The sequence below is a fragment of the Campylobacter lari genome (genome assembly GCF_004357905.1).
GTDB lineage: Bacteria > Campylobacterota > Campylobacteria > Campylobacterales > Campylobacteraceae > Campylobacter_D > Campylobacter_D lari_D.
In genome coordinates this window covers 115,343-173,013 of the sequence record NZ_SMTT01000002.1, presented here as the reverse complement: position 1 = coordinate 173,013, position 57,671 = coordinate 115,343, and the positions used below count along the sequence as shown (strand labels likewise).

Below are 57,671 nucleotides of genomic sequence, written 5' to 3'. Positions count from 1 at the left end.
GATTGTTTAGGTTATTTACATAAGTTTGATGGTGTTTGCCATGATGAAATGCAAAAGTTTCTGCACTCAAAAAGTCTCCAAAAGCGTCTGCTTCATAAGGTAGTTTTCTTAATTCAAACATATTGTTCTCCTTTTTTAAATTTTATAGCATTCTAACATAGTTAAGTTAAAAAAGACTAAATGAGTCTTTATTTTTCAAAAAGTATTACTTTGCCTTGCTCTAAGCTTTTTGCTACATCAATAATGCGTTGGTTTTTACTACCTTTAAATTTTAAAGATAAGTCTTTTTGCTCTAAAATAAACTTCCCATCTATCAAAACATCAGCTAAGATAAGCAATTCTTTCATAGCTTGTTCTTGCAATAGCTCTTCATAAGTAAAACCTGTATATATAGTAAGATCAAGTCCTAAAGCCTTAATGTGTTTTGCTAGAATACTTAAATTTTTTGCTTGCATAAAAGGCTCCCCGCCACTAAAAGTAACACCTTGGAGTAAAGGATTTTTACAAATATCATCATACAAACTTGCTAAATCTTGCAAATATCCTTTGTTAAAATCATGTGTTTGTGGATTATGACAACCTTTGCAATGATGAGGGCAGCCTTGAGTAAAAATCACATAACGCAAACCATAGCCATCGACTATGGATTCTTTTATGACACCGGCTAATCTAAGAAAAATCGTGTTTAATTCTTGCATGAACTTCAGCTTTTTTAGCGTCATTAAAACGATCAAGCGTTCCTACTAAATAACCTGTGATTCTTCTTATGCGTTCAAATTTAATATCATCTTCTTTTCTATGGCACTTTGGACAAAACTCATTTATCACACCACTATAACCACATACCGGATCTCTATCTAGTGGGAAATTAATCGAGCCATAGCCTATATTGCTTTCTTTCATACATTTTATAATGCGTTCAAAACTTTCTAAATTCTTACTCACATCGCCGTTTAATTCTACATAAGTAATATGCCCACCATTATTTAGTTCATGATATGGGGCTTCGATTTGAATTTTTTCATATATACTAATAGGAAAATCCACAGGAATATGAAAAGAATTAGTATAAAAATCTTTATCGGTTATGCCTTTTAAAATGCCGTATTTTTTTTGATCTAGCTTTAAAAACCTTCCACTTAAGCCTTCAGCCGGGGTAGCTATGAGTGAAAAATTAAGCTTATCTTTGAGTGCTTTTTCATCGACAAATTCACGCATAAAACGCACGATTTGCAAACCTAAATCCCTTGCTTCTTGACTTTGTCCATGATGAGAACCTACTAAAGCTATTAAACTCTCACAAAGTCCTATATAACCTATAGCTAAAGTCCCGTGTGCTATGATTTTTTCTACGCTATCATTTTCTTTTAAAGAATCTGAATCTATCCAAATTCCCTCGCCCATTAAAAATGGGAAATTTTTAACCTTTTTTAGACTTTGAATTTTATATCTATGAAGTAATTGCTCATACACAAGCTCTAATTTTTCTTTTAAAAGTGAGTAAAAAAGCTCTAAATTTCCTTTGGCTTCTATGGCTAAACGCACAAGGTTTATACTTGTAAAGCTTAAATTTCCCCTGCCACTTGTGATTTCTTTGCTCTCATCATAAACATTTGCCATAACCCTAGTTCTACAACCCATATAAGCTACTTCACTATTATAATCATTTTTTTTATAGTATTTTGCATTAAAGCTTGCATCTAAAAAGCTAAAATTTGGAAAAAGTCTTTTAGAAGCACATTCTATAGCGAGTTTAAAAAGCTTGTAGTTTGGATCTTTTTCATTATAATTAATACCTTCTTTTACTTTAAAAATTTGCACAGGAAAAATTGGTGTTTCACCATTTCCTAAGCCTTTCATCGTGGCTTTGAGTAAATTTTCTATTACCATTTGCCCTTCAAAAGAAGTATCGGTGCCATAATTTAGCGTGCTAAAAGGCACTTGAGCTCCTGCTCTTGAGTTCATAGTATTAAGATTATGCACCAAAGCTTCCATAGCTTGAAAAGTCGCATCTTGGGTTTGCTTTAATGCTCTTTTGTAAGCATAAGCATTTGCTTGTTTTAAAAAATTCTCATCACTATTTAAATCAAGCTTTAAAAGCTCTTTAAAGCATTCTTTTTCGCTTGAAACTTGAAAATTAGCATTTTTAAAGCATTGCTCATCTAAGTTTTGCTCTAATTTTATTTCAAAAAAAGCATTTATAGCCTTTTTATACTCTTTTTGAAAAGTCTTTGCCACACCCTTTGCCATAGCAAAATCAAAATTTGGTATAGATTGACCTCCATGCATTTCATTTTGATTAGCCTGTAAAGCAATGCAAGCTAAAGAAGCATAAGATCTGATATCATTTGGCTCACGCAAACTTCCATGTCCAGTGCTAAAACCATTTTCAAAAAGCTTTAACAAGTCTATTTGACAACAAGTTTGTGTTAGCATATAAAAGTCTTTATCGTGTATATGTATATCGCCATTTTTATGTGCATTTGCGATATGTTTTGGTAAAATACACTCATCTACATAGTATTTTGCTCCTTCTGAACCATATTTTAACATCATACCCATAGCACTATCTGAGTTGATATTGGCATTTTCTCTTTTTAAATCAGCTTCTTTGGAATCTTTGAAGGTTAAATCATCATACAAATTTAGCAAATCATAGCTACCATTGCGGATTTGTGTTCTTTTTTGGCGGTATAATATATAAGATTTTGCAGTATTGATTAAAGCATTTTTTATTAAAACCTCTTCAACTTTATCTTGAATTTGTTCTACCTGTGCATGATTTTCATCAAGCAAAGCTACAACCTCATCACAAAGCCTACCTAATTCATCATTTTCTAATTTTTTATCAGTAGAGTTTATATTGGCTCTAAAAATAGCATTTTTAATTTTAAAAATATCAAATGCAACTTGACTTTTATCTCTTTTTGTAATAAATTTTATTTTCATGTAAATTTTCCTAAAAAATAATCTCTAGAAGCTAAAAAATAACGCTTTATGAAGATAAGTTTAGTACAAAAACTTGATGAAAAACTTAAAAAGACAAAAGAAAAATTCACACAAAAATTGTGTGAATTTTGTTTATTCTAACTCTATACCTTTTACTGCATAAAGTTTATCAATACCACGATTTCCAAACATTTTTTCAGTATTACAATCCTTTTGGATATTCCACTCATCTAGCTCATGATGGAAATTTTTGCAATTGTGAAAAAGATATGCCATAGTAATTACATTTTGCACATCCCAATTCACAACACTATGCTCATACGCATGACAGTTTTCAAAACAATGTGCCATTCTGGTAGTATTTGAAGTTTTCCAATGCAATAAAGAATGATTGAAATTAACACAATTAAAAAACATATAAGACATATCTTTTAAATTTTGAGTATCCCATTTTGATAAATCTTGATTAAAATTTTTGCAGTTAAAAAACATACTTGCCATATTTTCAACTTTAGAAACATTCCAGCGTGACAAATTTGCATTAAAACTTTCGCAACAATAAAACATATAAGACATATCTTTAGCATTTGATACATCCCAATGTTCAATACCTAAAAAATCCAATCTTTTAGAATAATAAAATACATAAGAAAAATCATCAATCAAAGATACTTCAATATCCCTTAGAGAAATTCTTTCATTATGCACCAAATTCATTAACTCATTTTTGCTTTTAGGTCTATACATTTTGTCCTCCTTTTTGTATATTTTAAAAAACAAGTGTGAAGTCAATGTAAAAAATTTACAAATTATTAACAATAACTTTCAATATATTAATAATAAGTATTTTAAAATAAACTTAATTTAAATAAGATAAAACAAATAAAAAATATTTAAATCGAACAATGTAACTTTTTGTAAAATATGACAATGATTATCAAAAAAAGCGGATATAAAATAGTAAGTGGTGACCCATACGAGACTCGAACTCGTGTTACCGCCGTGAAAGGGCGATGTCCTAACCGCTAGACGAATGGGCCATTTTGCAGTTTTAAGATGAAATTATAACAATTTTTACTTAATAATTATTTAAGGCATTAAAAAATACCTTAAATATCGATTTCTATCCCTACAGGAGCATGATCTGAGCCAAAAATATCATCTCTTATAAAAGCATTTTTAAGTTTATCTTTTAAGCCATTAGAAATGAAAAAATAATCAATCCTCCAGCCTACATTTCTTTCTCTTGCTTTCATTCTATAACTCCACCACGAATACTTTTCTTTAACATCGCCATTTATATGTCTAAAAGTATCTATAAAACCTAATTTTAATAAATCATCTATCCAAGCACGCTCAATCGGTAGAAAACCTGAAGTTTTTTCATTAGCTTTTGGGTGGGTTAAGTCTATCTCACGATGTGCGGTATTAACATCTCCACAGATGATAATTTCTTTACCTTCTTTTAAAAGTTTATCTAAATACATTAAAAAGTCATTATAAAATTTCATTTTAAAATTCAAACGCTCTTCATCTTTTTGACCATTTGGAAAGTAAATATTAAACAAAACTACATTTTTAAAGCTATGCTCTAAAACTCTACCCTCATCATCATCAAAAAACTCACATTTTTTTACCTCACAATCAAAATTACACAAGCTCATTACACCTGAATACCCTGCTCTTTTGGCACTATTTGAATACATATGTTTAAAAGGATACTCATAAATTCTTTTTGGAAATTTATCCTCGTGTGCTTTGATTTCTTGAAAACCTATAAAATCAATTTCTTCTTTTTCAATCCAATCAAGTGCATTTTTATCACAAATTGCCCTTAGGCCATTTACATTCCATGATAATAATTTCATAATTTAATCCTTAAACTTACAAAAAGCAAAATCATACCATAAAGATATTAAGTTAACCATTTTTATTTATAATTAAATCTTTAATTTTGAAAGGATTTCATGAAATTTTTTAATATATCGTGGCTTAAATTTATTATTTTGAGTGCTTTTTATATAACTAGTATCAATCTGAAATTGTTTTCTTATATTCACGAAAATTTACATCCTCATAATAATGATATTTCCATTATTTTATATATAATTATATATTTTGCACTATTAGTTGGAATTTTCGCTTTATTATTTTTGCCTTATCTTAGCAAGATTTTAATGATTTTTTTAATAGGTGTGAGTTCAATTAGTAGTTATTTTATGATCAATTATGGTGTTATTATAGATCATGATATGATTAGAAATGCTATGCAAACTGATCAAAAAGAAGTACGCGATCTGATTAATTTTAATATTTTTGTTTATATATTTTTTACTTTTGTGATTCCAGCATTTTTAGTTATAAAAATTAAAATAGAATATCACAATATCAAAAAACATTTAATCATCAAATTTGGCACTTTATTTGTTGCTTTATTTGTTGCTTTTGGATTGCTTGGAATTTTTTCAAAAAGTATTGTACCATTTTTAAGAACTTATAATGAAGTAAGAGTTTATAACACTCCTTTTTATCAAATTTATTCAGCAATTAAATATATAAAATTAGAAGTTATTCTAGAAAAAGAACTTCAAAAGATAGCTTTAGATGCGAAAATGGAAAAAGACTTAAACAAAACTATGATTTTAGTCATAGGGGAAACCGCTAGAGCAAATAACTATTCTTTGGGTGGTTATACCAAAAATGATACTAATTTTTATACCAAAAACGAACCTAATTTAATATATTTTGACAATGTAAGCTCTTGTGGGACAGCAACTGCTAGAAGTTTACCTTGTATATTTTCAAGACACAAAAGAGCTACTTTTGACAATAGTCTTTATGAAGAAAATGCTTTAGATATTTTACAAAGAGTTGGAGTTCAAAGTGTTTGGCTTGGAAATAATTCTGGAGGTTGCAAAGGAAACTGCGATCGTATAGCACATAAATTGATTTCAAAAGATTATGATGAGAGCTTACTTGAGCTTGTAAAAGAACAATTACAAAATCCATCTTCAAGTAAAATCATAGTCGTTCATTTGCAAGGTTCTCATGGACCAGCTTATTTTAAGCGCTATCCAAATGAGTTTAAAAAATTTACGCCAACTTGCGATACAAATGAATTACAACAATGCTCGCAAGAAGAATTAACTAATACCTATGACAATACTTTACTTTATACAGATTTTATCATCAAAAGTCTTATTGACTTACTAAAGCAAAGTCCTTCACAAAATACTTCATTGTTATATGTATCAGACCATGGAGAAAGTTTGGGAGAAAATGGAATTTACCTTCATGGAATGCCCTATTTTATAGCACCAAAAGAACAAACTCATGTTCCTATGATTCTTTGGAGCAAAGATAATAATTTAATCCAAGAATTACAAAAAAAGAAAGATTATAAATTATCTCAAGATAATATTTTTTCAAGTTTATTAGGATATTTTAATGTCCAAACTAAAGAATATGAAGAAAACTATGACTTATATAGTAAAAATTTAAAGGAAAATCCTTAATGAAGCCAAAGTATTCTTTATTTAAAAATGCAAGTTATGCCTTTAGTGGCATTAAATTCTTGCTTAAAGATGAAATGGCTTTTAGAATAGAATTTGCCATTATCTTACCTTTGATTTTTGTAAGCTTATTTTTACCTGTGAGTTTTTTAGAACATTTTGTGCTTATTTTAGTATTAGTTTTGATTTTAATTATAGAGGCATTAAATTCTGCCATAGAAGCTTGCGTGGATCTTTGTACGAGCGAATTTCACATCTTAGCTAAAAAAGCAAAAGATTGTGCGAGCGCTGGGGTGTTTTTTAGCGTTGTTTTGGCTATAATTACTTGGAGTTTTATTCTTTTTAATATGGCTAGAGAATGGATGATAAAGTAAAAACACTATGCATAAAAATCTTTGGTAAAAAACGCTTTGAAATTTTAGAATTTTTAGCCCTTCATGCTAATGAAGATGGCTTTGTCTTTGCAAATATCGAAGAACTTTCTAAAAAGTTAAACATCAGCAAACCAACCATCATTTCTACTTTTAAATTTTTAGAAGAAAAAGCTTTGCTTGAAAAGCTCAAAAACGGCTTATATAAACTCAAATAGGAGATAAAATGACGCTTAAAAACCCTTTGGATATGCATTTACATTTACGCGATGAAAGCATGCTTGAACTTGTAGCTCCATTTAGCGCAAAAGACTTTAAAGCGGGAGTTATCATGCCAAATTTAATCACTCCGCTTACTGAAATAAACGCATTAAAAGCTTATAAAGAACGCATTTTAAAAGCATGTAAAAATGAAGATTTTACGCCTTTGATGACTTTATTTTTTAAAGACTATGATGAGCAATTTTTAGAAAAAGCCAAAGATGAGCTTTTTGCTATCAAGCTTTATCCTGCAGGTATCACTACCAACTCAGATAATGGAATTTCAAGCTTTGATATAGAAAAGTTAAAACCTACACTAAATGCTATGAGTGAGCTTGGACTGCCTTTACTTGTACATGGAGAAACAAATGATTTTGTAATGGATAGAGAAGCAAATTTTGCTAAAATTTATGAAAAATTAGCTAAAAACTTTCCAAAATTAAAAATCGTAATGGAGCATATCACCACTAAAGTTTTGTGTGATTTATTAAAAGATTATGAAAATTTATACGCAACTATCACTTTACATCATTTAATGATAACGCTTGATGATGTAGTGGGTGGTAAGATGGATCCACATTTATTTTGCAAACCTATTGCAAAACGCTATGAAGACAAAGACGCTTTATGTGAGCTTGCTTTTAGCGGCTATGAAAAGGCTATGTTGGGAAGTGATAGCGCACCTCATCCATTACACACTAAAGAATGTTGTGGGTGTGCAGCTGGCGTATTTAGTGCGCCTGTGATTTTACCTGTGTTGGCTGAACTTTTTGAAAAATACTCAAATGAAACAAATTTACAAAAATTTATTTCAGATAATGCTTGTAAAATCCATAATCTTAAATTTGAAAAAGATAAAATCATCACTTTAGAAAAACAAGAATGGCAAGTAGCGCAAAAATACGGCGATGTAGTGCCATTTATGGTGGGAAAAACTTTAAATTTCAAGGTTATTTAGCCTTGAAATTTAATCAATAATCAAAAGTTTTATCTTAGCTTCTATAATCTCTTCTACCTCATCTTTTACAAAGCTTTCTAACTCTTGTTTGTTTGCATTAATGCCATTCATACTCAAATGCCATAAGGCATTTTCTATCGCACTATCCTTATCTCTTTTTACTACTCTAGTTTCATTAAAAATTTCATACTCATAAGGGATACTTTGTACATTTAAAAAACTTTGCAAATCCTCTTCATAAAAACCTTTAAAATGCGTGCTAAAATGCTCAAATATAGGATCTAAAAAGCTACTTTTGCGCCTACTCGCCCAGCCTAAATACACTTTTTTAGAAGCTAAGTTTAAAAAAGCTTTATAGTCTTTTTCATTTTGCAAAGCAGGAGACATACTCAAAAAGGCTAAACCAAAATTTGTGTTATTGTTTTTATAAAAATTTTCAAAGTCTAAATTTAAAGTTTTTATATTTGATATAGCATGAGTTTTTGCATCTTCTTGTAAAATTTCAAGCATAGCACTAGAGCTGTCTATACCTAAAACACTTTTTGCTTTTTGTGCTAAATGCAAAGTCCAAACACCGCTCCCACAGCCTATATCCACCACTATTTTGCCTTGTAAAGATCCAAGTTTTGCAAAAGTGGCTTTTTGAATTTCGTTTAAGTTAGAACTATATCTTGCATAGCTTTTTGCTTTTTTATTCCATAAATTCATCTTCACTCCTTATTTTTTCTAATATAGTATAATATTTTTTTGTTTTTAGAAAGGAAAATTATGCGAGTATTGTTTTTGTGTTTGATTTCATTTTTAAGTATATATGCCAAAGATTTGGTAAGTGTTAGTATAGCCCCACAAGCTTATTTTGTAAAGCAAATTGCTAAAGACACTTTGGACATCAATATAGTCATACCGCCTAATGCAAATGAGCATACTTTCGAATTTAAGCCAAGTGGTATTTTAAAGCTTGAAAAAAGTGATATTTACTTTACTGCAAATTTAGAATTTGAAAAAATTTGGATTTTAAAACTTAAAGATAATCTCAAAAATACCAAAATCATCTCTACTCAAAATAGCATTGATTTTATACCTTTGCAAGAGCATGCACACGAAGGACATCATCATCATGGAGATGACCCTCACACATGGCTTGACCCACTTTTAGCAAAAACCCATGCTAAAAATATCACCTTAGCACTTATAGAACAATACCCACAAAATAAAGCATTTTATGAACAAAATTTAGAAAATTTCTTAAAAGAAATGGATACATTAAATTTACAAATACAAGCTTTATTTAAAAACACAAACAATAAGCATTTTTTAGTTTATCATCCATCTTGGGGGTATTTTGCAAAAAGATATCATCTAAGCCAAATTCCTGTAGAAATAGAAGGGAAAGAACCTAAGCCAAAAGACTTAGCCAAACTTGCAAAACTCATACAAAAAGAGCAAATCAAAGCTATTTTCGTGCCAAAAGGAGCTGATAACAACACCATTAAAGCTATAGCGAGTAATTATAATCTTAAAATCATAGAACTTGATCATTTGCCAAATGATTATAAAAATGAGCTTTTAAAAGATGCAAAAAATATAGCAAGTGTTTTACAATGATAAAAATCAATATTAAAAATTTAAACTTTTCATATAACCAAGATGAGGTTTTAAAAAATATTAACCTAAACTATGAAAGTAAAGACTTTTTAGCCATAGTAGGACCAAATGGTGGAGGCAAATCTACACTTTTAAAACTCATACTAGGCTTGATAAATAGTCATAAAAATATAAACTTTGAAAACTTAAGTTTAAAGGATATAGGTTATGTCCCACAAAATACTTTAGCTAATCCAAACTTTCCAGTACGCGTGCTAGAAGTGGTGATGATGGGAAGGGTGGATAAAAAATTCTTTGGTTTTTATACCAAAAAAGATCAAGAACAAGCCTTACTAGCCTTAGAAAAAGTAGGTATGAGAAATTTTTGGGATAAAAAAATCAACGAATTAAGCGGAGGCCAAAGACAAAGAGTTTATATAGCAAGAGCCCTAGCAAGTGAATGCAAGCTTTTAATCCTTGATGAGCCTACTGCAAGCATAGATACTAAAGGCTCGGTACAGATTTTTGAGCTTTTGAAAAAATTACACGAAAGTGGGGTTGGTGTGATAGTAATATGCCATGATTTAAATGTAAGCTTAGCTTATGCAAATAAAATCGCGTATTTAAACAAAGAGTTATTCTTGCATGAAAATACGCCTGAAAAAAAGGCACATTTACTAGCACATTTAAGCCAAAATCACACGCATTTTTGTGATGTGGAGCTTAGCTTGGAGCGGTGTTGTTGCAAAGGAGAAAATCATGCTTGAGCTTTTATCTAGCTCTTTTATACAAAATGCTTTTTTAGCTGCATTTTTAACTAGCATTGCTTGTGGAATTATGGGGACTTTGATCATGATCAACCGCTTAAGCTCTATGGCAGGAGGCATTACGCATGGGGCTTTTGGGGGTATAGGCATAGCATTTTATTTTGGCTTGCCGGTATTAGTTAGTACGAGTTTATTTACTCTTTTTTTGGCTTTACTTGTAGCATTTTTAGTACAAAAATATCCTTTTAGAAGTGACAATATAGTCGGGGTTATATGGGCTTTTGGAATGGCTGTTGGTATCATACTCATAGACTTAACTCCTGGTTATAATAGTGATTTAATGGGGTATTTATTTGGTAGTATTTTGTCTGTACCTACACAAGATATAGTTTTATTTGCAGTGATTGATGTGATTTTTATCATTTTAGTGTTGCTTTTTTATCGTCAATTTGAAATTCTAAGCTTTGATAAAGAATTTGCAAGCTTAAGAGGGGTTAAAACTAATCTTTTTCACTATCTTTTAATCGCGATGATGGCTTTTTGTATTGTTATAAGTATCAAAGTAGTAGGACTTATACTTGTGATAGCTTTACTTAGCATACCTGCATTTATCGCTGAGAGCTTTTCTAAAAAGCTTGGTCAAATGATGATCATCTCTACGCTTTTGAGCATAAGTTTTTGCGTAATAGGGCTTTTTGTGAGTTTTTATTATAACCTTGCAAGTGGAGCTTGTATCATAGCTAGCGCTTGTATAGCTTTTGTGCTTTATCTTTGTTTTAGTGCTTTTTTAAAGAAAAGTTGAAATTTACTTTTACTTTAAAACACTATTTTCATGCACTCTTAAAAAACTAGCAAATTTTGGTTTGCCATTTTTGGTTAAACCATTGTATTTAAAAGTAATTATAGCACCAATTGGCGGAGGATTTAAGCGATCGCTTTCTTTAAAACCTGAACCTATTTTAAAACTCACTTTTTTACCCTCAATCACTGCTTCACAAAGTAAAGATCCCATTTTACCTTCAAATTTTCCCTTACCTTCAAAATGCTTTTTTACAACACATTCTGTATCATCAAAAGGTTTTAGTTTAAAAGCATTATTTGATCTTTTCTTTTCATAAGGTGCATTGTTTAATCTTATGATTATACCCTCGCCCTTATGCAAAATGATATCTTGATAAAATTGTTCTAAATGATTTTTATCTTTAATGGAAACTTGTGGAATAATTTTTATAAAATCATTTGGATTTTTAGCCAAACACTTTTTCAAAACTTCTAATCTTGCTTCTAAGGTACAAGGATCAAGCTTAAATTCCTCACAAGCATTTGGCACATCAAAGACATTATAACTTACTTTTTGCCAAAGTTTTTCATCAGGATTTTCTTGGCGTATTAAAGATGAAATTTCTTCAAAAGAAGCTCTTTTTATCCAAAGTTCTCCATCTAATTCAAATTTAGGAAAATTTTTTGTGAAAAATGAAGGAAGTTTTATAGTATTTCCTGCTCTTGTTTGCATAGACTTACCATTCCAAAGACCTCTTACGCCATCGAGTTTTTCGCTCATGAGATAATGACTTAAATCTACATCTTTAAATGCTTTTTCATCATAAACTTTAAAAAGCAAAATATCTTTAGCAAAAAGAGAATTTAAGAAGAAAGCAAAGAGAAAAACAAGGCTTATAAATAGCCTTGCAATAAGATTAAAGTGCTTTTTTAGCAGCATCTGCAATTTTTGCAAAAGCAGCTGCATCATTCATTGCTAAATCAGCTAAGATTTTTCTATCAAGCTCAATGCCTGCTTTTTTAAGACCATTTATAAATCTTGAATAACTAATATCATTTAGTCTGCAAGCTGCATTGATACGCACTATCCAAAGACGACGAAAATCGCGTTTTTTGCGGCGTCTATCACGATACGCATAAACCAAACTTCTTTCTAATTGTTCTTTAGCTTTTCTAAAGTGTTTGCGGCGACCACTATAAAAACCACGCGCAAGTTTTAAAACTTTTTTATGTCTGCGGCGTCTTACAACACCTGTTTTTACTCTTGCCATATTTATCCTTTCACAAATTGGCGTTCGTTAAACGAATCTTGCCCTTTAAAACAAGGGGAGTTTGAATGACTTTCGTCAAAAACTAAATTTAAGCGGGCTTAAATTCCTAACATTTTTTCAACCGCTTTAACATTGGTTGAGTGAACATACTTAGAAGTGCGGAGATCACGCATTCTTTTAGCAGGTTTTTTAGTCAAAATGTGGCTTCTATAAGCAGCACCTCTTTTGATTTTATTTTTACCTACTTTGAAGCGTTTAACAGCGCTTTTAACGCTTTTCATTTTTGGCATGTGTATCCTTTGGATAAATTTTTTCATAAAAGAAAGCTATCATTTTACTATAACTATGCTTTAGAAAAATTAAATTCATTTCTTAAGAAATTTTTTTAAAAATTAAGTAAAATATCAAAATCAAACATTTTCAAGGAAAACTATGAACAATCTTTTAATCCTTTATAATCCTTACTATCAAGATAATGTCATCAAAGAGCATTTACAAATTCTGCTTGATAAAGGTCAAGTTGCTTTTGCCAAAGTAAAATCAAAAATCAACGATCAAAACAATTCTTTTGAAAAAGACTTAGATGAAATTTATATTAGCACTAGTAAAGATAGTCCTTTGCAACTTTTTTTAAGTGATTATGCGAATTTATTTGTAGCAAAGGTCACAAAGGTAAGTAAAAGTTTAGATGATGAGAGTTTATTGCCAAGTTATTATAAAGAAAAGAATTTTAACATCGAGCAATATTTCATCATAGAAGATTTAAGAGAATTAGTTCGTGAAGATTTTACAACCGTTAAAAATCACTATCTATCAAATTTTACCACGCCAAATTATAAAAACAACTCTTATGCTATTTATGGAAATTCTTATGTATATCCTTTAATCATCAAGCAAAAAAACGAGATTGATTATTTTTTAGATGAAACCAAATATTATTTAAATGTTTATAAAAGTCAAGAGTATTTACAAATTCAAGATATTTATAAAAAATACATCTTTGGAAATAAACTTTTTCACCTTTTACACCCTGATAGCATTAGCAATATAATATGTGCTGAAATGGAATTTGATAAAAACAAGCAAGATCCTTTGTATGATTTTACCTCTATCATCGTTAAATACTCTAAAACCTTAGAATATGAAATTTATGATTTTTGTAAAAAAGTATTTTTGCAACTTTGCCAAAAAGATGAAAGCATAAAAAACATAAGCTATAGCGTACAACAAAATGCTTATACATTAAATGATTTTTTTAAACATAAACCAAATATAGGCACAATGAAGTTTTACTTATCAATAAACAAATTCAAGACTTACTTGAAATAAAATGTAAAAATTTTATCATTTATGAGCTTTGCAAACACATGAATACCTTGCAAGACATAAGAAATACAGCCGTACATGAAAAAACCTCCTCACTAGAGCAAACTAAAAAGTTAAGAAATCTCATCTTAGGCATGGATACTTTTAGCATTTTAAAAGGAATTTTAATACAAAAGCAAAGACTAGATGATAAGCAAGTATTGTAACATCACAATACTTGTTTGCTACACCAATAAACTAATAAAATATTATCAACATATCTTTTATATTTTGAAATTTAACTCTTATGTGACACAACCTGTCGTAAAGCTAAAATATAATTTTGTTAACAAAGTTAAATATCTTGACAATGGGGGGGGGGAATGTATAATTTTAATTTTATAAAAGGAGAAAAATGTCAAGTGATGACATATTAAATAAATTTGATATAAGAAATGAATATGAAAGTTTCTTAACCATATTAGAAACTATTAGTAAAAAACCAACTATTTGCGTCATAGGTTTATATAATAGCGGAAAAAGTTCATTGCTTAATGCTTTAACAAATTCTTTTGATAAAAATAATTTTTCAGTGGCTGATATAGTTAAAACAAAAGAAATTAAATCTTTAGAATATGAAGATGTAATTTTTATCGATACACCTGGATTAAATATTGATGAAAACGATGATGCGAATGCTTCTAAAGGATTTTTGCAATCTGACATATATCTTTTTGTACATAGTGTTTTAACGGGGGAATTACACAAACAAGAATTTGAGTATTTGAAAAAATTAGTTGAAAATAATGATGATAATTTTGTTAAAAATTTAATCATTATTTTGTCAAAATCTGATGGAGTAGATAGAGATAAGATTAAACAAGTCAAAGAAAGCATGGAAAATCAATTATTAAATTTTATCGACCAAAAAACCATTGATAAAATAAAAATAATTCCTATTTCATCTGAAAGCTATATTAAAGGTTATAATGAAAACAAAAAACTTCTTATAGAAAATAGCAATATAGAATTATTAAATCAAACGCTTAATGATTTAAAATCTAATTTAAAAGCAGATGAAAATAGAAAAAATAAACTACTAAATCATGAAATTTTTTCAAAAATAAATGAATTAATTTCTCAAAAAAATAAAGAGCTAAAAGAAAAAACTACAAAAAGAAAACAACTTAAAACAAAGATTGACAATGAAATCAAAAAAGCTAATAAAAACTTAGCAAAAATTTTAAATTAAGGAAATATCATGTTGCCATTATTTTGGATAGGAGCCGCAGTAGCATCTGCTTTTGTTGGTAAAAAAATATATGATAGTGTTACAGAAAAAGATAATGATGATTATAATTTTGAAGAAAAAGAACAATCTTATTCTGAAATACAATATAACGATCTGCTTAATGCATACAAAGAAGATTTTAAATCTAAAAAAATAGAGCTAGTAACCTCTAGTTATACAGACGCTTGTAAAAATTCCACAAAACCCTTTATTGTATTTGCAAAAAGTCAAGAGCTTGATGATATTGATGAGCAAATATACTCGCTCGAAAACGACATTGAGAAATTAAAAGAAATTCAAAATCAGCTAAAAACAAAAATAGAGGAAATTTCATGAAAGAACAACTAAATCAATTCTATCATGACTTAGAAAAATTAAGCATAATAGGAACTAATTTACTTAAAAAAAGAGAGCAAGTAGAAAATTATGTAAAAGAATTTAAAGAAAATTGTGTAAAAATCAATATAGCTCAACTTGAAACTAAAAATCAAGAAATTGGTGAATTTTTAAAGCAAAAGTTAGATTCAATACACCTAGCTATATCCAACTGGGAAAATGAAATTTTAAAACTTTCTAATGAAGACAAATTTAGAGATGAATTAGAAAATAATTTCATTGTTATTATTTATGGAAAAGTAAAGGCCGGTAAAAGTACTTTAGGAAATTTTGTAGCTAGCAATTGCTTAGAAAGTCAAAAACCTTATTTTAAAGTCTACGATAAAACCGGAAAAGAAAGAGAAAGTGAAAAACTAGAAGAAATTCAAGAATTTAAAACAGATATTACAGAATGCACTAGTTCTATACAATTATTCAAACTAGGCGGAAAAGATGAAAATGGTGGTATAGCATGGGTAGACACTCCAGGATTATTATCTACAACGGAAGAAAATGGAAATTTAGCTAAACAATATATCGAAGCTGCTGATTATATCATCTTTCCAACTAGCTCTGATGCACCTTTACAAAATGATGAAATAGAACAAATCAATGAATTAGTAAATTCTGGTAAAGGCTCTGCTTTAAGATTAATCATCACAAAATCAGACAAAACAATACAAGATGAAGTAGATGGAAAAATAGTTGCTATATTAGAAAATAAAAAAGAAGAAGATAGAAAAAAACAAGAAGAATATGTTTTAAATACAACCAAAGAAAAAATCCCAAATTTAGAACACAATGAAAAAATTATGTCAATTTCAGTTTTTACAGCACAAGAAGGGATTAAAACAAACAATATAGAATTATTTAAAAACAGTAATATAGAAGAATTTTACAATTCTATGTCTTTAGTGCTAACAAAAAAAGCTCAAAAGCTCAAAGAAGAAGTGCCACAAAAAAGATTAAATTCTTTAATTAATTCTATTTTAGAAAAATCAAACGCCAAAGATGACTATCAAGCTTTAAAGAATCTAATCGAAGAAAAAAAGAGAGAAGGACAAGCTATACAATCTAACTTGAATAATGAAATTTCTTTATTATTGCACGAAGAATTAAACATTATAGTAAATGAAATTAATGAATTTAATGCAGAGGAAAAATTTAAAAACACAGCAAAAACTATAGCAGAAAAAGTAAATAACCAAATATGCTCTGAAGTTAATAAACTAGTAAATGATTTTGTTATGCGATTTAACATCATAGCTCCTGCTTTAGATTCAAAAATAGAAACAAAATATAAAACATACAAATATACCATACCGAGAGGCTTTTTTGAAAAATTTATAAATACCATCAGTTTTGACTATTTCTACAAAGAAGAAATAACAAATAAAAAAATCAAAGCAGGTGACAATAGGTCTGAACTGATAGAAAAAAATATCCAATTGCTAAAAAAACACTATGAGGAGGTAGCAAATGAGAGTATTAAAACATTTTATAATGATGTTTTAGTTCCTTGTGAAAAAATAGCAGAAGGATTAAAAATAAACATTATAAGCCTAGAAAACAAATTATTAAAACTAAAGGAAAATAAATGAAAAATATAATTGAACAATACAAAAACAAAATTGCCATTTTGCAAAATGTAGAATCAGAGCTGGTTGATCATCAAATTTGCGATCAAGAAAAAATAACTCATCTTAAAAATACTTTGCAAGATAAAATAGAAAATTTTAAACCAAAAATGATGGTTTATGGGGTATATAATTCTGGAAAAAGCACCTTGATAAATGCCTTAGTAGGTAAAGAAGTAGCAAAAACAGGTGATGCTCCTGAAACAAAACAAGTACAATCTTACAAATATAATGATTTTGAAATTTTTGATACTCCAGGAGTAAATGCACCCGAAGAAGATCAAAAAATAGCAGATGATTATTATAAGCAGTGTGAATTGATTTTGTTCGTAATGAGCAATGAAAATGTTGAGCAAACCTTTTTATATGAAAAAATAAAAAAAATTATAGATGATAATAAATCAGCCATTATTATCTTAAATAAAAAACAAAATGTAAGCGATGAAGATGATATTAAGCAACGCGAAGTAATTTACTTAAATCTTGAAAAATCTGGTTTTGATAAAGAAGATGCTAAAGAAAAAATATCCGTTTATTCGGTTAATGCATTAAGTGCTTATAAAGGTAAATCTGAAAATAAAAATCTTTTATATGAAAATAGTGGATTTTATGAACTTGAAAACAAAATCAAAGATTTATTCTATAGCAGTGGCGAAAAAGAAATAATACAATTATGTAATAAAAATATTAATGATTTTATAGATAATGTTAATATATCTATAGATAAAAAGTTAGATGATAAATCTATAGAAATTATAGAAAATTTCATCAGCAACACTCAACGCGAAAAAGAAGTAGTAAAACATGAATTACTAGGCATTGTCAATGAAAAATGCTCTAAATTAGAAAATGAGTTATATGATAAAAGCGAAGGCAATATATCTTTGCTTGAAGATGTGATAAAACAAAGCGTAGATGAAATAAAACAAAAATTAGAAAATACCATGAAAGAAAAAGTTGAAAATCTCAAAAAAAATATTGAAAATATCAACTATACTTTTGATAAATTAAGTAAATGCGGTGAAATTAAATTTAATACCTCTAACTCTAATGAAGATGCTAGTATAACAGATTTCTTAAAAAATGATGCAAAAAAATGGTTAAGTGGATTGGAGCTTGCACTTATAGCGATTCCACATCCTTATGCAAAATTAGCTCTAAAATGTGTTGCAGTTTTAAATACTATACTATCAACTGTTTTTTCAGACAATGAAACAGAATCTCAAAATGAAAAAAATAAAGCAAAACAAATGCATATTATCAATGAAATAAAAAATATAATTCTTCATATTAAAGATAATTTTACAAAAGCAATAACTGAACAAGTTAATGATATTTATAATCCGATTATCAATAGTAAATTATCTGAAAAATTAAACGCAGAGGAGCTTAACGCTAAGTTGCTAGATATGAAAAATCGCATTGGGGAATTAAATCAAGAGTTACCCAACTGCTTAATTTTAAAAAACGACACAACCTGTCATAAAGCTAAAATATAATTCCTTTTGTAAATCAAAACAAAAGGAATTATTTATGGGAAAATTAGGTTTTATTTTAGGTGGAGTTGCTTTAGCTGCAACTGGATATGGATTAAAAAAATGGTATGACAAAACCAAAGAAGAAAATGCATACTGGACTGATGATCCAAAAGACATAGCATGTGAAATTCTTGGGCAAGCTGCTGAAAAAGTTTATAATGTAGTTGATGCGGTGGATGATAAATTTTTCAACGAGCCTTTGGTTGTTTCAGATTTATTTGGCGGAAAAGAAGCCATAGAAAACAACCCTGAACTCAAAGAAAAATACGAGCAAACATGTGCTAGTATAAAAGAGATTTTTGAAAACGCAAATCCGAGTGAAACAAAAGAGCAAAAAATGGATAATTTTTAACAGCTCACAAAACAAAAAAAGGAAATTAATGATATATCCTATGCCATTTAAAAAAGTATGTAAAAAATGCGGGTATTCTAAAGTAATAGTTCCAAAATCTGATGTTATGTCTTTTAGTGGTGAAATTTTTTCTTGTCCAAAGTGTAAAGAACCTCTCCAAAGAAAAAACGCAAACGCCTTAGAAATGGCATTTGGCACCATACTAAGTGTTTTTAAAAAATAATAATTTATAATATAATCTGACAAAAATACTAGATATAATTACGGAGGTATAATGGATTACGAACTTTTTAAACATGTTAGCACATTACATGAAGGAAATACAATCTACTTTTACAATTGGATGAATAATATAGGTTTATCAATAGAAAAAGAAAATATTCTTAAAATTGATTCAAACATAGTAAATTTCTCAAAACACTTCGAGCAAACAAATATTGATTATTTAATAAAAAACATGTTTATTAGCAAAAATATCATTTTAGATGGATTGGAACTACAAAAAGAAGAATTCAAGAAACAACTTCAAAGAGAAAATGATAGCTTACATCTTATCTTACTACCAGCTGGTTATGCTTGTAATTTTAGATGTGTATATTGTTACGAAAACCATCAAAATACTTCAAAATTTTCCACATTTCATAATGATAAAATTTTACAATTAATCAATAAACATCTTGATAAAAACATTCACATAGAATATTTTGGTGGAGAACCTTTGCTAAACTACAAATGGATTAAAATATTTCAAGAAAAAATTAAAAATATTCAACATAATGCTTCTATGACAACAAATGGATATTTACTATCAAGTAATAAATTTCAAGATTTACTACAAAGAAACATAACAAATTATCAAATTACAATAGACGGAATTCAAGAAACACATGATAAACTTCGAATCAAATGTAATGGAAGCGGAAGCTATAAAACTATAATGAAAAATTTACAAGATATTAGTAAACTTAATAGCAACTATAGTATTATATTAAGATGTAATTTTAATCAAGAAAGTTCAAAAAAATTGAACAGGAAATTATTTTTTGAAAATTTGAATTTCTTAAAACATGACTATAGGTTTAGATTGATATTTCGCCCTATTGGTCTATATTCAGATGCCAACGGAACAACCACAAATAAAACTTTTAATGCATATTACAAAGATAAGTATAATGTGCAAAATTTATGGGAGCAAGAAGCTCTCGAAAGAGGTTTTTTACTTGGTGATATATCTCTTTATAGTCAAATTGGTGGTTCCATTTGTTACGCCTCTAAAAAAAACACAATGACAATAACACCTGATATGAATATTCTAAAATGTACAATTGCTGTAGATCAAACATATAATAATTTTGGAAAAATAAAAGATAATATAGTTTTGAATGCGAATAAAATACAACAATGGGAAAAATATATAAACTTTGATTCCAACTGTGGCGAATGTTTTTTCTTTTTTCAATGCATGGGAAGATCTTGCGCATTAAAAAACTTTATAAAAAAAGATAAAGCATGTCCTATTCAACCAACAGATCGAGACCAAATCATCGACAAAATTCGAAAACAAAAACTAATTTTAAAAGAAAGGTTAATAGATAATGAGAAAAAAAATTATTTTAAACAAGACAACATTAAATATTAATTTTAAACTAAATATGAATATAGAAATACTAAGTTCAAACTGTCAAGAAAATTATGTAGAATTTGACTCCATACAAGAGGATGTAATAATAGAAAATGGCGATGATTTTTTAAATATTACAACACCAAGAAATCATAAAAAATTTAAAAATATACATGATATTTTTTGCTTTTTTTCAAAAGAACTTATAAAAAACACATCTTACGAGGGTTCTGCAAAAATCTACCTTACAAACCAATGCACCTTAGAACTCCAATCAAATAAAGCAGAATGTTTCATATACACCCCTATAAAACAACTAAACATAAAACTGAACGATGGTGTGATATTTATATATGATATAGTAGATACTTTAGGGATTAAAATAAATACCGGAAACATTACGCTATCTAACGCTATTAACAATTGCAAAATTAAAGGCAATACGCTAATTTTTCAAAATACATCCGATATACAAAATCTTGATCTAAAAGCTAATAATGGTACTCTAAAGTTATTTTCAAGCAATAAAGTAAAAAAATGGGATATAAAAAGCCACAAGGCATCTATAGTTATAGATAAAAATGACTTTATTGGCTCTATTAATGGTAAGAAATCAAGTGGAAACGATTCTGATAATGGTCAAATTTCAATAAAATCTAATAGTGGACATGTTACAATATTATGATGTCTTAAGGAGAAAAAATGCAGGTAGATGAAAGTATTGCTCAGTTAGAGTCACAAATAAAAATTCAAGGCGATACCATTTGCACAGGCGATATTGCATGCGGATCGAATTGGACATACTGTGGATAGGAGAAAAAATGCAGGTAGATGAAAGTATTGCTCAGTTAGAGTCACAAATAAAAATTCAAGGCGATACCATTTGCACAGGCGATATTGCATGCGGATCGAATATAAGAAAATGCTAATATATAATGATACAATTGTATCATTATATTTACTGACCATAAATTTGTTTTTATTCTTTGATACTTATATCTATTGGAATTTAATAAAATAAAAAATAAATTTTTATTAATTAATTTTTATATTCTCAAATAAAACTATTTTATGTTTAATAAATTATATCAAAAGATTTTATTGTATTTTAACTACCTACGAAAATGATCCAAAAACAATCAAACAAAACATCAAAGATTTGCTAAAATAAACAAAAAAAGGTTGTATATGGAAAAAGACAAGCTTTCTACGCGTTTAGTTTCTATACTGCAGTGTTTAAACAATGGAGAGCGTTTTAGCTTAAAAGAGCTTGCGCAAGAATTTAATGTCAGCATTCGCACCATACAAAGAGACTTGCATGAACGCCTTGCTTTTATCCCTATAAAAAAAGAAAATGGAAAGTATTTTTTAGAAGGCTATGTTTTAGGAAAATTAAGCTTTAAAGATATACAAAATTTTGCTATTTTAAGCGGTATAGGTAGGCTTTATCCTAGTTTAGATAAAGAGTTTTTAAACGACTTGCTTAATGAAAAAATCAATAAAGCCTTTTTAGTCAAAACCAAAAGCTATGAAACACTTGATAGAGAAGTTTTTGAGGAACTAAGTGCAGCTATCATAGCAAAATACCCCATTAGTTTTCACTACAAAGAAAAATGCAGAAAAGCCAATCCATACAAACTCATCAATATTGATCACATATGGTATCTTTTAGCGGATGAAAACGATACTTTAAAAACCTTTACTTTTTCTAAAATCACACAACTAAAAGTAGAAAAAAAAGAAATTTTTACCCCAAAAGAAGAGTTTTTAAAACAAATTCAAAAAGATCAAAGCAACTGGATTAGTAAAGAAAACAAAGAAGCTATTTTAAAGCTTGATAAAAAAGCCAAAGAATATTTCTTAAGAAAAAATGCCCTTACTAAATACGAATTTATAGATGAGGATGAGAATTTTATTTACATCAAGGCATTTTATACCTATGATGATGAGCTTTTAAATTTAATAAGATATTGGATACCATATATTAAAATAAACAAGCCTATTGCTTTAAAAGAAAAGCTTTTTGAGCAGTTAAATACATACATGCAAGATTAGCGTTTTTTTAATACATAGAGTTGTTCTTGTATATGCATAGAGCGTTTAGAAAGGTTTCTACTAGCTCTAAAGGCATTATACTTTTGCTCAAGCACAAAACATTCTCCAAGACTTTGAAGTCTTTTTGTGAAATTTTCTTTTTTTACAAAACCCTCACAATTATAAGAAAGTAATACAATCTTAGCTTTTAAATCATTTATCAAATCAAACAAAGCATCTTCGGCTTTTTTTTCTTTGTTAAAAGCACTGCGGTTCCAGTCTTTTGGTATGCCAGAAACCTTTGAAATTTCATTTGGCTTTTTATAATTAGCGATTAAATTTAACATAAAATAATTTGATCCATAAGGGTGTTGATTATAAGGTGGGTCTAAATACGCCACATCAAAGCTATCAAGCTCCTTAGCTAAAATATTTGCGTCTTTTTGAAAAACCTCATACTCACAAGTAAAATTTGAAAAAATAGGCATTTTTAAAGCTATATCACCCTTTATACGACTAAGCGCATTTGCTCCATTTCCTCCAAATTTTCCCACTCCATTTTTATCTTTATAAAAGCCTTTAAAAACCCCGCTTGTATTTGCATGTACACTTGCTTCATAGATAAGCGGTGCGATGAAGTATTTTTGAATTTCTTTTGGCAGGCTTGAAATTTTTTCTCGCATAGAGTCTAAATACATAGCGTTTTTAAGTGTGTAGAAAACTCTTTCATTCTTTTGGATATACTCATCATCATTTGGCGCATAAAGCTTGCTTATAAAGCCTTTTTTGAGTTTTAAATCAGAAGTTAAAAAAGCATAATGTTTTTGTAATTCTTGTAAAAATTTCGCGTTTTGATTGCTTAAATAACACTCATTGATGATTTTAGAATAATCTTCCAAATCATTTGCCATGATAAAACTCGCATAAGGCTTCACAAAACGCGAAACTACCCCAGAGCCACTAAATACATCACAAAAACTAAATTTGTCTTTTTTAAGCTCATTTTGTGCGAATTTAAAGCCTTGATTTAAAAACTCGAGCAAAGATCTTTTATTACCAAGATAAGTTATGATTTGTTCTTTTAAAAATTGCGGATTTTCTTCTAGCATAAGTTTAAAATACAAGCCTTAAAAAGGCTTGTGATTATTTTTTCTTTTTAGGAGTTACTAGCATATTTACATAGCGTCCTTCGAGTAAAGGCTCTTTGTCTCTATCTGCTATATCTTCAACCATTTGCCAAATTTTTTCAAGCAAAGCTACCCCTGCTTCAGGAGAGCCCATCTCACGACCTTTTAAAAACACTCTAAATTTCACATGCTTGCCTTGCTCTAAAAACTCGCTTGCATGTTTGACTTTATAATTAATGTCATTTTGAGCGATTTTCACAGAAAGTTTGATTTCTTTTATATCAATAACTTTTTGTTTTTTCTTTGCTTCTTTTTGTTTATTTTCTTGTTGATAACGGAATTTTCCATAATCCATTATCTTACATACAGGTGGTTTGGCTTCAGGGGCTATCATCACCAAATCAAGCCCTAGTCTATTTGCTATATCTAGTGCTTCATCACTACTAATAATGCCATAAACCTTGCCATCATCACCTATACATCTGATCTCATCTGCTTGAATTTCTTCATTTAGCAATACTTCTTTTTCTTTACTCAAAAGCGTACCTCACTTAATTTCTCCTTTGTTAGGGTTATAAATTCATCTAAAGTCATTGTTTTTTGTTCTTTTGCTCTTCTATCTCTTAAAGCCACACTTTTGTTTGCTACTTCTTCATCGCCTAAAACAAGTATCATAGGCACATGTGCTTTTTCGGCTGTGCGGATTTTTTTATTTAAGCTTTCATTTTTATTATACACTTCACTATCAATGCCAAGTTCTAAAAGTTTTCTTGCTATTTCTTTTGCATAATCATGATGATTTTGCGAAATAGGTACTATAGCTACTTGAGTTGGCGCTATGAAAAATGGCAACTCACCCGCACAATGCTCTACTAAAATTCCTATAAATCTTTCAAAAGAACCCAAAATAGCACGGTGAAGCATTACAGGTTGTTTTTTCTCATTATCTGCGTCTGTGTATTCGAGTTTAAAACGGCTTGGTAAGTTAAAATCTACTTGTATAGTTCCACACTGCCATTTTCTTTTTAGCGCATCAGTGATTTTAATATCGATTTTTGGACCATAGAAAGCTCCACCACCCTCATCAATGCCATATTTTAAACCTTGCTCATCTAAAGCTTCTTTTAAAGCCTTTGTAGCTATATCCCAAATTTCATCATCGCCTATTGCTTTTGCTGGGCGCGTTGAAATTTCCATTTCATAATCAAACTCAAAAGCCTTCATCAAAGTATCAACAAAACTTAAAATTTCTAAAACTTGTTCTTTTATCTGACTTGGCATACAAAAAATATGCGCATCATCTTGAGTGAATTCTCTTACCCTAAAAAGCCCGTGCAAAACTCCACTTTTTTCATGGCGGTGTACCACGCCATATTCAAAAAATTTCAAAGGTAAATCACGATAGCTTCTAACATCACTTTGATAAATTTTAATATGTCCTACACAATTCATCGGCTTAATGCCATATTCTTGCTCATCAATTTGCGTAAAATACATATTTTCTTTATAGTTTGCATAATGCCCACTAATTTTCCATGCATCAGCTTTTAAAAGCTCAGGCCCACGCACAGGCTCATAGCCTCTTAATCTATGTGCTTTATATAGCAAATGCTCTAATTTACTTCTTAATTTTGCACCATTGCTAAGCCATATAGGAAGCCCACCGCCTATTTCATCATCAAAGGCAAAAAGCTTCATTTCATTACCAAGTTTTCTATGATCTCTTTTTTTAGCTTCTTCAATGATTTTTAAGTATTCATTTAAACTTTCTTTATCTGCAAAAGCAGTACCATAAATTCTTGTGAGCATTTCTCTTTTTTCATCACCACCCAAATACGCTCCCGCTACACGAGTAAGCTTGAAAAATCTTAAATATCTAGTGTTTGGTACATGAGGTCCACGGCATAAATCTTCAAATTCGCCTTGCTTATAAATACTTATTTTTCCGTCAGGAATTCTTAGTAAAACTTCTTGTTTTAAATCATCATTAGCAAATTTTTCTTTAACCTCAATCTTTGAGAGTTCGTATTTTGTGATGTCTAGCTTTGCTTCAGCTAGTTCTTTCATTTTCTTTTCGATTTTGCTTAAGTCTTCTTCTGAAATCTTACTATCAACTCTAAAATCATAATAAAACCCATCTTCTATCACAGGCCCTACGAAAAATTTAGCCTCTGGATATAAACTTTTAATCGCTTGAGCCATTAAATGCGCACAAGAGTGGCGGATAACTTCTAAACTTTCTTTAGAGTTATCAAAATAAATCGGAGTTAAATTTGTGTCATTGTTAAAACTTTGAGTATCTACCAAAGTTTCATTATTTGCATATGCAATTATATCTTTTGTCATTTCTACCCTTAACACTCACTAACCTTGTGAGCTTAAATTAAAATATAAGACTAATTTTAGCTATGAAAAACTTAAACTTTTTTTAAATAAAGGATATTTTTATATTTCAAACACCCGTTCTTGATATATCTAAAGCACCACTCATAAAAAGGTATAAAAATACAAAACCTAAAATTATCCTATAAATTCCAAAAGGTATAAAGTTTATCTTGCTGATTAATTTTAAAAATATTTTTATTACTATAAAAGCCACTACAAAAGCTGTTATAAAACCTATGGCTAAAGGAATGAAATTATTCATATTGCTTAGAACCTGTGGTTCTTTATAAATGCTATAAGCTGTTGCTATAATCATGGTAGGAATTGCAAGTAAAAATGAAAATTCAGAAGCCACTTTGCGATCAAGCCCAAGCAATAAGCCACCTATGATACTTGCTCCACTTCTTGAAGTACCTGGTATGATAGCAAGAGCTTGAGTTAAACCTATCAAAAAAGCTTGTTTATAACTTACCTCATCTAAAGAGTGGATTGTGTAATCTTTTTTTCTATGTTTAAGTTCTATAATGATAAAAATAATCCCACCAATGATTAACATAGTAGCCACGGTATAGCCATTAAATATCTCTTTTAAAAACTTATATGCTATAAAACCAACCCCACCTGCAGGCAAAAAGCCCACAGCAAGTTTTAACCAAATATCAAGTTTTTGAGTTAGTTTTTCTTTGAAAATAAAAATCACCGCTAGTATAGAACCAAGCTGAATGATGATGAAAAAACTTCTCCAAAAATCATCTATATTTAAACCCAAAATTTCGGCACCTAAAATCATATGTCCTGTAGATGAAACAGGTAAAAATTCTGTCAAACCCTCGATAATTCCTAAAATCAAAGCATAATAATAATCTAAATTCATTTTTTAAGTACTCTTCTTGCAAAAATTAGCATGATCGCTACAAACACTACAAAACCTATAATCCCATCGTCTTTAAATGAAGTTGCAATAGCAAGTGGATCTTCAGCTCCACCTCTACTAATAGAAAGCACAGTTAAACCAGCTATTAATACTCCAAATAAACTCTCACCCACTATCAAACCAGAGGCAAATAAGGTTCCTTTTTGCTCATGCTCTTGAATAAGTTCTTTTTTATGAGCATTTTTAGCATATCTTTGCTCCAAACGCTTTTTGATTAAATACGCTAATAATCCGCCTACAAATAAAGGCATATTAACAGCAGGTGGTAAATATATACCTATACCCACGGCTAAAGGTGGTAAAGACATATTTTTCTTTCTTAATAAACGATCGACGATGATTATACCAACGCCCACAAAAGCTCCCGCTATAATATAACTCCAATCGATATTAGCATTAAAAATGCCTTGTGCTATAGTACTCATCAAATTTGCTTGTGGTGCAGCAAGCGCATTTGCCTCATCCATTCCTTCTCTTGGCATTGCACCCACAAAACCATAAGCTTGGTATAATAAATTTAAAACAGGAGCAATAGCTAAAGCTCCAAATACACAACCTATAATCAAAGAAATTTGTTGTTTCCAAGGAGTTGCACCCACTAAATAGCCAGTTTTTAAATCTTGTAAATTATCATTAGAAATAGCAGCAGTTGCCAAAATAACACTAGTAGTAAATATAGCAAAAGCAATAGCAAATTTAGACATTAAAGGATCGCTAAATAAATCTACTTGATAACCCAAAAGTAAAATAATCAAAGAAGAAATCATAATCCCAATAAGTCCTATACCAGAAATAGGAGAAGATGATGAACCCACCAAACCTGCCATATATCCACAAGCAGAAGCTACAAAAAAGCCTATAAAAATAGCTACTAAAGTTCCCATTAAAGCAAAAAGAATTTGATAACCACTTGCTAAATTTGAATCAGCCACAAAAGCATAAAATGAAATAAACAAACCTATACACATAAGTACAAATAAACCTAGCATAGCTTTTAAAGATAAATCCATATCTTTAGGATCTTGTGAGAGGTTTAATGAGGTTTTTTTAAGCATATTTTTCATGCCATCATATACAGGCTTTGCAAGCTCTATTAAAGTCCATAATGCTGCTATAGCAATAGCTCCTGTACCTATTAAGCGTACTTTTTGAGCCCAAATTTGATTAGCTATATCAAGCGCACTTAAACTCACATCAAAACTTTCTTTAGCAGAAAAATATGGCACAAAAACCATCCAAGCAAGCACCATACCCGCAAGCAATGCAACACCTCCGGCTATACCTACTAAGTATCCAGCACCCAAAAGTGCCACTGAATAACCCATAGAAAAACCAAAAGTCATTTTTTGCCAAATGAATGCAAAACTGCTTCCACTTGAAAGTAGTTTAAAACCGCTTGAAAAAAGACTTATCACAGAAGCAAAAGCCACGCCAAGTGTGATTTCTTTTAAGCCTACTTTTCCTTTTTTATCAGCTTGATCTTTATTGGCCACTTTTAAAATTTCAGCAGCAGCTCTTCCTTCAGGATAAGCTAATTTGCTCTCTACTACCATAGCTCTACGCAAAGGTATAGTAAAAAGCACGCCCAATCCACCCCCACAAAGACAGAGCATAAAAGTAAGCCAAAGTGGAAATTCAAACCAATATCCACACATAAAAAGACCTGGTATAACAAAAATCACAGCCGAAAGCGTACCTGCAGCTGAAACTTGAGTTTGAACCATGTTATTTTCTAAAATATTAGAGTCTTTAAAGATTTTTAAAACAGCCATCGCGATCACAACAGCAGGAATAGAAGTAGAAAAAGTAAGACCAACTTTGAGCCCCAAATATACATTTGAGGCGGTAAAAATAATCGTTAAAATACTTCCTAGTATTATACCCCTAAGCGTAAGCTCCGGTAGTGAGTTTTTTGTATGCATTTTGCTTCTCCATTTTTATTGACAACCTTCACATTCTATAGTTCTATCAACCACATCATCATTTACTTTTTGACTATCAGGACTTTCACTTCTTAGATAGTAAGTTGATTTAACACCTAATTCCCAAGCAAGTTGATAAATTTCATTTAAATATCCACCGCTTGCTTTATCTAAAGAAACAAAGATATTTAATGATTGACCTTGATCAATCCATTTACCACGAATCGCTGCTGCTTTTACTAAGATTTTTTGATCAAGCTCATAAGCAGGAGTGTAATACTGCCAAGTATTAGCACTTAGATTTGGCACCACAGTTGGTATCATACCGCTTAAGTTTTGCTCAAACCATTTTCTTTTATATACAGGCTCAATTGTTTGAGTAGTACCCACTAAAATAGAAATAGAAGAAGTTGGTGCTATAGCCATTAAATAACCATTTCTTATACCATCTCTTTTTAGTTTTTCTCTTAATTTTTCCCAATCACACTCGCTTTGATCAAACAAACCTTCACTTGCGGTAAGTTTTTTAGCATTTTCGTTTGCTACATCAATTGGCACTATACCTTTACTCCAGTTTGATCCTTCAAAGTCAGGATAACTTCCTTTTTCTAAAGCTAAATTTGAGCTAGCTAAAATAGCCTCATAGCTAATCATCTCCATAATATGGTCAATTTTTTCAAAATGCTCATTAGAACCCCAATAAATTTGAGCTTCAGCTAGCATTTGCGCTTCACCCATTACGCCAAGCCCTATAGCGCGTGATTTTAGATTGGTATTTTTAACCTTTACATGAGGATAAAAATTTAAATCAATCACATTATCAAGCATTCTTATGGCTGTTGGTACTACTCTTTGAATGTCTTCTCTAGTATTGATTTTACTTAAATTTATACTTGCAAGATTACAAACTGCGGTTTTTCCTTCGTTTTTGTATTTTTCTACTATATAGACTTTTTTACCATTGATACTATCTAAAGTAGAAACTTTCTTAGCAAGCTTTTTATATCCTCCATCTATTGCAAGCTCTTCATCCTCATCTAAATGAAGCTCTGTTTTATCATCAAATACGATTTTGATTTGATAATAATTTGGATCTGTATTTTGAAAAATTTCTGTACATAAATTTGAACTTCTTATAATCCCTGCGTGAGAATTTGGATTTGTTTTGTTTGCACTATCTTTAAAACATAAAAATGGCATACCTGTTTCAAAATAAGATAAAAGTATTTTTTTCCAAAGCTCTTTTGCATCTATAATTTCTTTAGCTATGCTTTCATCTTTTTCAAATTCTTCGTATTTTTTCTCAAATTCTTCACCGTATAAATCGCATAAACTTGCCGTATCAGCAGGATCAAAAAGCGTCCATTTATCATTTGCTCTTACTCTTTTCATGAATAAATCATTGATCCACAAAGCAGGGAAAAGTTCATGTGCTCTTCTTCTTTCTTCACCTGAGTTTTTACGCAAATCTAAAAAGTCGTTAATATCCATATGCCAAGGTTCAATATAAACTGCAATCGCCCCTTTTCTAGTACCAAGTTGGTCAACAGCAACGGCTATATCGTTAGTGATTTTTAAAAATGGTATGATCCCGCCTGCTGCATTTTTATGCCCATCTATGCTTCCACCCATAGCACGCACCTTAGACCAATCCCAGCCTATACCGCCACCAAATTTAGATAAAAGTGCCATTTCTTGATAAGAATCAAAAATTCCTTCTATATTATCAGGCGTACTTCCTATATAACATGAGCTTAATTGGTGTCTTGTAGTTCTTGCATTTGAAAGGGTTGGGGTTGCAAGCATTACTTCAAAAGTTGAGATCAAATCATAAAATTTCTTAGCCCAAGTTTGAGAATCTAGCTCATTTTGTGCTAAAAACATCGCAATAGCCATAAACATTTGTTGTGGTAATTCTATAGGTATACCCTTAGAATCTTTAATCAAATATCTATCATATAAAGTTTTTATACCAAGATAAGTAAATTGCAAATCACGTTCTGGCTTGATATAAGCATTAAGATCATCTAAATCATATTTTTCTTTTAAACCGATTAAAATCCTGCCTTCTTTTTCACCTTTTTCAAGATATTCTCTTAAATGTTTATATCCATTATAACCACTTACTTTTTTATATAAATCATATAAAAACAATCTTGCAGCAACAAAGGTCCAATTAGGTCTATCAATATCTATTTTATCCACTGCTGTTTTTATAAGAGTTTGTTGGATTTCTTCTGTTGTTATGCCATCACGAAATTGAATTTTTGCATCTACTTCAAGCTCACTTTGGCTAACATTTTCTAAATTTGCCACCGCATCAGTGGTATATTTTTTAATTTTAGAAACATCTAACTCTTCAGTTCTTCCATTTCTTTTTAATACTTTCACTCACAACCCCTAGTTTATTATTTAAAAGTTCTTGCAAAAATTTTATCTACATTTTTTGTATAGTAGTTATAATCAAAACAATTTCTAATATCTGCTTCACTTAAAGATTTTTTCAAATCCTCATCAGCTAATAAAGCTAATAAAAACAAACTCTCGCCTTTTTCATTTAAAGCAGACTTACCATTTTGTAAATCAGCCCAAACTTTCATAGCATTTCTTTGAACTATCTTATAAGCTTCTTCTCTGCTTATACCTTTAAATGGAAGCTCAAGCAATACTCTTTGAGAGAATACAAGTCCTCCAGTTAAATTTAAATTTTTCATCATATTTTCTGGATATACCAAAAGCTTTTCTATCACACCGCATAATCTTGAAAGCATAAAATCAGTCGTGATAAAAGCATCAGGTAATACAAATCTTTCAACGCTAGAATGTGATATATCTCTTTCATGCCATAGGGCTACATTTTCTAAAGCAGGTGTTACATAAGCTCTTATCATCCTGCAAAGACCGGTAATATTTTCACTCAAAACAGGATTTCTTTTATGAGGCATAGCTGAACTTCCTTTTTGTCCTTGAGAAAAATATTCTTCAGCTTCATATACTTCTGTTCTTTGAAAATGGCGGATAGCAACAGCAATTTGCTCACAACTTGAAGCTAAAATAGCTAAAGCCGAGATAACCTGTGCGTAGCGATCTCTTTGTATAACTTGGTTTGAAACTGGTGCTGGCTTAAGATCTAAGTTTTTACAAACTTCTTCTTCAAATTCAAGCGGAGCATGAGCAAAATTTCCCATAGCACCGCTGATTTTTCCATAGCTAATCACTTCTTTTGCATGAATGATTAAATCTTTTGCATGAACTAGCGAATCATACCAAATAGCCAAAACCAAACCAAAAGTTATAGGCTCTCCATGAATTCCATGGCTTCTTCCTACCATTAAGGTATTTTTATGCTCATATGCTCTTGTTTTAATCGCTGCTAAAACTTGATCTAAATCTTGCAAGATTAATTCTAAACTATCTTTAATCTGCAAAGCAACTGCAGTATCAATACAATCTGAACTTGTCATCGCATAATGCACAAAACGACTTTCCTCACCCAAACTTTCACTTACACTAGTTAAAAAAGCGATAACATCATGTTTGGTAGTTTTTTCTATCTCATCTATTCTTGCTATATCAAATTTTGCATTTTTTATAATTTTTTCACAATCATCGTCTTTAATAAGACCAAGTTTATTCCACGCTTTCACAGCAGCTAATTCCACTTTTAACCACGCCTCATATTTTGCTTGCATGTCCCATTTTTTAGCCATGATTTCTCTGCTATATCTTTCAACCATTTTCAAGACCTTTTTTTATATAATTTTTTATGAAAAAATAGCTTGAATTTTATTATAAATTACCTAAGAAAGTTATTAAATGGCATATATAAAAAAGAAACTAGCAAATAATGGAAAAAAGGCATTTAGACTACTTATGGATGAGTTAAAAATTTCTATGCGTGAAGCACAAAAACTCATTGATAAAAAAAGACTATTTTGTGATGGAAATTTGGTAGAAGAAAAAAACAAATTTTTAGATGGTCTAGTAGAATTAATCATATATGAAAATAATCCCAAAGGATTAGAAATAGTTTATGAAAATGAAGATTTTGCTGTAGTAGAAAAACCAAGCGGGGTGCTAACTCATCCTAATGGACGCAATTGTACTTATAGTCTTTGTGATGAAATTTGGCATTTATGGGGTGAAAAAGCTTGCGTGGCTCATAGATTAGATAAAGAAACAAGCGGGCTTTTGCTCATAGCTAAACATAAAAATGCACAAATTGAGTTAAAAACCATGTTTGAAAAAAGATTAGTGCAAAAAAGCTATCTTGTTCTAGTAAAAGGAAAAACTAAAAAAGAATTTATAGTAGATAAAAGCATGGATTTAGCTAAAGACTACGATGCAGTAAAAACTAGAATGCATATTTGTGAAAATGGTAAAGAAGCTTTAACGCAATTTTATACTTTAGAATATTTTGAAAATTTAGATACCAGTTTAGTTTTAGCTAAACCTCTAACAGGCAGACAACACCAAATAAGACTACATTTGTTTCATGTGAAACATAAAATTTTAGGTGAACCTTTATATGGTTTAGAAAAAACACAAATAGAGCAAATACTTGATGGAAAAATGAGTAATATAAAAAGAGCTCAAATTACAGGTGCTAAAAGACTGCTTTTACACTCTTTTAGCTTAGAATTTACATATAAAAATCAAAAATTTTTGATACAATCTCAAAAAGATATAAAAGGTGAATTTTTGAAAAATCTACCTTAATCTTTTTCTAATTTTAAAACCTTATCAGTTTGGATTGCAATTGGAATTTTTTTGATAGGCTGACTAAAATCTCTACAATAATCACAAGATTTATAAAAATCTTGAGAATAAAATTCAAAAAATCTTTCTTTAGAATCCTCTAAATTTAAAAAATCGCCATTAAATTCTTCAAGTCCTTTTAAACGCGATAAAGAACTTGATATAGGACAAACAAAAACAGCTCCTTTAGGTGCTAATTGTTTATTTTCTAAGCCCTCAGATGTCATCAAACTTACACATGACATTTGACAATTATAATAATTTTTAATTATATCTTCTTTGCTTCTACCGCGCTTGTAAATTTTATCTATATCATACCAATAATCTATTGTATTATAAGAAAACGCTATATTATTTTTCTTAAGCTTACTCAAAATACTCTCTTGTTTTAAAGGTATTTTTAAATTTGGTGATTTTCTATAATCTGAAATACTTATTTTTCTTGCTTTTTTTGATTTTTTAAATCTCAAAATCAAATCTTCTTTAAAGTCTATTGTTGCATTAGTTAAAATATCAAAAGTTAGTATTTTCTTTTGAGTATCTAAATAATCAATCAATTGTGGTAAATCTTTAAACAACAAAGGCTCTCCACCTATAATTCTAACCCTTGCGATAGAATCTACTTTAGATAAAAGTAGATCTAATGATTCTATAATACCCTCTAAAGTACAGGTATATTGATTTGATGGTGAAAAATACTGCATTAAATTGTTACATGATTCACAACGCAAAGTACATCTTGTAGTTAAAACTAATTCTAAATAAGGAATATCCACCTTACCTTCTAAAACCCTCTTTTCAAAGTATTTTTTCAAATAAAATTTTTTCATCAAAGCAGCATAAGGAACTTTAAAAATTCTAGCAATTCCTCTTTTACCATTTAAATACGAAAAATACCAAGAAATATTTGGTTTTATATATCTATTTTGAAATAATTGATTTTCTAATAATTGTTTTTTATCTACCATTGTTTTTCCCTTCATTCTTTAATACATAAATAATTCCACCAAATCCTATGATCACCACTATGCTTATAAAAATAAGCTGTGCTATATCTAAAAAAGTCATTGTTTACTCTGCCTTTCTTTAAGCTGTCCGCATGCAGCTGAAATATCAAGTCCCTTGCTTTCTCTTATCGTACAAGTAACACCTTTGGCACTTAAATAATCTTGGAATTTAACCGCATTTTCAACACTTGGTCTTTTATATAAACTTCCTTCGTGTGGATTAAAAAGTATTAAATTCACTTTGGCTTTTATACCATTTAAGAGCTTGACTAGTTCTTTTGCATGTTCTATTTTATCATTTATACCATCGATTAAAAGGTATTCAAACATTACTCTTTTACGCTGATCTATAGGAAAATTTCTCACCGCTTCCATAATGCTTGCTATATTATAAGCTTTATTAATAGGCATTAATTCACTTCTAAGCTCATCATTTACAGCATGGAGCGAAATAGCCAAAAGCACACCTAAATTCATTTCTCCAAGCTCTTTAATTTGCTTTGCTAAACCACTTGTACTTATAGTTTGTCTTCTAGGGCTTATCGCTAAAGCATCATTATCAGCTAAAATTTTAACTACCTTAGAAACATTTTTAAGATTATCCAAAGGCTCTCCCATACCCATATAGACTATATTAACCCTTCTTTCATAAGGTATGTTATTATGTTTTTTAATCCATAAAATTTGTCCTACTATTTCTCCTGCAGTCAAATTTCTTTTCAAACCGCCTTTAGCAGTCAGACAAAAACTGCACCCACTTTTACACCCCACTTGAGAGGAAACACAAATAGTATATCTTGCATGTTTGATGATTTTTCCATTTTCATCTACAAGCTCTTCTTTCATAGGTAGCAAAACAGCTTCTATTTTTTTACCATCTAAAAGCTCAAAAAGATATTTAATACTACCATCTTTGCTTTTTTCATCTTTCACACATTTTAAAGGTGAAAAATGAAAATTTTCTTGTAAATACACTCTAAAGTCTTTTGGTAAAGATGACATTTGTAAAAAATCGTCTGCATATTTTTTATATAACCATTCAAAAATTTGCTTTGCTCTAAATTTTGGTTGGACTAAATTTTCTAATTCTTCTTTAGTAAAATCTAATATATTTTTTAATTCACTCAATTTTTTTCCTATATAAGTTTCTTATCTAATAAAAAATCTTTTAATAATTCTTTTGCTTCTTGATGATTTTTTAAAAAATCTTCATGTGCAAATTCATTACAAAAATTTGTAGCACATAAATAACAAATTCCTTCTATTCCTTGCATTTTTGCACAAGAAAGCACAGCGTATGCTTCCATATTTTCTATATGTACGCCTTTTTTAAAAAATTCTTGGGCAATATTTTCATCTTTGCAAATATAATTTGAAGAATTAATCATAGTTTCATGTGAAACATTTAATCTAATCTCATTTGCTATAGGTGTATAAAAACTATCAAATAAATCTGCGTATTCTAAATTTGCAGCATTAGAACTTTCATAAATGTCTAAAATTTTTCCTTCTTGGTAAATTCCACATGTACCTATAAAAATCACTCTATCTACTTTTACTTGACTTAAAATTTTACCTAGAGAAAAAGCAGAATTAACTAAGCCTACACCTATACTTTGTGCAAATTTAAAATCCTCATTTCCTCCTGCACACACTATAAGATTTTTCAAAAATTAACCTTTATAAAAAATAATTCAAATTTTATCTAATTAGCGCTTAAAATAATGCTATAATTAATATTTTTTAGATAAAATAAATTTATGATAAAAGCAAAAAAACATTTTGGGCAAAATTTTTTATGTGATAAAAGCGTGGTAGATAAAATCATCCAAGCCATACCCAAAGATACTAAAAATATAGTTGAGATTGGGCCTGGCTTAGGTGATTTAACGCAAGAACTTTTGAAAATTCCACAAGCTCATATTAGAGCTTATGAGATTGATAAAGATTTGATTCCTATTTTAAATAAAAAATTTCAAAATGAGATTGAAGGTGGAAATTTTGAGCTTATTCATCAAAATGCAAGCGATGCTTTTGATCAAGGAAGTTTAAGCGATAAAGAGTACTTTTTAGTAGCAAATTTACCATATTATATTGCTACAAATTTGATTTTAAAAGCCCTAGAAGATCAAAATTGCCTTGGGCTTATAGTAATGGTGCAAAAAGAAGTAGCACAGAAATTTTGTGCAAATGAAAAAGAAAGTAATTTTTCGGCTTTAGGGGTACTTTGTGCATTGATATGTCAAAGACAAATGCTTTTTGATATACAACCACAAAGCTTTAATCCTCCACCAAAAGTTACTTCAGCTGTAATGAAGTTAATAAAAACTACTCATTATCAGCAAAAATGTGAAAATATAGAAGCTTTTAAAGAATTTCTTAGAGCTTGTTTTCAAAATCCTAGAAAACAACTCTTATCTAATTTTAAAAATAAAAAAGAAAAAATTCTAAAAGCATTTGAAGCACTAGATATCTCTTCTACCTCAAGAGCTCATGAAATTAGCGTTGATTCATACCTTAAAATTTATGACCATTTAAAGGATGACTATGAGCGAAGAAAACAAAACTCAAGAGCAAAACAAAACTAAAAGATTTAATAAATTTAGAAACAAAAGAAAAAAAGATTCACAAAATCAAGAGCAAAATAGTGAAATTAAAAACGAAACAAAAGTAGAAAATACTCAAACTGAAGTTAGCGAAGAAAAAAAGAAAAAGAAAAAAAATAGAAATTTACCTTCTAAATTAAGTGGTAATGAAGAATGGCAAATAGAACTTGCTAAAAGCATAGAAGCTAATAAAATCATGCACGAGCTAAGACTTCACCCTTTAAAACACAACAACTCAAGCGAACATAAAATTCGTATTACGCCTTTGGGTGGGCTTGGAGAAATCGGTGGAAATATCACTGTTTTTGAAACTAATAATGATGCGATTATCATTGATATAGGTATGAGTTTTCCAGATGGAACCATGCATGGAGTAGATATTATCATACCTGATTTTGACTATGTAAGAAAGATTAAAAACAAAATTCGCGCTATCATCATCACTCATGCTCATGAAGATCATATCGGTGCTGTACCGTATTTTTTCAAAGAATTTCAATTTCCTATCTACGCAACACCTTTAGCACTAGGTATGATTTCAAATAAATTTGAAGAACATGGTTTAAAGGCTGAGCGTAAATGGTTTAGACCTATAACAAAAAGACAAATTTATGAAATAGGCGAGTTTAATTTAGAATGGATTCACATAACCCACTCTATCATCGATGCTTGTGCTTTGGCTATTAAAACTAAAGCAGGAACCATCATACACACTGGCGATTTTAAAATAGATCAAACACCAATTGATGGTTATCCAACGGATTTAAGTCGTTTAGCTCAATATGGCGAAGAAGGTGTGCTTTGTCTTTTAAGTGATAGTACAAACTCATATAAAGAAGGCTATACAAAAAGCGAAAGCTCTGTAGGACCTACTTTTGATCAAATTTTTGCCAAAACTAAAGGCAGGGTAATCATGAGCACCTTTAGCTCTAATATCCACCGTGTATATCAAGCTATTAGTTATGGTTTAAAATATGGCAGAAAAGTGTGCGTTATAGGGCGTTCTATGGAAAGAAATCTCTATACTACTATGGAACTTGGCTATATCAAGCTTGATAGAAAAATTTTCATTGACGCTGATGAAGTAAGCAAATACAAAGACAACGAAGTACTAATTGTCACTACAGGAAGTCAAGGCGAGACTATGAGTGCTTTATATAGAATGGCAACTGATGAGCATAAATTTATCAAAATCAAACCTAGCGATCAAGTTATCATTTCAGCTAAAGCAATACCAGGTAATGAAGCAAATGTTTCTGCTGTACTTGATTTTCTTTTAAAAGCAGGAGCTAAAGTAGCTTATCAAGAATTTAGTGAAATTCATGTAAGCGGACATGCTAGTATAGAAGAACAAAAACTCATGCTAACTTTAGTAAAACCTAAATTTTTCTTACCAGTGCATGGAGAGTATAATCATATCAATAAACATAAAGAAACTGCTCTAAAATGTGGTATACCTGAAAGAAACATCTACTTAATGAGTGATGGGGATCAAGTAGAGCTTTGTCAAAAATACATCAAACGTGTAAAAACAGTTAAAACAGGAAAAGTCTTTGTGGATAATCAAATCAACAAACAAATCGCAGATGATGTGGTAATTGATAGACAAAAACTAGCAGATAGCGGTATAGTTGTCATCATCGCCCGGCTTGATAAAGCAAGTAAAACACTAATTAATAAACCAAGAGTATTTAGTTATGGCTTGGTAGCTGATAAACAAGATGGAGCATTCTCAAAAGAAATGAGTGATGTTTTAAGTCAATTTTTCCCAAATGTAAAAGATGAAATTTTAGATAATCCAAAAGTTTTAGAAGCTCAAATTAGACAAGTACTAAGAAAGCATATTTTTAGAAAAATCAAAAAATATCCAACCATAGTACCAACTATTTTTGTGATGTAAAGTAAAATTATGAGAATTAATAAATTCATCTCACACAATAGCAAATATTCTCGCCGTGAAGCTGATGAGCTAATCAAGCAAGGCTTAGTAAAAATCAATAAAAAAACAGCCTTGCTCAGTGATAGTGTAAATACTGAAGATAAAGTTTTTATCAATGGTAAAAAACTCCATAAAAAAACACAATTTTCAGTCATCATTTATCATAAACAAAAAGGTGAAATAGTTAGCAAAAAAGATGATAGAGGTAGAAAAACCATCTATCATACTTTACCAAAACAGTTTAGCACTTGGCTTAGCGTAGGAAGGCTTGACTTTGCAAGTGAGGGATTACTTTTACTAACTGATTCACCTGTAATAGCAGATGCACTTATGCATAGTGATTTAGAAAGAGAATATTACTTAAAAGTAAAAGGTAATATAGATAAAAATGTCATCGAAGCTATGCAAAATGGCTTAGAAATTCAAAATGAAAAAAAAGGGGCTCACGCCAAAACTAAAATAACCTCAATGAGTTTTGCTCCATTTTTAGGCTTTGAAATTTTTGGTTCAAGCGGAGGCTATACGAAACTAAAAGTAATCATTAATGAAGGTAAAAATAGGGAGCTAAGACGCTTTTTTGGACATTTTGATTTAGAAGTGATGGATCTTAAAAGAGTGGCATTTGGAGCATTAGATCTTGGTATGTTAAAAGCTGGCAAATATCGTTATTTGGAAAATGGCGAGTATGAAAAACTGCGCGATTTTTTAAAAATAAATGATATTAGGTATTAAAATTAATACTTTAAAAATACTTAAATTAATTAAAATTTAATTTTAATTTTGTATAATTAGCAATTTAATTTATATAAAAAAGGAAAATTATGGCAAACCATAAATCTGCTGAAAAAAGAGCAAGACAAACTATCAAAAGAACTGAAAGAAATAGATTTTATAGAACAAGATTAAAAAACATTACAAAAGCGGTTCGCGAAGCAGCGGCAAATAACGATAAAGAAGCTGCACAAAATGCATTAAAAGTAGCTAATAAAAGCATTCACGCTATGGTAAGTCGCGGATTTTTGAAAAAACAAACTGCATCACGCCGTGTTAGCAGATTAGCATTATTGGTAAACAAATTAGCATAATTAATGTTAGCTGATAAACTCAAACCTTTTTTAGCACGCTTTGATGAGTTAAATACTCTTCTTAGTGATGTTAATATCTCTAATGATATTTCTAAAATGACAGCTCTATCTAAAGAGCAAAAAAATTTAGAACCCATAGTAGAAAAAGCAAAAGAATATCTCAAAACCTTAGATGATATAGAAGAAAATAAACTTCTTTTATCTGATCCTGAACTAGGTGAACTTGCAAAAGAAGAACTTAAAAATCTCGAAGTTTTAAAGCCACAACTTGAAGAAAAATTAAAAATTCTCTTATTACCTAAAGATCCAAACGATGATAAGAATATCTTTTTAGAAATTCGTGCAGGTACAGGTGGCGATGAAGCTTCTTTATTTGTTGGGGATTTAGTAAAAGCTTATATACGCTATGCTGAAAATCGTGATTATAAATACGAAATAGTCAGCTCAAGTGAAGGTAGCGTAGGTGGATTTAAAGAAATCATCATTCTTATCAAAGGAAATGGAGCTTATTCAAGGCTAAAATACGAAGGTGGCACGCATAGGGTTCAAAGAGTACCTGAAACAGAATCTCAAGGTAGAGTTCATACTTCAGCTATTACAGTGGCTATTATGCCTGAAGTTGATGATGTTGAAATTCAAATCAATCCAAATGATTTAAAAATCGATGTAATGCGTAGTAGCGGTCATGGTGGTCAAAGCGTAAATACCACAGATAGTGCTGTAAGAATCACTCACATTCCAACAGGTATAGTTGTAGTAAATCAAGATGGTAAAAGCCAACATAAAAACAAAGAAAGTGCCATGAAAGTCTTAAAGGCAAGACTTTTTGAAATGCAAGAACAAGAACGCTTAGCTAAAGAAAGCCAAGCAAGAAAATCACAAGTTGGAAGTGGCGATAGAAGCGAACGCATACGCACTTATAATTTCCCTCAAAATAGAATTAGTGATCATAGAATAAATCTTACTTTATATAGACTTGATGCGATTTTAGAAGGTGGACTTTTTGATGAAATCATCGAGCCATTAATCGCTTATTATCAAGCAGAGGCTTTAAAACAAGAAAATTTATAATTCTTGTTTTAATTATTGCTTGCTAATAAAATTCTATATTGTTCTTTATCAACATTTATCAAAAGCGAAACTAATTTAAAAGCTCTAAATTTTTCCATTACAAAAAGATCTTTACTATCTTTTAAAACTATAGCAACTAAATTTTTCATTACTTTATCAAGCCAAATATTTTTATATTTATCATTTGCTGAATGATATCTTCCAATAGCATTCCAATTAAACCCGTATCGTTGTATAATTTCATAAAGTAATCTTGCTGCTATGTCTATATTTGCACTAACTTTTACAATCTCTTTTTCGCTAACACCATAACGCTTTAAATGAATGCTATTAATTTGCATTAAACCATAATCTCTTGTTTGATTTTTATTTCTACCAATGATATTATGTTCATAAGCTGCATTCTCTGTCAAAGCTATGGCTTTAAGTAATGCCATGGGTATATTATACTTTCTAGCCGCGATTTTAAAATCTTTATCATATTTATAAAAATTTTCAGGTATATAAATATCACCTATAAAAATTTTTGTATCAAAAGCAAAAGTAAAATTAAAAAATATTGCTAATAATAAAATCCTTTTTAACATTTTACTCCTTTATAGTACTTATGCTATAGCAAATTTATAAATAAAAATTATGCAAATAAGTTAATAAATTATCTAAGAATTTCTTTTATAGTAAGTTGAGGGGTGATTAATCCTCTAAAATTATTTTTAGAAATACTAGCTATAAAATCAATATTTTCACCAATTTCTGGCTCATAGTCAAAATTAAAAAATAAAGCTTCTAAAGTCTTATTTCCTTGTGTTAAAATAAGTTTTATATGATTTTCATCTTTACCAAGTCTTTTTTTGTTTTTTACAAAAAGCTTATCAAATTTAAAATATGGCCTTGGGTTTTTATGCCCAAAAGGTTCAAAAAATTCCAATATCTCTAAAAGTTCAAAATCAACTTCATTTGGATCAATACTACCTAAAACCTCATCAGTATTGTAAAAATCATCTTTAGGGATATTTTGACAAATTTCATAAAGCTTATTTTTAAAAATACCAAATTTTTCAAGCTCGACTAAAACTCCAGCTGCACCTTTATGTCCACCATAGCTTAAAACAAATTCTTTAGCTTGTTCTATAACATTTAAAATATCTATCCTACCCACGCTTCTAACGCTAGCTTTAGCCTTTTGCTCACATTCTGAAAAAACAAAGGCAGGCTTGTTAAAATGCTTTGCTAAACGACTTGCAACTATACCCAAAACACCCTCATGCCAATTTTGGCCATTGACAATAATCACAGGATCATTTTCATCAACTTGTTCTAAACATTGTTTAAAAAGCTCGCGCTCTTCATCTTTACGGCTATTATTATAAGTAATGATTTGTTCTAAATAACCCATAACCTCATTAATATTTTTAGAATGCAAAAATTTATAAGAAATAATCGCATCATCCATTCTACCTGCACTATTAATCAAAGGTGCAATTAAAAAACTAATATTATCAAGCTCAAATTTATCCTTACCAAAATACTGTTTGATAGCTTTAAATGCAACTCGTTTTGAATCATTAATACACTCTATGCCTTTTCTAACTAAGGCTCTATTTAAATCTCTAAGCTCCATCATATCTGCGATAATTGCGATAGATAAAAGCTCTATAAATTTACACATATTATAATTAATTTTACATACTTCTTTTATAGCAGCAACTAAATACCAAGCCACTTGAGCACCACAAATTTCAATATCAGGAAATTCACAATCTTGTTGTTTAGGATTAATGATCGCATAAGCTTTTGGTAAAGTAGCTGGAGGCATATGATGATCGGTAATGATTAAATCAATTCCTTTTTGTAAACAAAGCTCTGCTGCATCAAAAGCTGCTATACCATTATCTACAGTGATGATTAAATCTATCCCATTAAGTTCATTGATGATTTCTTCATTTAGACCATATCCATCTTTAAAACGATTTGGAATTTTTACCACATAGTCATATCCGATATCATCAAAAAATTCAGATAAAATCACACAAGAAATCACCCCATCTACATCATAATCTCCAACAATAGCAAGCTTTTGATTTTTTTCAATCGCTTCTTTAATACGTAAAGCACCCTTATAGACATCTTTTAAACAAGATGGCATAGGTAAATCACAAAGCTTTACATGTGTATCATTGATAAAACGCTGGTGTAAAATTTCTTTTATTTTGGCTTTATTTAGCATGATTTGTTAAAGATGCCTTGATAAAAGAAAAAATAGCCGGATTAACCCTAACTAAGCGTGAAGTAAATTCAGGGTGAAACTGCACTGCTAAGAAAAATGGATGATCTTTAAGCTCTACAGCCTCAACTAAACCTTCATTTTCCCCGCTTATAATAAGCCCATTTTTTTCAAACATTTCTTTGTATTTTGGATTAGCTTCATAGCGGTGGCGGTGGCGTTCTTTTACGCTTTTTTGATTATTATAAACCTTACTTAAAAGTGTATTTGGCTTGATATGACACTCATAAGCTCCAAGACGCATAGTTCCACCAAGTGGAGTTTTACTTGTTCTAATTTGCTTTTCTCCACTTGCGTCAATAAATTCATCAATCAAAAAGATGATAGGATTTTTACAATTTGGATTGAATTCATGAGAATTTGCATCTTCTAGTTTTAAAACATTGCGTGCAAATTCCACTAAAGAAAGCTGCATACCCAAACAAATTCCTAAAAATGGAATTTTATTTTCTCTTGCATATTGTATGGCTTTGATTTTTCCTTCTACTCCACGGTAGCCAAAACCACCTGCTACTAAAATCCCATTTACATCTTTAAAGCTTTCTTCGACATTTGCATTTTCTAATTTTTCACTATCGATCCATTTTAAATTTACTCTTGCATCAAGTGCTGCACCTGCATGGATAATGGCCTCTGTTAAGCTTTTATAGCTTTCTTTTAAATCTACATATTTTCCTACAAAAGCGATGCTAAGTTCATTACTTGGAGCGATGACTCTTTTTACTAAAGAATCCCATTCGTTCATATTTGGCTTTAAATTTTGAAGATCTAATAAACTTGCAATAGAATTTAAAATATCTTGTTTTAAAAAATTTAGTGGAATTTGATAAATACTAGCTGCATCCACACTTTCTATAACGCAGTTTTTTTCAACTCCGCATGAAATTGCGATTTTGTCTTTTAACTCTCTATCTAAAGATTTTTCACTTCTGCAAATGATCATATCAGGGCTTATACCTATACGGCGTAATTCTCCCACACTATGTTGAGTTGGTTTTGTTTTAAGTTCTCCTGCTGCTTTGATAAATGGCACTAAAGTCAAGTGAATATTAATAGCATTATATTTACCCACTTCAAGTTTTAAAGCTCTAATAGCTTCTAAAAATGGTAAGCCTTCTATATCTCCTACCGTACCACCTATTTCAACAATTAAAATATCTTTATCAACTCCGGCCTTTTTAATGCGATCTTTTATCTCATCAACTATATGAGGGATTACTTGTATAGTTTTTCCTAAGTAATCTCCTCTTCTTTCTTTTTCTATAACACTTTGATAAACTCTTCCTGTGGTAAAGTTATTATCTTGAGTTAAATTCTCATTTAAAAATCTCTCATAATGTCCTAAGTCTAAATCTGTCTCAGCTCCATCTTCAGTTACAAAAACTTCCCCATGCTCCAAAGGACTCATCGTACCAGGATCTACATTAATATAAGGATCTGCTTTTAAAATACTTACTTTTAAACCTGAATTTTTTAAAATAGTAGCAATAGATGCTGCTGCTATACCTTTTCCTAATGAGCTTAAAACACCACCGGTTACAAAAATATATTTAGTTTGTTTTAATTTCATAAAATAACCTTAATTTCTTTTTTTGAAATTATAACGAATAAAAAATTTTATTTTTATAAACATTTGTGTAAAATTCAATTATTTTTGAAGGAAATTTTCGATGAAAATCACATTATTAAATCATACTCCACTTTCTGTATGCTCTCATGCAACAAGAACATGTTGGCAAAGTTTTGACAAAGGTGATTGTGGTGGTGAGAAAGACAAAGAATTAATCGATCGAGTGGGAAATAAATTCAAACATGCTTCAACCTTAGAGCATTTAAACTATACTTTTTATATACAAGGTATTTCAAGAGCATGCTTACAAGAAGTTGCAAGACACCGCCACACTAGTCCTAGTGTAAAAAGCACAAGATATACTTTAAAAGAACTAAGAAATGAAAGCGAATTTAAAGAAAATGACTTTGAAAATGCTAAAAGATACTTAGTATTAACCGGAAATGAAGTAGTAGATAATGCAAGTATCAAAGCTTTAGAAAATCTGCGTTTGATTTTGCAAAATAGCATTAGTTTAGATATAGCAAAATACTGCTTACCAGAAAGTTATAAAACAGAATTAACTTTAACAATTAATGCAAGAAGTTTGCAAAATTTTATCACTCTAAGAAGCTCAAAATCAGCCCTTTGGGAGATAAGACAACTCGCAAATGCTTTATTTGAAAACTTGCCTGAGGAACATCAATTTATTTTTAAACATTGTGTTTATCAAGAAGAAAATTCCCAAGATTAATTGGGAATTTTTACTTATATTTTTTTAAGAAATTCAGTTTTCAAAACAATCACACCAAATTTATCTACTTTAGCTTCAATTTCAGTGTCTTTGTTTGTAAGCTTAATATTTTTTATAGTTGTTCCGCGCTTTAAAGTAGTGCTTGCACCTTTTACCTTTAAATCTTTCACAACACTTACACTATCACCTGTATTAAGCTCAGTTCCATTTGCATCTTTTGGCATATATTCTCCTTAGAATTTATAAGTATATCCTAGATATAAACCATAATTTGTTTGTTTAGGATCGTAAAAGTTTGAACCTACCATATTTTGATAAAAATTTCTTGTATTATAATGAGTTTGCTCGGCTTTAAAACCAAACTCAATTTCATTTGCTTGATTTAACTCATATAAAGCACCGATTTTTGCTCCATAAGTATAACCATCAAAATCTTGAGATAATGATAAAAAGCTTGTTTTTAAAGTAATATCCGTTCTTGCATAGCCACCATATACACCTAAAACAGCTCTTGTTTTTTCAAAGATTTTTGGAGTAAAATCATAACCAAGCAAAAACTTATGTGTAGTAAATTCTCCATCAATTTTTAATCTTGTGGTATTGATTACATCACTAAATTCGCTTGAATAATTATAAGCACCATAAATTCTATGATTTTCACTAAAACGATAACCAACTCTTAAACCAAAAACAGGAACATTACCTTCTAAATCACCATTATATTTAATGTTTTGTGTTTTTCTATGATCAAGATCAGATTTTACCTTAGTATGAAACCAACCAGCATCAATACCTAATAATATTCCTGAATTTTCATCAGCTAAAGCTAAATTTGAAACCAAAGCAGCACTTGCAACTAAACTAAATAATTTTAATTTCATATTTTCCTCCTTAAAATAAGACTTAATATATCCTTTTATTTTTAATAAAAACTTAATTTTGTGGTACCACTAAATCAGATCTACATTCAATCACAGTATGCACATTACCACGAGGGTTAAAATCACCTACTACTTTTATCCATTTTGGATCAAGTTTTTCTTTTAAAGTATTATAAATTTCATTAATACTTGCTTCATGTGAAACATTTCTATACATAAAGGTATTAATATAAAGTTTGATTGCTTTAAGTTCTACTACTAATTTATTTGGAATGTATTCTAAGTAAATTGTAGCAAAATCAGGATACCCACTACGCGGACAACAACACATAAATTCAGGTAAAGTGATTTTAATCACATAATCATTTTTGGCATCATTTGGCCAAACTTCCATATTTTCTACACTAAATTCTTTGATTTCTTTTTCACCATATCGCATTTATAATCCTTAGTTTGTTTTTAAAACTTTATAATACCACAATATTTTATATTTTATTTTGACAAAATTTAAAAAGCTTATCTTGAAGTAAAAGTAATTTTTCACTTTCATTACTAAGAATTTTTATACACAAACCCTCATAAAAAAGTTGATTTATATCGTCAAATGAAGCTTTTAATTCTTCATAAAACTCATCATATCCAAAAAGATAAATACTCAAATAATGCGTATAATTTGCAAAAAAATTTAAATCATTTTCTTTCATATAAGAAGGATTGATTTTAATTTTATCATTTAAAATTAAAGTATCATTTCTATAAATTTGAGTTAAACTCTCATAATTTTTAAAAGCAAATTTTTCATCCATAGCCACTCTACCAAAAATGACAAAATCAACATAAACTAATCTTGAAAAAGAAGCTAGATTAATCTTTGTGTTTTGTATAAAATTTGCATTTTCTTGAAGCAAAAGTGGCTTTGGCATATAAAAAAAGCTTGCATTTTCTTCAAGAGTAAAATCAATATTTTTACTCGCAAAAGAATCTTTAGTATCATATACCTTTTCATAACTTTGTGTGAGTATAGCGGTGTTTGTACTTTTCTTACATATGATTTCAAAATTTAAATGATCCTCTTTAAAAATTCCAGCACTAGAATTTAGAACATATATACTAGTTAATTTTTTATCATAAAAATTCCTCATAAGTTTAAAAGGAGGAGTAAAAAAAGAATTTTTTATGATAGTTTTTTCATTGATAGTATCTAATGTAAGTTTAAAAACACTCTTTTGAGCAAACAAATCAATCCTTTAAAAGTGTGTATTTTTTAATCCAAGTAATGATTTCTTCTAAACCTTCTTTAGTTTGAAGATTACTCATGATAAAAGGTCTATCTCCACGCATTTTTAAAGTATCTTCTTGCATGATTTTTAAAGAAGCATTTACATAAGGAGCTAAGTCTATTTTATTGATAATCATTAAATCAGATCTACAAATAGCAGGACCACCTTTGCGTGGAATTTTTTCTCCTTGAGCAACATCTATAACAAAGATAAAAAAATCCACAAGTTCAGGTGAAAAAGTCATTGATAAATTATCTCCACCACTTTCTATAAAAATAAGATCTAAATCACTAAAACGCTCTTGTAAAAGTTCAACAGCTTCAAGATTACAAGAAGCATCTTCTCTAATGGCTGTATGAGGACAACCTCCAGTTTGCACTCCAATGATTCTTTCTTTTTCAAGAACGCCTTGTTTGATTAAAAAATTTGCATCTTCATTTGTATAAATATCATTTGTAATTACAGCCAAAGAAAGCTCATCTTTTAAAGCTTGACATAAATTTAATACTAAAGCTGTTTTACCACTACCTACAGGACCACCTATGCCTATTTTAACCATTATAACCCTTTTAAGAAATATAAATTTTAAATGCTAAATTTTGGTGTTTTATACCCAAATAATCATTTAAGACATTATGATTTTCACACCAATCTTTTAAAGTTAAATTTTGTAATTTAGAAAGAACCTTTTGAAAATCTTGCTGTAATTGAAAAAGTAAAATCTGCCCTTCATTTTGTGATAAAGGCACGATTTTCACAAGAATATTAACAAAATTACTCATTAAAGCAAATAAAAAACTTTCATACATAAAATCAAGCTCATTATCTTTACAAAATAAAGCATACACAAAAGGATAAATAGGAGTTTGATTTCCTTTAATGTATTGATTTAATAAAGGATTTGATAATCCATAAAGACTAACATTTTTTACAAAGCGTTTAGCTAGAAAAACATAAGCTTGACTTTGTTCTTTTGCAACTATACTTGATAAAAATTTTCTTTGAAAGACTAGTAAATTTTTTACATCATTTGCATTTTCATAAGCTATTTTCAAAGCTAAAAGCTCAAAATATAAAATATTAGAATAAAGCTGAGTTTTTAAAACTTTTTTTGCATCTTCTATATTTTTTATATAAGCAAAATTCACATAAGATTCTAAACCAAAAGAATGTGAAAAAGCTCCTATAGGAAAAGAAGAATCACTAATTTGTAAAAGTAAAAAATTTAATTTATTCATCTTTATTCTTTAATAAGTTTAAAATTTGGATCAACTTGGATAAAACTTGGCATATCAAGCATATATTTTGGCTCTAAAATTTCCTCACATTTTTCGTATTTTATATTAAATTTTTCTAAAAACCTTATGATAGAGTTTTGTTCTAAAGTAAGAAGTTTATGATCTTTATAAAATAAATTTAAGTGCATATTACCCACTTGATAACTTATTAAAGCAAGGTTGTATTCATTTTCTATGTGAATTTTTAAAACCTTTTCAGGTTTAATCTTCACTAAAATCAAAAAATCCTCATCATATAAACAATCATTATGATTTAAACCTTTATTATCAGGCATTTTTATAGCGACATCTAGTCCTTTTAAAGTTGTTGTTCTTAATATCTTTTTAAAAGTATCAAACCAACTAAGCTCTAAAAAATCGCATTCTTTATTTAAATCATAATGCGTTATTTTATTTTGAAGTAAAATCATCAAATCATAAAATATTTTCTAGCTAAAGCTAAAGAATCAACGCTCTTAGAGCTAATAAGCTCACCATTTATTTTTACTTCATAAGTTTGTGGATTTACTTCTATATCTTGAACTTTATCATTAAATTTTAAGTCTTTTTTAGTGATATTTCTACAATTTTTTACTGCAACACATTTTCTTTTTAAGCTTAATTTTTCAGGCATATTAGCTTCTAAAGAAGCTTTAGAAACAAAATGTAAAGCATTTTCATTTAAATTTGCACCAAACATTTTTTCATAGATAATAGGCTCAGGTGTTGGGATAGAAGCATTAGCATCGCCTATTTTTGCACCTACTATCAAGCCACCTTTTAAAATAAGCTTTGGTTTTACTCCAAAAAATTTAGGTTGCCAAAGTACTAAATCAGCAAATTTTCCTACTTCAATAGAACCAACATAACTATCAATCCCATGTGCAATAGCAGGATTTATAGTGTATTTTGCTATATAGCGTTTAATACGGAAATTATCGTCTAAATCATTATCTTCTTTCAAGGCACCAAATTCTTTTTTACATTTATCAGCACTTTGCCATGTTCTTAAAATCACCTCACCTACGCGTCCCATAGCTTGAGAATCACTACTCATAATGCTAAAAACACCCATATCATGAAGTTTATCTTCTGCTGCTATAGTTTCAGGACGAATTCTACTATCTGCAAATTCAACATCTTCTTTGATTTTATTATCTAAATGATGACAAACCATAAGCATATCTAAATGTTCATCAATGGTATTTTTAGTAAAAGGCATAGTAGGATTAGTACTTGCAGGTAAAACATTTTCAAAACCTGCCATTTTAATAATATCAGGAGCATGGCCACCACCTGCACCTTCAGTATGAAAAGTATGGATAACTCTACCATTAATAGCTTTAATCGTATCTTCTACAAAACCTGCTTCATTTAAAGTATCTGTATGGATAGCTACTTGTATATCCATTTCATCAGCTATATTTAAACTAGCATCAATCACACTAGAAGTAGCACCCCAATCTTCATGAATTTTTAAGCCGCATGCACCGGCTATGATTTGCTCTTTTAAAGCATTTTTATTACTTGAATTTCCTTTACCTAAAAAGCCAAAATTCATAGGGTAATTTTGCGTAGCTTTTAACATAGAATGTATATGATAAGCCCCACTTGTGCAAGTTGTAGCATTTGTTCCCTCACTTGGTCCTATGCCACCTCCTATCATAGTAGTAACACCACTATATAAGGCACATTCAATTTGAGTTGGGGAGATAAAATGTATATGAGTATCAATACCACCTGCAGTTACTATTAAACCTTCTGCACCGATAATATCTGTACTTGTGCCTATAACTAAGCTAGGATCAACTCCATCTTGTATATCAGGATTGCCTGCTTTTCCTATACCTACTATATAGCCATTTTTTATCCCAATATCTGCTTTATAAATACCGGTATAATCAACAATCAAAGCATTAGTTAAAACTAAATCCGGAAATTCTCCCTCACTTACACTTTGAGCCATACCATCTCTAATATTTTTACCACCACCAAATTTAACTTCTTCGCCATATAAAGTATAATCTTTTTCTACTCTTAAAATCAAATCTGTATCTGCTAATCTTACTCTATCATTAGTTGTTGGACCATACATATTCACATAGTCTTTTTTGCTAATCTTAATCAAAGAAATCCTTTCTCTTTTGCTTTTGATAAAGCTTTAGTTTTATTTTCATCATTGATAAAATCATCACAAAGATTATTAAAACCTAAAACCTTTTTTAAACCACCAAATTCTATTAAACTTACTGTTTTTTCTTCACCTGGTTCAAATCTCACACTTGTTCCTGAAGCGATATTTAACCTTTTACCATAAGCTTTTTCTCTGTCAAAAGACAAAAAGCGATTAACTTCAAAGAAATGAAAATGCGAACCAACTTGTATAGGACGATCACCTTTATTGCTTACTTTAATTTCTATAGAAGTTTTATTTTCATTAAGCACAATAAATTCTGATGATAAAAATATCTCTCCAGCTTTTATTTTATCATCATTTGCTATAGGCTCATGTATAGTAACTAATTTTGTGCCATCTTCAAAAGGAAGTTCTATTTGAATTTCTTCAAGCATACTTGCAACACCATCAATCACATCTTCACTTGTAAGTAAAGTTTTCCCTATGCTCATCAATTCACTCACACTTAAATTTTTTCTTGCAAGTTCCATTAATTCATAACATATATAAGCTAAAGCTTCATTATAATTTAATTTTATTTTTTGCTCTTTTCTATCTTTAGCGATTTTCCCTGCATAATGAAGCATTAATCGTTGCAATTGCTGCTGAGTAAAATGCATTTTAATCCTTATAAATTTTTTAGATATTATATAACTATTTGCTTGCTTTTAAGCAAAAAATTCTATTACATTTTTTAATTCTATTTTATAGTCTTTTTGAATTTCTATAAAAGGAAGATTTAAATTTTCACATTGAGCTTTAAATTTTTGATGATTTAAAATAAGAGTGTTTATTTCTTCTTTTTCACTAAATAAACGCTTTTCTATAACATTTTCATTTTGATAGATTAATTCATAATTTTGCAAAATATATTCTTTTGAAAAAACGATATAAAGTATTTTAATATCAGAATGATTTTGAAATTTTTGTAACTTTTTTGGAGTAAGATAAAATCCTTCAATGATTAAATTTTGTTTATTTTCTATACAAATTTAAATCATACCATCTACAATAGGAAACAAAAAATCAGTTATTTTTTCATCCTCATCTACTCTAAAAGGACAATTTTTCAAGAAGTCTTTGAGCAAGCAAGGTCTTTCCACTATGACCTTGCCCTCCAGTTAAAAAAATCATTTAAAAATTAAACATCCAAATGTTTAACATCTTTAGCATGAGCTTGTATATACTCACGGCGTGGTTCTACATCATCACCCATGAAAAGGTTGAAAGTATCATTTGCTCTTTGAGCATCTTCTATGGTGATCTTTAACAAACGACGATTACTTGGATCCATAGTTGTTTCCCAAAGTTGTTCAGGATTCATCTCACCAAGACCTTTATAGCGTTGTATATAAGCACCTTTTTTAGCATTTTTTTCAACTTCATCTAAAATTTCTAAAATATCTTTATCAAATTTTAAATCTCTATCTTTAATTTTTTGATAAATATAATTTGCCTCTTCATATAAAGGATTAGCAAACAAATCATCATTGATGATAAGCTCTTCTAAACCATTTTCAGTTTGCACATAAACACGAATTTCATTTTCATTGATATATGAATTTAAGATATTGTGATTTTGTTTTTCTAAAAATTCTTTTATGACTTTAAATAATTCTTCATTAGAAGCTTTTATCAAATCAGGATTTTCTATCAAATACCTAATCACTGAAATTACATTAAATCTTTTTTCTAATTCTTTTAAAACACTTCTATAAGCTGCAACGATTTTTAGAAAATCTTTTAAATCATTTAATCCTATGCCCTCATAAGTAGAACTTTCTATACCTGTTTCGATCAAATAATCATTTAAAGCTTTTTCATCTTTTAGATAAATTTCTTTTTTCTGACCTTTTTTATAACGATATAAAGGTGGTTGAGCTAAATAAATATGTCCATTTGCTACAAGATCATTCATAAAACGGAAGAAAAATGTCAAAAGCAAAGTTTGTATGTGAGAACCATCTACATCAGCATCTGTCATAATGATGATTTTATGATATCTTAGTTTTTCTATATCAAACTCATCACCGATCCCACAACCAAAAGCTGTGATCATATTTTGAATTTGTTCACTTTTTAAAATTTTATCTAGTCTTGCTTTTTCAACATTGAGTATTTTACCTCTTAAAGGTAAAATCGCTTGGAAAGTTCTTTCTCTACCTTGTTTTGCAGAACCTCCTGCACTATCACCCTCAACTAAATAAATTTCGCTTTCACTTGGATCTTTACTTTGACAATCAGCTAATTTTCCTGGTAAAGTCCCTACACTTGAACTTTCTTTTTTACGGGTTAATTCTCTAGCTTTTTTAGCTGCTTCTCTACCACGAGCTGCCATTAAAGCTTTATTCATGATAGCTTTTGCTTCGATAGGATTTTCTTCAAAATATTTTGTCAAATATTCAAAAGAAGCCTTAGAAACTATAGGTCTAACATAGCTTGAACCTAATTTTCCTTTAGTTTGTCCTTCAAATTGTGGCTCAGGTACTTTAACACTTACAACTGCTATTAAACCTTCTCTTACATCATCACCTGTGATTTTAGAGTCTTTCTCTCTAGCACTAGCATTTGCTTCAATGTAATTGCTAATAACACGAGTTAAGCCCATTCTAAAACCTGCTTCGTGCGTTCCACCATCTGGAGTTTTGATATTATTTACAAAAGAAAGTAAATTTTCACTATAACTATCATTATAAAGCAATGCTACTTCAACATTTACATCTTCTTCATCTACATTAAAAAATATAGCCTTAGTTAGAGCTTGTTTTTTATTTAAATCTGTAACAAACTGACTTATACCACCTTCAAAATGAAAACTTTCTGCTTTTCCTACGCGGTTATCTTTAAAATTTATAGTAATTTTTGGATTTAAATATGCAAGTTCACGAAATCTTTTAGCTAAAATTTCATAATCAAAATCAGTCACTTCAAAAATTTGATCATCTGGCCAAAATTCTATGATTGTTCCTGTTTTTTTACTTTTACCTATGGTTTCAAAATTACTTGTAACTTTACCTTCTGAAAATTCTTGGCGATAAATTTCTCCATCTCTATGCACTGTAGCAACTAATTTTTTTGATAAAGCATTTACAACGCTTACACCAACCCCGTGTAAACCACCTGAAACTTTATAAGTATCTTTATCAAATTTTCCACCTGCATGAAGCACGGTTAAAACTACAGTTAAAGTAGGGATATTTTCAGTAGGGTGAATTCCCACAGGAATTCCTCTACCATTATCACTTACTATACAAGAGCCTTCTGTAGTAATTTCTACATTAATCGTATCACAAAAACCTGCCATAGCTTCATCAATAGAATTATCCACTACTTCATAAATCATATGATGAAGACCGCCTATGTTGGTATCACCTATGTACATACCAGGGCGTTTTCTAACAGCTTCTAAGCCTTTTAAAACTTTAATATTTCCTGCGCCATAATTTTGATTTTCTTGCATTTATTTTCCTTATAAAATAACTGGCATAATTACAGTTTGTAATTCTTCACTTGAAACTAAGAATGCCATATGAGGTTCATTTATGCTAAGTTTGAATGTTTCACTTTCAATAGAATTTAAAAAGTCAGTGATGAATTTATTTTTAATGCAAAGATTAAATTCTTCATCTATATTAAGTTCCATTTCAAGTTCAGTTTTTGCTTCCATATTATCTAAACTAATACCTTCAAATACAAGTTTATCTTTATGGAAATTTAATTTCATTTTTTCAGTAATTACATTGATTTTTTTCAATGCATCCATAAATTCTTCTGTTTTAAAAATAAATTCTTTTGTAATATTTTTTGGAATTACTCTTTCATAATCAGGGAATTTATCATTAATAAGTTTTGTGAAAAACTCAAAATTGTCATTTTTTGCAATCAATATATTTTCATCATAATAAATTTCAATTTTTTCAAAAAAGATTTTTTGCATTTCTAAAATAGCTTTTTTAGGGATACAAAGATTAAATTCTTTTTCGTTTGTTTTATTTAGTGTAAAAACCGCTAAGCGTTTAGTATCTGTTCCTACAAAGCTAATGTGGGTTGTTTTTATATCAAGTAAAGCACCATTTAAAGAATACTTTGGATTATTTGTATCAACTGCAGGTAGGATTTTTTTCAAAGATCTACTTAAATCACTTGAATCAATATCAAATTTATCTTTTCCTTCAGTGCTTGGGAAATTTGGAAAATCTTCATAATTAAACATAGGAAGTTTATATTTAGTTCCTTTTTGTCTAATAAAAAGGAAATTTTCTATAGTTTCTAAGACCACATCTTCATTATTTAAACTTTTAATGATATCTAAAATACTTTTAGCATTAGCAGTTGCAAAACCTGCACTTTCAACTTTAATTTTTTTGATTTTATAGTTAATACCTATTTCATAATCACTTGCCCTTATGATTAATTTATCTTCAACTACTTCAAAAAGTAAGTGAGAAGCGATGTTGCTTGAGTCTTTTTTATCTACATAAGAGTTAGTTAAAACTATGGCAGATTCTAAAGTGTTTTTATTAATGCTAATTTTCATTTTTACTTCCTTTGTTTTTTAAATTTATTTTATCATAATAATAAGCAATGTGAAAATGTGAAATGCTTTTTAAAAGCCTTTTTTTATAGAAATTTTACTCATAGAATAAAATTTTTTATTTTTCACTTTTATTCACAGGGTGCTTTTTATTTTTGTTAAAATTTTATTTCTTAATTCTTCTACTATGGCTTTTAGGTTTTCATTTTCGCTCATTAACTCTTGAATTTTTTTAATATTATGTGAAATGGCAGTGTGATCTTTCATATTAAAAAATCTAGCAAGTTGAGGCATAGACATAGTTGTAAGCTCTCTTGCTAAATATATCACAACCCTTCTTGCCATAACGATATTTTGTGTTTTTTTATTTGATTTTATATCATTTGATTTAAGATTATAGCTTTTTGAAACATCAGCAAGTATGTCTTCAACACTAATATTTTCTTTTGTTTCTTTAATGTGATCTTTCATAAAGCTTTTAACGATTTCTAAAGTGATTTCTTGATTAAAAAGTCTTGCTTGGGCATTTAGATTTGTAATCATACCTTCAATTTCTCGGATGTTATCTCCCATTGAAGTAGCGATGTAGCTTATGACTTCAGGTTTGAGATAAATAGCATTAAATTCACATTTTTTCTTGATAATTGCGATTTTTGTATCAAGCTGAGGTGGAGTGATATCTGCGATGATCCCATTTGCAAAACGGCTTTTTAAGCGTTCTGTTATGCCTTTTAACATATTTGGAGGATTATCACTTGTCATGATGATTTGTCCAAATTTTTCTTTTATTTCATTAAAAGTAAAGAAAAATTCTTCTTGAATTTTATCTGTTTTACCTAAAAACTGCACATCATCGATGAGTAAGACATCACAATTTTTGTATTTTTCATGAAATTTACTCATAGTTTTGTTATTTAAATGCATGGTAAAATCATTGATAAAATTATCACTTGTAGCATAAATAACCTTATATCCATTATCTAAGCACACATTTCCGACAGCTTGAAGCAAGTGAGTTTTTCCAAGTCCTGTAGGGCCATAGATAAAGATGGGGTTGTATAATTTTCCAAGTTTGCTTTTATCGGTAATAGCTTTGCAAGTTGCATAGGCAAATTGATTAGAATCTCCTACAACAAAGCTTTCAAAAGTAAAAGAAGGATTTAAAATAGTACTTTGAAATTTAATCTGTGAAATATCTGTAGAAAAATGTTTTTTCTCTATCTTTTGATCATTTGTAATGATTTTAACTTGAGGGTTAATCCCTGTTTTTACTTCATAAAAATAAGCTAGTTTTTGTGCGTATTTTGTTTGTATAAATTTAGCCAAAAAATGATTTGGTGCGATAAATACTAAGATATTATTTTTACTTAATTTTTCACTAAATTGTAAGTGAGAAATATAAGTATTGTATTCGTTATTGCTAATTTCAGTTTTAAATTCAAGTAAAAAATCTTTTATATTCATTATTATTCTTATAAATTATGATGTAAAACTTA

Annotated in this window: 59 protein-coding genes, 1 tRNA gene and 1 pseudogene (1 of these 61 cut by a window edge); 24 read left to right on the top strand and 37 right to left on the bottom strand. The window is 29.5% G+C overall.

The genetic code is table 11. From position 1 onward, the window contains the following. From sodB to E2O22_RS02730, 6 genes are all read right to left on the bottom strand, one after another. A protein-coding gene (sodB, locus tag E2O22_RS02755) for a superoxide dismutase [Fe] (protein WP_133319128.1) crosses the window boundary here: on the bottom strand, positions 1–121 show its beginning. Its footprint begins 533 nt before the window's first position; only the first 121 of its 654 coding nucleotides appear in the window; the start codon lies at positions 119–121; its stop codon lies off the left edge, out of view. Between the two features lie 67 nt (positions 122–188). Then, on the bottom strand, positions 189–698 hold the full coding sequence (nrdG, locus tag E2O22_RS02750) for an anaerobic ribonucleoside-triphosphate reductase activating protein (protein WP_165955263.1): 510 nt from the start codon (positions 696–698) through the stop codon (positions 189–191). Beyond that, positions 670–2,949 carry an anaerobic ribonucleoside triphosphate reductase gene (locus tag E2O22_RS02745; RefSeq protein ID WP_133319127.1) on the bottom strand — a complete coding sequence of 760 codons (2,280 nt, stop codon included), beginning with the start codon at positions 2,947–2,949 and terminating at the stop codon, positions 670–672. Before E2O22_RS02745 ends, nrdG begins: the two co-directional genes overlap by 29 nt. A gap of 132 nt (positions 2,950–3,081) precedes the next feature. Continuing rightward, a complete protein-coding gene (locus E2O22_RS02740) occupies positions 3,082–3,696 on the bottom strand; it encodes a BspA family leucine-rich repeat surface protein (RefSeq protein ID WP_133319126.1) in 615 nt (204 codons plus the stop codon). Positions 3,697–3,914: 218 nt separating this feature from the next. Next, positions 3,915–3,989, bottom strand: a tRNA-Glu gene (locus E2O22_RS02735). Positions 3,990–4,058: 69 nt separating this feature from the next. Continuing rightward, positions 4,059–4,817: an exodeoxyribonuclease III gene (locus E2O22_RS02730; RefSeq protein ID WP_133319125.1), complete on the bottom strand. Its 759-nt coding sequence runs from the start codon at positions 4,815–4,817 to the stop codon at positions 4,059–4,061. A 99-nt stretch (positions 4,818–4,916) separates the two neighbouring features. Here E2O22_RS02730 and E2O22_RS02725 point away from each other — a divergent pair, with 99 nt between their 5' ends. From E2O22_RS02725 to pyrC, 4 genes are read left to right on the top strand one after another with little or no spacing between them, the layout of a single operon-like run. Next, on the top strand, positions 4,917–6,464 hold the full coding sequence (locus tag E2O22_RS02725) for a phosphoethanolamine transferase (RefSeq protein ID WP_133319124.1): 1,548 nt from the start codon (positions 4,917–4,919) through the stop codon (positions 6,462–6,464). Beyond that, complete coding sequence (locus tag E2O22_RS02720; RefSeq protein ID WP_133319123.1) at positions 6,464–6,835, top strand: diacylglycerol kinase; 372 nt, start codon at positions 6,464–6,466, stop codon at positions 6,833–6,835. Before E2O22_RS02725 ends, E2O22_RS02720 begins: the two co-directional genes overlap by 1 nt. Further along, a complete protein-coding gene (locus E2O22_RS02715; RefSeq protein WP_012660796.1) occupies positions 6,820–7,050 on the top strand; it encodes a helix-turn-helix domain-containing protein in 231 nt (76 codons plus the stop codon). Before E2O22_RS02720 ends, E2O22_RS02715 begins: the two co-directional genes overlap by 16 nt. A gap of 8 nt (positions 7,051–7,058) precedes the next feature. Next, entirely contained in the window at positions 7,059–8,051 is a 993-nt protein-coding gene (pyrC, locus tag E2O22_RS02710; RefSeq protein WP_133319122.1) for a dihydroorotase, read from the top strand. A gap of 9 nt (positions 8,052–8,060) precedes the next feature. On the opposite strand, the gene E2O22_RS02705 is transcribed toward pyrC, so the two are convergent. Next, positions 8,061–8,759 (bottom strand): class I SAM-dependent methyltransferase, encoded by a 699-nt coding sequence (locus tag E2O22_RS02705; RefSeq protein ID WP_133319121.1) that lies wholly within the window; start codon positions 8,757–8,759, stop codon positions 8,061–8,063. Positions 8,760–8,819: 60 nt separating this feature from the next. On the opposite strand from E2O22_RS02705, the gene E2O22_RS02700 reads away from it, so the two are divergent. From E2O22_RS02700 to E2O22_RS02690, 3 genes are read left to right on the top strand one after another with little or no spacing between them, the layout of a single operon-like run. Next, on the top strand, positions 8,820–9,656 hold the full coding sequence (locus E2O22_RS02700) for a metal ABC transporter solute-binding protein, Zn/Mn family (RefSeq protein ID WP_133319120.1): 837 nt from the start codon (positions 8,820–8,822) through the stop codon (positions 9,654–9,656). Continuing rightward, positions 9,653–10,402, top strand: coding sequence for a metal ABC transporter ATP-binding protein (locus tag E2O22_RS02695; protein WP_133319119.1), 750 nt, complete (start codon positions 9,653–9,655; stop codon positions 10,400–10,402). Before E2O22_RS02700 ends, E2O22_RS02695 begins: the two co-directional genes overlap by 4 nt. After that, on the top strand, positions 10,395–11,204 hold the full coding sequence (locus E2O22_RS02690; RefSeq protein WP_133319118.1) for a metal ABC transporter permease: 810 nt from the start codon (positions 10,395–10,397) through the stop codon (positions 11,202–11,204). Before E2O22_RS02695 ends, E2O22_RS02690 begins: the two co-directional genes overlap by 8 nt. Positions 11,205–11,213: 9 nt before the next feature. On the opposite strand, the gene E2O22_RS02685 is transcribed toward E2O22_RS02690, so the two are convergent. The 3 genes from E2O22_RS02685 to rpmI form a co-directional block, all read right to left on the bottom strand. Beyond that, on the bottom strand, positions 11,214–12,122 hold the full coding sequence (locus E2O22_RS02685; RefSeq protein ID WP_243705632.1) for a DNA ligase: 909 nt from the start codon (positions 12,120–12,122) through the stop codon (positions 11,214–11,216). Further along, positions 12,100–12,453: a 50S ribosomal protein L20 gene (gene rplT / locus E2O22_RS02680; protein ID WP_039617097.1), complete on the bottom strand. Its 354-nt coding sequence runs from the start codon at positions 12,451–12,453 to the stop codon at positions 12,100–12,102. The genes E2O22_RS02685 and rplT overlap by 23 nt, the downstream gene beginning before the upstream one ends. A gap of 98 nt (positions 12,454–12,551) precedes the next feature. Continuing rightward, a complete protein-coding gene (gene rpmI / locus E2O22_RS02675) occupies positions 12,552–12,743 on the bottom strand; it encodes a 50S ribosomal protein L35 (RefSeq protein ID WP_039617094.1) in 192 nt (63 codons plus the stop codon). A 142-nt stretch (positions 12,744–12,885) separates the two neighbouring features. Here rpmI and E2O22_RS02670 point away from each other — a divergent pair. The 10 genes and pseudogenes from E2O22_RS02670 (at position 12,886) to E2O22_RS02625 (ending at position 22,627) form a co-directional block, all read left to right on the top strand. After that, positions 12,886–13,985, top strand: a pseudogene (locus E2O22_RS02670) (HP0729 family protein). Between the two features lie 188 nt (positions 13,986–14,173). Further along, the gene (locus tag E2O22_RS02665) at positions 14,174–15,010 is read left to right on the top strand and encodes a GTPase (protein WP_133319116.1); all 837 of its coding nucleotides are present in this window, start codon (positions 14,174–14,176) and stop codon (positions 15,008–15,010) included. A 9-nt stretch (positions 15,011–15,019) separates the two neighbouring features. Beyond that, positions 15,020–15,385: a hypothetical protein gene (locus E2O22_RS02660; RefSeq protein WP_133319115.1), complete on the top strand. Its 366-nt coding sequence runs from the start codon at positions 15,020–15,022 to the stop codon at positions 15,383–15,385. Beyond that, a complete protein-coding gene (locus tag E2O22_RS02655) occupies positions 15,382–17,025 on the top strand; it encodes a dynamin family protein (protein WP_133319114.1) in 1,644 nt (547 codons plus the stop codon). Before E2O22_RS02660 ends, E2O22_RS02655 begins: the two co-directional genes overlap by 4 nt. Further along, positions 17,022–18,560 carry a GTPase gene (locus E2O22_RS02650; protein ID WP_133319113.1) on the top strand — a complete coding sequence of 513 codons (1,539 nt, stop codon included), beginning with the start codon at positions 17,022–17,024 and terminating at the stop codon, positions 18,558–18,560. Before E2O22_RS02655 ends, E2O22_RS02650 begins: the two co-directional genes overlap by 4 nt. 34 nt (positions 18,561–18,594) lie before the next feature. Next, a complete protein-coding gene (locus tag E2O22_RS02645) occupies positions 18,595–18,951 on the top strand; it encodes a hypothetical protein (RefSeq protein WP_133319112.1) in 357 nt (118 codons plus the stop codon). Positions 18,952–18,979: 28 nt separating this feature from the next. Further along, positions 18,980–19,174: a hypothetical protein gene (locus E2O22_RS02640; RefSeq protein WP_133319111.1), complete on the top strand. Its 195-nt coding sequence runs from the start codon at positions 18,980–18,982 to the stop codon at positions 19,172–19,174. A 51-nt stretch (positions 19,175–19,225) separates the two neighbouring features. After that, positions 19,226–20,590 (top strand): radical SAM/SPASM domain-containing protein, encoded by a 1,365-nt coding sequence (locus E2O22_RS02635; protein ID WP_133319110.1) that lies wholly within the window; start codon positions 19,226–19,228, stop codon positions 20,588–20,590. After that, positions 20,547–21,257: a hypothetical protein gene (locus E2O22_RS02630; RefSeq protein WP_133319109.1), complete on the top strand. Its 711-nt coding sequence runs from the start codon at positions 20,547–20,549 to the stop codon at positions 21,255–21,257. Before E2O22_RS02635 ends, E2O22_RS02630 begins: the two co-directional genes overlap by 44 nt. A gap of 503 nt (positions 21,258–21,760) precedes the next feature. After that, the gene (locus E2O22_RS02625; protein WP_133319108.1) at positions 21,761–22,627 is read left to right on the top strand and encodes a helix-turn-helix transcriptional regulator; all 867 of its coding nucleotides are present in this window, start codon (positions 21,761–21,763) and stop codon (positions 22,625–22,627) included. Here the strand turns inward: E2O22_RS02625 and E2O22_RS02620 are convergent. The 7 genes from E2O22_RS02620 to purB all read right to left on the bottom strand — a co-directional run bounded on the left by E2O22_RS02620 (position 22,624) and on the right by purB (position 32,711). Further along, a complete protein-coding gene (locus E2O22_RS02620) occupies positions 22,624–23,715 on the bottom strand; it encodes a DNA adenine methylase (protein ID WP_133319107.1) in 1,092 nt (363 codons plus the stop codon). The two genes, E2O22_RS02625 and E2O22_RS02620, sit on opposite strands and share 4 nt — an antisense overlap. A 34-nt stretch (positions 23,716–23,749) precedes the next feature. After that, positions 23,750–24,271: a translation initiation factor IF-3 gene (gene infC, locus E2O22_RS02615; protein ID WP_133319106.1), complete on the bottom strand. Its 522-nt coding sequence runs from the start codon at positions 24,269–24,271 to the stop codon at positions 23,750–23,752. Then, positions 24,268–26,079, bottom strand: coding sequence for a threonine--tRNA ligase (gene thrS / locus E2O22_RS02610; protein ID WP_133319105.1), 1,812 nt, complete (start codon positions 26,077–26,079; stop codon positions 24,268–24,270). Before thrS ends, infC begins: the two co-directional genes overlap by 4 nt. Before the next feature lie 106 nt (positions 26,080–26,185). Next, positions 26,186–26,992 (bottom strand): undecaprenyl-diphosphate phosphatase, encoded by an 807-nt coding sequence (locus tag E2O22_RS02605; protein ID WP_133319104.1) that lies wholly within the window; start codon positions 26,990–26,992, stop codon positions 26,186–26,188. Next, a complete protein-coding gene (locus E2O22_RS02600; protein ID WP_133319103.1) occupies positions 26,989–28,974 on the bottom strand; it encodes an OPT family oligopeptide transporter in 1,986 nt (661 codons plus the stop codon). The genes E2O22_RS02605 and E2O22_RS02600 overlap by 4 nt, the downstream gene beginning before the upstream one ends. A 15-nt stretch (positions 28,975–28,989) precedes the next feature. Next, positions 28,990–31,365 (bottom strand): ribonucleoside-diphosphate reductase subunit alpha, encoded by a 2,376-nt coding sequence (locus E2O22_RS02595; protein ID WP_133319102.1) that lies wholly within the window; start codon positions 31,363–31,365, stop codon positions 28,990–28,992. A gap of 17 nt (positions 31,366–31,382) precedes the next feature. Next, the gene (gene purB, locus E2O22_RS02590; RefSeq protein WP_133319101.1) at positions 31,383–32,711 is read right to left on the bottom strand and encodes an adenylosuccinate lyase; all 1,329 of its coding nucleotides are present in this window, start codon (positions 32,709–32,711) and stop codon (positions 31,383–31,385) included. 79 nt (positions 32,712–32,790) lie between these two features. On the opposite strand from purB, the gene E2O22_RS02585 reads away from it, so the two are divergent. Then, complete coding sequence (locus tag E2O22_RS02585) at positions 32,791–33,693, top strand: RluA family pseudouridine synthase (RefSeq protein WP_133319100.1); 903 nt, start codon at positions 32,791–32,793, stop codon at positions 33,691–33,693. Here the strand turns inward: E2O22_RS02585 and E2O22_RS02580 are convergent. Genes E2O22_RS02580 through E2O22_RS02570 form a run of 4 tightly spaced genes read right to left on the bottom strand, consistent with a single transcriptional unit; the run spans position 33,690 to position 36,409 of the window. Beyond that, complete coding sequence (locus tag E2O22_RS02580; RefSeq protein WP_133319099.1) at positions 33,690–34,700, bottom strand: radical SAM family protein; 1,011 nt, start codon at positions 34,698–34,700, stop codon at positions 33,690–33,692. The genes E2O22_RS02585 and E2O22_RS02580 overlap by 4 nt on opposite strands. Further along, complete coding sequence (locus E2O22_RS08035) at positions 34,690–34,800, bottom strand: hypothetical protein (protein ID WP_243705631.1); 111 nt, start codon at positions 34,798–34,800, stop codon at positions 34,690–34,692. The genes E2O22_RS02580 and E2O22_RS08035 overlap by 11 nt, the downstream gene beginning before the upstream one ends. Then, positions 34,797–35,867: a dual-specificity RNA methyltransferase RlmN gene (gene rlmN / locus E2O22_RS02575; protein ID WP_133319098.1), complete on the bottom strand. Its 1,071-nt coding sequence runs from the start codon at positions 35,865–35,867 to the stop codon at positions 34,797–34,799. The genes E2O22_RS08035 and rlmN overlap by 4 nt, the downstream gene beginning before the upstream one ends. Positions 35,868–35,875: 8 nt before the next feature. Next, positions 35,876–36,409 (bottom strand): purine-nucleoside phosphorylase, encoded by a 534-nt coding sequence (locus tag E2O22_RS02570; protein ID WP_133319097.1) that lies wholly within the window; start codon positions 36,407–36,409, stop codon positions 35,876–35,878. A 90-nt stretch (positions 36,410–36,499) separates the two neighbouring features. Here E2O22_RS02570 and rsmA point away from each other — a divergent pair, with 90 nt between their 5' ends. From rsmA to prfA, 5 genes are all read left to right on the top strand, one after another. Next, the gene (gene rsmA / locus E2O22_RS02565) at positions 36,500–37,327 is read left to right on the top strand and encodes a 16S rRNA (adenine(1518)-N(6)/adenine(1519)-N(6))-dimethyltransferase RsmA (protein WP_133319096.1); all 828 of its coding nucleotides are present in this window, start codon (positions 36,500–36,502) and stop codon (positions 37,325–37,327) included. Next, a complete protein-coding gene (locus tag E2O22_RS02560; protein ID WP_133319095.1) occupies positions 37,287–39,245 on the top strand; it encodes a ribonuclease J in 1,959 nt (652 codons plus the stop codon). The genes rsmA and E2O22_RS02560 overlap by 41 nt, the downstream gene beginning before the upstream one ends. Positions 39,246–39,254: 9 nt before the next feature. Further along, positions 39,255–40,016: a pseudouridine synthase gene (locus E2O22_RS02555; RefSeq protein ID WP_133319094.1), complete on the top strand. Its 762-nt coding sequence runs from the start codon at positions 39,255–39,257 to the stop codon at positions 40,014–40,016. A gap of 89 nt (positions 40,017–40,105) precedes the next feature. Further along, positions 40,106–40,369, top strand: coding sequence for a 30S ribosomal protein S20 (gene rpsT, locus E2O22_RS02550; RefSeq protein ID WP_039617063.1), 264 nt, complete (start codon positions 40,106–40,108; stop codon positions 40,367–40,369). 3 nt (positions 40,370–40,372) lie between these two features. Beyond that, entirely contained in the window at positions 40,373–41,440 is a 1,068-nt protein-coding gene (gene prfA, locus E2O22_RS02545) for a peptide chain release factor 1 (protein WP_133319093.1), read from the top strand. A gap of 8 nt (positions 41,441–41,448) precedes the next feature. Here prfA and E2O22_RS02540 read toward each other — a convergent pair whose 3' ends face one another. The 3 genes from E2O22_RS02540 to pyrG form a co-directional block, all read right to left on the bottom strand. Further along, positions 41,449–42,027, bottom strand: a complete 579-nt coding sequence (locus E2O22_RS02540; protein ID WP_133319092.1) for a lytic transglycosylase domain-containing protein — start codon at positions 42,025–42,027, stop codon at positions 41,449–41,451. Between the two features lie 68 nt (positions 42,028–42,095). Next, on the bottom strand, positions 42,096–43,667 hold the full coding sequence (recJ, locus tag E2O22_RS02535; RefSeq protein ID WP_133319091.1) for a single-stranded-DNA-specific exonuclease RecJ: 1,572 nt from the start codon (positions 43,665–43,667) through the stop codon (positions 42,096–42,098). Beyond that, a complete protein-coding gene (pyrG, locus tag E2O22_RS02530; protein ID WP_133319090.1) occupies positions 43,657–45,294 on the bottom strand; it encodes a CTP synthase in 1,638 nt (545 codons plus the stop codon). The genes recJ and pyrG overlap by 11 nt, the downstream gene beginning before the upstream one ends. A 100-nt stretch (positions 45,295–45,394) precedes the next feature. Between pyrG and thyX the strand changes: the two genes are divergently transcribed. Beyond that, a complete protein-coding gene (gene thyX, locus E2O22_RS02525; protein ID WP_039617054.1) occupies positions 45,395–46,027 on the top strand; it encodes an FAD-dependent thymidylate synthase in 633 nt (210 codons plus the stop codon). 14 nt (positions 46,028–46,041) lie between these two features. Here thyX and E2O22_RS02520 read toward each other — a convergent pair whose 3' ends face one another. From E2O22_RS02520 to dnaA, 13 genes are all read right to left on the bottom strand, one after another. Then, positions 46,042–46,251: an alkylphosphonate utilization protein gene (locus E2O22_RS02520; protein WP_133319089.1), complete on the bottom strand. Its 210-nt coding sequence runs from the start codon at positions 46,249–46,251 to the stop codon at positions 46,042–46,044. Between the two features lie 9 nt (positions 46,252–46,260). Next, entirely contained in the window at positions 46,261–46,908 is a 648-nt protein-coding gene (locus E2O22_RS02515; RefSeq protein ID WP_133319088.1) for an outer membrane beta-barrel protein, read from the bottom strand. A gap of 52 nt (positions 46,909–46,960) precedes the next feature. Then, entirely contained in the window at positions 46,961–47,347 is a 387-nt protein-coding gene (gene queF / locus E2O22_RS02510) for a preQ(1) synthase (protein ID WP_039617048.1), read from the bottom strand. Between the two features lie 46 nt (positions 47,348–47,393). Beyond that, entirely contained in the window at positions 47,394–48,146 is a 753-nt protein-coding gene (locus E2O22_RS02505) for an urease accessory protein UreD (RefSeq protein WP_133319087.1), read from the bottom strand. Position 48,147: 1 nt separating this feature from the next. Beyond that, positions 48,148–48,747, bottom strand: coding sequence for an urease accessory protein UreG (gene ureG, locus E2O22_RS02500; RefSeq protein WP_039617044.1), 600 nt, complete (start codon positions 48,745–48,747; stop codon positions 48,148–48,150). 10 nt (positions 48,748–48,757) lie between these two features. Continuing rightward, positions 48,758–49,426 carry an urease accessory protein UreF gene (locus E2O22_RS02495; RefSeq protein ID WP_133319086.1) on the bottom strand — a complete coding sequence of 223 codons (669 nt, stop codon included), beginning with the start codon at positions 49,424–49,426 and terminating at the stop codon, positions 48,758–48,760. 2 nt (positions 49,427–49,428) lie between these two features. Next, positions 49,429–49,896 (bottom strand): urease accessory protein UreE, encoded by a 468-nt coding sequence (locus E2O22_RS02490; protein WP_052243344.1) that lies wholly within the window; start codon positions 49,894–49,896, stop codon positions 49,429–49,431. After that, the gene (ureC, locus tag E2O22_RS02485; RefSeq protein ID WP_133319085.1) at positions 49,896–51,593 is read right to left on the bottom strand and encodes an urease subunit alpha; all 1,698 of its coding nucleotides are present in this window, start codon (positions 51,591–51,593) and stop codon (positions 49,896–49,898) included. The genes E2O22_RS02490 and ureC overlap by 1 nt, the downstream gene beginning before the upstream one ends. Next, positions 51,590–52,261: an urease subunit beta gene (gene ureB, locus E2O22_RS02480; RefSeq protein WP_133319084.1), complete on the bottom strand. Its 672-nt coding sequence runs from the start codon at positions 52,259–52,261 to the stop codon at positions 51,590–51,592. Before ureB ends, ureC begins: the two co-directional genes overlap by 4 nt. A 48-nt stretch (positions 52,262–52,309) precedes the next feature. Then, a complete protein-coding gene (locus E2O22_RS02475; RefSeq protein WP_133319083.1) occupies positions 52,310–52,507 on the bottom strand; it encodes a hypothetical protein in 198 nt (65 codons plus the stop codon). A 275-nt stretch (positions 52,508–52,782) separates the two neighbouring features. Next, entirely contained in the window at positions 52,783–55,101 is a 2,319-nt protein-coding gene (gyrB, locus tag E2O22_RS02470; protein ID WP_133319082.1) for a DNA topoisomerase (ATP-hydrolyzing) subunit B, read from the bottom strand. Between the two features lie 9 nt (positions 55,102–55,110). Further along, the gene (dnaN, locus tag E2O22_RS02465) at positions 55,111–56,178 is read right to left on the bottom strand and encodes a DNA polymerase III subunit beta (protein WP_039617031.1); all 1,068 of its coding nucleotides are present in this window, start codon (positions 56,176–56,178) and stop codon (positions 55,111–55,113) included. 132 nt (positions 56,179–56,310) lie between these two features. Next, on the bottom strand, positions 56,311–57,639 hold the full coding sequence (gene dnaA / locus E2O22_RS02460) for a chromosomal replication initiator protein DnaA (protein ID WP_133319081.1): 1,329 nt from the start codon (positions 57,637–57,639) through the stop codon (positions 56,311–56,313). Between the last annotated feature and the right edge of the window lie 32 nt (positions 57,640–57,671).

What these genes read in the sequence shown, in the direction of transcription:
- nrdG (WP_165955263.1), bottom strand. Translation starts at nt 698, where the DNA reads ATGCAAGAATTAAACACGATTTTTCTTAGATTAGCCGGTGTCATAAAA.
- E2O22_RS02745 (WP_133319127.1), bottom strand. Translation starts at nt 2,949, where the DNA reads ATGAAAATAAAATTTATTACAAAAAGAGATAAAAGTCAAGTTGCATTT.
- E2O22_RS02740 (WP_133319126.1), bottom strand. Translation starts at nt 3,696, where the DNA reads ATGTATAGACCTAAAAGCAAAAATGAGTTAATGAATTTGGTGCATAAT.
- E2O22_RS02730 (WP_133319125.1), bottom strand. Translation starts at nt 4,817, where the DNA reads ATGAAATTATTATCATGGAATGTAAATGGCCTAAGGGCAATTTGTGAT.
- E2O22_RS02725 (WP_133319124.1), top strand. Translation starts at nt 4,917, where the DNA reads ATGAAATTTTTTAATATATCGTGGCTTAAATTTATTATTTTGAGTGCT.
- E2O22_RS02720 (WP_133319123.1), top strand. Translation starts at nt 6,464, where the DNA reads ATGAAGCCAAAGTATTCTTTATTTAAAAATGCAAGTTATGCCTTTAGT.
- E2O22_RS02715 (WP_012660796.1), top strand. Translation starts at nt 6,820, where the DNA reads ATGGATGATAAAGTAAAAACACTATGCATAAAAATCTTTGGTAAAAAA.
- pyrC (WP_133319122.1), top strand. Translation starts at nt 7,059, where the DNA reads ATGACGCTTAAAAACCCTTTGGATATGCATTTACATTTACGCGATGAA.
- E2O22_RS02705 (WP_133319121.1), bottom strand. Translation starts at nt 8,759, where the DNA reads ATGAATTTATGGAATAAAAAAGCAAAAAGCTATGCAAGATATAGTTCT.
- E2O22_RS02700 (WP_133319120.1), top strand. Translation starts at nt 8,820, where the DNA reads ATGCGAGTATTGTTTTTGTGTTTGATTTCATTTTTAAGTATATATGCC.
- E2O22_RS02695 (WP_133319119.1), top strand. Translation starts at nt 9,653, where the DNA reads ATGATAAAAATCAATATTAAAAATTTAAACTTTTCATATAACCAAGAT.
- E2O22_RS02690 (WP_133319118.1), top strand. Translation starts at nt 10,395, where the DNA reads ATGCTTGAGCTTTTATCTAGCTCTTTTATACAAAATGCTTTTTTAGCT.
- E2O22_RS02685 (WP_243705632.1), bottom strand. Translation starts at nt 12,122, where the DNA reads ATGCTGCTAAAAAAGCACTTTAATCTTATTGCAAGGCTATTTATAAGC.
- rplT (WP_039617097.1), bottom strand. Translation starts at nt 12,453, where the DNA reads ATGGCAAGAGTAAAAACAGGTGTTGTAAGACGCCGCAGACATAAAAAA.
- rpmI (WP_039617094.1), bottom strand. Translation starts at nt 12,743, where the DNA reads ATGCCAAAAATGAAAAGCGTTAAAAGCGCTGTTAAACGCTTCAAAGTA.
- E2O22_RS02665 (WP_133319116.1), top strand. Translation starts at nt 14,174, where the DNA reads ATGTCAAGTGATGACATATTAAATAAATTTGATATAAGAAATGAATAT.
- E2O22_RS02660 (WP_133319115.1), top strand. Translation starts at nt 15,020, where the DNA reads ATGTTGCCATTATTTTGGATAGGAGCCGCAGTAGCATCTGCTTTTGTT.
- E2O22_RS02655 (WP_133319114.1), top strand. Translation starts at nt 15,382, where the DNA reads ATGAAAGAACAACTAAATCAATTCTATCATGACTTAGAAAAATTAAGC.
- E2O22_RS02650 (WP_133319113.1), top strand. Translation starts at nt 17,022, where the DNA reads ATGAAAAATATAATTGAACAATACAAAAACAAAATTGCCATTTTGCAA.
- E2O22_RS02645 (WP_133319112.1), top strand. Translation starts at nt 18,595, where the DNA reads ATGGGAAAATTAGGTTTTATTTTAGGTGGAGTTGCTTTAGCTGCAACT.
- E2O22_RS02640 (WP_133319111.1), top strand. Translation starts at nt 18,980, where the DNA reads ATGATATATCCTATGCCATTTAAAAAAGTATGTAAAAAATGCGGGTAT.
- E2O22_RS02635 (WP_133319110.1), top strand. Translation starts at nt 19,226, where the DNA reads ATGGATTACGAACTTTTTAAACATGTTAGCACATTACATGAAGGAAAT.
- E2O22_RS02630 (WP_133319109.1), top strand. Translation starts at nt 20,547, where the DNA reads ATGAGAAAAAAAATTATTTTAAACAAGACAACATTAAATATTAATTTT.
- E2O22_RS02625 (WP_133319108.1), top strand. Translation starts at nt 21,761, where the DNA reads ATGGAAAAAGACAAGCTTTCTACGCGTTTAGTTTCTATACTGCAGTGT.
- E2O22_RS02620 (WP_133319107.1), bottom strand. Translation starts at nt 23,715, where the DNA reads ATGCTAGAAGAAAATCCGCAATTTTTAAAAGAACAAATCATAACTTAT.
- thrS (WP_133319105.1), bottom strand. Translation starts at nt 26,079, where the DNA reads ATGACAAAAGATATAATTGCATATGCAAATAATGAAACTTTGGTAGAT.
- E2O22_RS02605 (WP_133319104.1), bottom strand. Translation starts at nt 26,992, where the DNA reads ATGAATTTAGATTATTATTATGCTTTGATTTTAGGAATTATCGAGGGT.
- E2O22_RS02600 (WP_133319103.1), bottom strand. Translation starts at nt 28,974, where the DNA reads ATGCATACAAAAAACTCACTACCGGAGCTTACGCTTAGGGGTATAATA.
- purB (WP_133319101.1), bottom strand. Translation starts at nt 32,711, where the DNA reads ATGGTTGAAAGATATAGCAGAGAAATCATGGCTAAAAAATGGGACATG.
- E2O22_RS02585 (WP_133319100.1), top strand. Translation starts at nt 32,791, where the DNA reads ATGGCATATATAAAAAAGAAACTAGCAAATAATGGAAAAAAGGCATTT.
- E2O22_RS02580 (WP_133319099.1), bottom strand. Translation starts at nt 34,700, where the DNA reads ATGGTAGATAAAAAACAATTATTAGAAAATCAATTATTTCAAAATAGA.
- E2O22_RS08035 (WP_243705631.1), bottom strand. Translation starts at nt 34,800, where the DNA reads ATGACTTTTTTAGATATAGCACAGCTTATTTTTATAAGCATAGTGGTG.
- rsmA (WP_133319096.1), top strand. Translation starts at nt 36,500, where the DNA reads ATGATAAAAGCAAAAAAACATTTTGGGCAAAATTTTTTATGTGATAAA.
- E2O22_RS02560 (WP_133319095.1), top strand. Translation starts at nt 37,287, where the DNA reads ATGAGCGAAGAAAACAAAACTCAAGAGCAAAACAAAACTAAAAGATTT.
- E2O22_RS02555 (WP_133319094.1), top strand. Translation starts at nt 39,255, where the DNA reads ATGAGAATTAATAAATTCATCTCACACAATAGCAAATATTCTCGCCGT.
- rpsT (WP_039617063.1), top strand. Translation starts at nt 40,106, where the DNA reads ATGGCAAACCATAAATCTGCTGAAAAAAGAGCAAGACAAACTATCAAA.
- prfA (WP_133319093.1), top strand. Translation starts at nt 40,373, where the DNA reads ATGTTAGCTGATAAACTCAAACCTTTTTTAGCACGCTTTGATGAGTTA.
- E2O22_RS02540 (WP_133319092.1), bottom strand. Translation starts at nt 42,027, where the DNA reads ATGTTAAAAAGGATTTTATTATTAGCAATATTTTTTAATTTTACTTTT.
- recJ (WP_133319091.1), bottom strand. Translation starts at nt 43,667, where the DNA reads ATGCTAAATAAAGCCAAAATAAAAGAAATTTTACACCAGCGTTTTATC.
- pyrG (WP_133319090.1), bottom strand. Translation starts at nt 45,294, where the DNA reads ATGAAATTAAAACAAACTAAATATATTTTTGTAACCGGTGGTGTTTTA.
- thyX (WP_039617054.1), top strand. Translation starts at nt 45,395, where the DNA reads ATGAAAATCACATTATTAAATCATACTCCACTTTCTGTATGCTCTCAT.
- E2O22_RS02520 (WP_133319089.1), bottom strand. Translation starts at nt 46,251, where the DNA reads ATGCCAAAAGATGCAAATGGAACTGAGCTTAATACAGGTGATAGTGTA.
- E2O22_RS02515 (WP_133319088.1), bottom strand. Translation starts at nt 46,908, where the DNA reads ATGAAATTAAAATTATTTAGTTTAGTTGCAAGTGCTGCTTTGGTTTCA.
- queF (WP_039617048.1), bottom strand. Translation starts at nt 47,347, where the DNA reads ATGCGATATGGTGAAAAAGAAATCAAAGAATTTAGTGTAGAAAATATG.
- ureG (WP_039617044.1), bottom strand. Translation starts at nt 48,747, where the DNA reads ATGGTTAAAATAGGCATAGGTGGTCCTGTAGGTAGTGGTAAAACAGCT.
- E2O22_RS02495 (WP_133319086.1), bottom strand. Translation starts at nt 49,426, where the DNA reads ATGAATAAATTAAATTTTTTACTTTTACAAATTAGTGATTCTTCTTTT.
- E2O22_RS02490 (WP_052243344.1), bottom strand. Translation starts at nt 49,896, where the DNA reads ATGATTTTACTTCAAAATAAAATAACGCATTATGATTTAAATAAAGAA.
- ureB (WP_133319084.1), bottom strand. Translation starts at nt 52,261, where the DNA reads ATGCATTTTACTCAGCAGCAATTGCAACGATTAATGCTTCATTATGCA.
- gyrB (WP_133319082.1), bottom strand. Translation starts at nt 55,101, where the DNA reads ATGCAAGAAAATCAAAATTATGGCGCAGGAAATATTAAAGTTTTAAAA.
- dnaN (WP_039617031.1), bottom strand. Translation starts at nt 56,178, where the DNA reads ATGAAAATTAGCATTAATAAAAACACTTTAGAATCTGCCATAGTTTTA.
- dnaA (WP_133319081.1), bottom strand. Translation starts at nt 57,639, where the DNA reads ATGAATATAAAAGATTTTTTACTTGAATTTAAAACTGAAATTAGCAAT.